The organism is Streptomyces sp. NPDC029292 (assembly GCF_055569295.1).
This window is the reverse complement of the sequence record NZ_JBVHXR010000018.1, coordinates 1-57671: the sequence shown is the minus strand read 5'-3', so window position 1 is coordinate 57671 and position 57671 is coordinate 1. Positions and strand designations below refer to the sequence as shown.

42 protein-coding genes and 5 pseudogenes (1 of these 47 running past the window's edge) are annotated in these 57671 nt (G+C 70.2%); 29 read left to right on the top strand and 18 right to left on the bottom strand.

Translation table 11 applies throughout. The annotated features are described in order from the left end of the window. Together hemA and ACZ4WS_RS33170 are read right to left on the bottom strand one after the other, a co-directional pair. A protein-coding gene (gene hemA / locus ACZ4WS_RS33175; protein WP_467986381.1) for a 5-aminolevulinate synthase crosses the window boundary here: on the bottom strand, nucleotides 1-393 show its beginning. It extends 837 nt beyond the left edge of the window; the window shows 393 of its 1230 coding nt (coding positions 1-393); the start codon lies at nucleotides 391-393; the stop codon falls past the left edge of the window. Between the two features lie 79 nt (nucleotides 394-472). After that, nucleotides 473-2026, bottom strand: a complete 1554-nt coding sequence (locus ACZ4WS_RS33170; protein WP_467986379.1) for a class I adenylate-forming enzyme family protein — start codon at nucleotides 2024-2026, stop codon at nucleotides 473-475. Nucleotides 2027-2631: 605 nt separating this feature from the next. On the opposite strand from ACZ4WS_RS33170, the gene ACZ4WS_RS33165 reads away from it, so the two are divergent. Continuing rightward, the gene (locus ACZ4WS_RS33165; protein ID WP_467986377.1) at nucleotides 2632-3186 is read left to right on the top strand and encodes a glycoside hydrolase family 25 protein; all 555 of its coding nucleotides are present in this window, start codon (nucleotides 2632-2634) and stop codon (nucleotides 3184-3186) included. 10 nt (nucleotides 3187-3196) lie between these two features. Continuing rightward, nucleotides 3197-3739, top strand: a complete 543-nt coding sequence (locus ACZ4WS_RS33160) for an MOSC domain-containing protein (protein WP_467986375.1) — start codon at nucleotides 3197-3199, stop codon at nucleotides 3737-3739. Between the two features lie 33 nt (nucleotides 3740-3772). Here ACZ4WS_RS33160 and ACZ4WS_RS33155 read toward each other — a convergent pair. Both ACZ4WS_RS33155 and ACZ4WS_RS33150 read right to left on the bottom strand, forming a co-directional pair. Continuing rightward, nucleotides 3773-4465: pseudogene (locus ACZ4WS_RS33155) on the bottom strand (NADPH-dependent F420 reductase); the annotation flags it as partial. 76 nt (nucleotides 4466-4541) lie between these two features. After that, complete coding sequence (locus tag ACZ4WS_RS33150; protein ID WP_467986373.1) at nucleotides 4542-5537, bottom strand: zinc-dependent alcohol dehydrogenase family protein; 996 nt, start codon at nucleotides 5535-5537, stop codon at nucleotides 4542-4544. A 101-nt stretch (nucleotides 5538-5638) separates the two neighbouring features. On the opposite strand from ACZ4WS_RS33150, the gene ACZ4WS_RS33145 reads away from it, so the two are divergent. Beyond that, entirely contained in the window at nucleotides 5639-6562 is a 924-nt protein-coding gene (locus tag ACZ4WS_RS33145) for an AraC family transcriptional regulator (RefSeq protein ID WP_467986372.1), read from the top strand. On the opposite strand, the gene ACZ4WS_RS33140 is transcribed toward ACZ4WS_RS33145, so the two are convergent. Then, nucleotides 6559-7269 carry a FadR/GntR family transcriptional regulator gene (locus tag ACZ4WS_RS33140; RefSeq protein WP_467986370.1) on the bottom strand — a complete coding sequence of 237 codons (711 nt, stop codon included), beginning with the start codon at nucleotides 7267-7269 and terminating at the stop codon, nucleotides 6559-6561. The genes ACZ4WS_RS33145 and ACZ4WS_RS33140 overlap by 4 nt on opposite strands. A gap of 182 nt (nucleotides 7270-7451) precedes the next feature. On the opposite strand from ACZ4WS_RS33140, the gene leuA reads away from it, so the two are divergent. From leuA to ACZ4WS_RS33110, 6 genes and pseudogenes are all read left to right on the top strand, one after another. Beyond that, complete coding sequence (leuA, locus tag ACZ4WS_RS33135; RefSeq protein ID WP_467986369.1) at nucleotides 7452-9179, top strand: 2-isopropylmalate synthase; 1728 nt, start codon at nucleotides 7452-7454, stop codon at nucleotides 9177-9179. Next, nucleotides 9176-9529 (top strand): annotated as a pseudogene (locus ACZ4WS_RS33130) (ATP-binding cassette domain-containing protein); the annotation flags it as partial. The gene leuA and the pseudogene ACZ4WS_RS33130, both read left to right, overlap by 4 nt. Before the next feature lie 335 nt (nucleotides 9530-9864). Further along, nucleotides 9865-10368, top strand: coding sequence for an ATP-binding protein (locus ACZ4WS_RS33125; RefSeq protein WP_467986367.1), 504 nt, complete (start codon nucleotides 9865-9867; stop codon nucleotides 10366-10368). 564 nt (nucleotides 10369-10932) lie between these two features. Beyond that, nucleotides 10933-11790 carry a polysaccharide deacetylase family protein gene (locus ACZ4WS_RS33120; RefSeq protein WP_467986366.1) on the top strand — a complete coding sequence of 286 codons (858 nt, stop codon included), beginning with the start codon at nucleotides 10933-10935 and terminating at the stop codon, nucleotides 11788-11790. Then, a complete protein-coding gene (locus tag ACZ4WS_RS33115) occupies nucleotides 11790-12989 on the top strand; it encodes a YVTN family beta-propeller repeat protein (RefSeq protein ID WP_467986364.1) in 1200 nt (399 codons plus the stop codon). Before ACZ4WS_RS33120 ends, ACZ4WS_RS33115 begins: the two co-directional genes overlap by 1 nt. A 79-nt stretch (nucleotides 12990-13068) precedes the next feature. Beyond that, nucleotides 13069-13677 carry an ADP-ribosyltransferase gene (locus tag ACZ4WS_RS33110; protein WP_467986363.1) on the top strand — a complete coding sequence of 203 codons (609 nt, stop codon included), beginning with the start codon at nucleotides 13069-13071 and terminating at the stop codon, nucleotides 13675-13677. A gap of 6 nt (nucleotides 13678-13683) precedes the next feature. Here the strand turns inward: ACZ4WS_RS33110 and ACZ4WS_RS33105 are convergent, their stop codons facing one another. Continuing rightward, nucleotides 13684-14334 (bottom strand): GNAT family N-acetyltransferase, encoded by a 651-nt coding sequence (locus tag ACZ4WS_RS33105; protein ID WP_467986361.1) that lies wholly within the window; start codon nucleotides 14332-14334, stop codon nucleotides 13684-13686. A gap of 56 nt (nucleotides 14335-14390) precedes the next feature. Here ACZ4WS_RS33105 and ACZ4WS_RS33100 point away from each other — a divergent pair. Beyond that, nucleotides 14391-15121: pseudogene (locus ACZ4WS_RS33100) on the top strand (MerR family transcriptional regulator). Between the two features lie 514 nt (nucleotides 15122-15635). On the opposite strand, the gene ACZ4WS_RS33095 reads toward ACZ4WS_RS33100, so the two are convergent. Genes ACZ4WS_RS33095 through ACZ4WS_RS33085 form a run of 3 tightly spaced genes read right to left on the bottom strand, consistent with a single transcriptional unit; the run spans nucleotide 15636 to nucleotide 19005 of the window. Then, nucleotides 15636-16499, bottom strand: coding sequence for a carbohydrate ABC transporter permease (locus ACZ4WS_RS33095; RefSeq protein ID WP_467986360.1), 864 nt, complete (start codon nucleotides 16497-16499; stop codon nucleotides 15636-15638). A gap of 10 nt (nucleotides 16500-16509) precedes the next feature. Then, nucleotides 16510-17508, bottom strand: a complete 999-nt coding sequence (locus tag ACZ4WS_RS33090) for a carbohydrate ABC transporter permease (RefSeq protein ID WP_467986359.1) — start codon at nucleotides 17506-17508, stop codon at nucleotides 16510-16512. 9 nt (nucleotides 17509-17517) lie between these two features. Further along, complete coding sequence (locus ACZ4WS_RS33085) at nucleotides 17518-19005, bottom strand: ABC transporter substrate-binding protein (protein WP_467986357.1); 1488 nt, start codon at nucleotides 19003-19005, stop codon at nucleotides 17518-17520. 306 nt (nucleotides 19006-19311) lie between these two features. Here ACZ4WS_RS33085 and ACZ4WS_RS33080 point away from each other — a divergent pair, with 306 nt between their 5' ends. After that, nucleotides 19312-20346 (top strand): LacI family DNA-binding transcriptional regulator, encoded by a 1035-nt coding sequence (locus ACZ4WS_RS33080; RefSeq protein ID WP_467986356.1) that lies wholly within the window; start codon nucleotides 19312-19314, stop codon nucleotides 20344-20346. After that, nucleotides 20343-22304: a DUF2264 domain-containing protein gene (locus ACZ4WS_RS33075; RefSeq protein WP_467986355.1), complete on the top strand. Its 1962-nt coding sequence runs from the start codon at nucleotides 20343-20345 to the stop codon at nucleotides 22302-22304. The genes ACZ4WS_RS33080 and ACZ4WS_RS33075 overlap by 4 nt, the downstream gene beginning before the upstream one ends. A gap of 55 nt (nucleotides 22305-22359) precedes the next feature. Here the strand turns inward: ACZ4WS_RS33075 and ACZ4WS_RS33070 are convergent, their stop codons facing one another. Both ACZ4WS_RS33070 and ACZ4WS_RS33065 read right to left on the bottom strand, forming a co-directional pair. Next, entirely contained in the window at nucleotides 22360-23319 is a 960-nt protein-coding gene (locus tag ACZ4WS_RS33070) for a glycoside hydrolase family 6 protein (RefSeq protein ID WP_467986353.1), read from the bottom strand. Nucleotides 23320-23413: 94 nt separating this feature from the next. Next, on the bottom strand, nucleotides 23414-25639 hold the full coding sequence (locus ACZ4WS_RS33065; RefSeq protein WP_467986352.1) for a glycoside hydrolase family 9 protein: 2226 nt from the start codon (nucleotides 25637-25639) through the stop codon (nucleotides 23414-23416). A 304-nt stretch (nucleotides 25640-25943) separates the two neighbouring features. Between ACZ4WS_RS33065 and ACZ4WS_RS33060 the strand changes: the two genes are divergently transcribed. From ACZ4WS_RS33060 to ACZ4WS_RS33045, 4 genes are all read left to right on the top strand, one after another. Continuing rightward, a complete protein-coding gene (locus tag ACZ4WS_RS33060; RefSeq protein WP_467986350.1) occupies nucleotides 25944-27287 on the top strand; it encodes a GH1 family beta-glucosidase in 1344 nt (447 codons plus the stop codon). 93 nt (nucleotides 27288-27380) lie between these two features. Beyond that, on the top strand, nucleotides 27381-28382 hold the full coding sequence (locus ACZ4WS_RS33055) for a LacI family DNA-binding transcriptional regulator (RefSeq protein WP_467986349.1): 1002 nt from the start codon (nucleotides 27381-27383) through the stop codon (nucleotides 28380-28382). Between the two features lie 72 nt (nucleotides 28383-28454). Continuing rightward, nucleotides 28455-29503, top strand: a protein-coding gene (locus ACZ4WS_RS33050) for an IS630 family transposase (RefSeq protein ID WP_467986347.1) whose coding sequence is annotated in 2 segments (ribosomal slippage) — nucleotides 28455-28917 and nucleotides 28917-29503 — 1050 coding nt in all. Because the reading frame shifts where the segments join, the coding sequence is not laid out codon by codon here. A gap of 111 nt (nucleotides 29504-29614) precedes the next feature. Beyond that, on the top strand, nucleotides 29615-29827 hold the full coding sequence (locus tag ACZ4WS_RS33045) for an EF-hand domain-containing protein (RefSeq protein WP_467986346.1): 213 nt from the start codon (nucleotides 29615-29617) through the stop codon (nucleotides 29825-29827). Nucleotides 29828-29957: 130 nt separating this feature from the next. On the opposite strand, the gene ACZ4WS_RS33040 is transcribed toward ACZ4WS_RS33045, so the two are convergent. The 3 genes from ACZ4WS_RS33040 to ACZ4WS_RS33030 form a co-directional block, all read right to left on the bottom strand. Further along, nucleotides 29958-30725: an enoyl-CoA hydratase/isomerase family protein gene (locus ACZ4WS_RS33040; protein WP_467986344.1), complete on the bottom strand. Its 768-nt coding sequence runs from the start codon at nucleotides 30723-30725 to the stop codon at nucleotides 29958-29960. A gap of 81 nt (nucleotides 30726-30806) precedes the next feature. Then, entirely contained in the window at nucleotides 30807-32057 is a 1251-nt protein-coding gene (locus ACZ4WS_RS33035) for a L,D-transpeptidase (protein WP_467986342.1), read from the bottom strand. 190 nt (nucleotides 32058-32247) lie between these two features. Beyond that, complete coding sequence (locus tag ACZ4WS_RS33030; protein WP_467986341.1) at nucleotides 32248-33465, bottom strand: L,D-transpeptidase; 1218 nt, start codon at nucleotides 33463-33465, stop codon at nucleotides 32248-32250. 152 nt (nucleotides 33466-33617) lie between these two features. Here ACZ4WS_RS33030 and glgX point away from each other — a divergent pair, with 152 nt between their 5' ends. The 3 genes from glgX (at nucleotide 33618) to ACZ4WS_RS33015 (ending at nucleotide 37562) form a co-directional block, all read left to right on the top strand. Beyond that, nucleotides 33618-35879 carry a glycogen debranching protein GlgX gene (glgX, locus tag ACZ4WS_RS33025; protein WP_467986339.1) on the top strand — a complete coding sequence of 754 codons (2262 nt, stop codon included), beginning with the start codon at nucleotides 33618-33620 and terminating at the stop codon, nucleotides 35877-35879. Nucleotides 35880-35946: 67 nt separating this feature from the next. Continuing rightward, nucleotides 35947-36042, top strand: a complete 96-nt coding sequence (locus ACZ4WS_RS33020; RefSeq protein ID WP_467986338.1) for a putative leader peptide — start codon at nucleotides 35947-35949, stop codon at nucleotides 36040-36042. Between the two features lie 101 nt (nucleotides 36043-36143). Further along, nucleotides 36144-37562 (top strand): sulfatase family protein, encoded by a 1419-nt coding sequence (locus tag ACZ4WS_RS33015; RefSeq protein WP_467986336.1) that lies wholly within the window; start codon nucleotides 36144-36146, stop codon nucleotides 37560-37562. 52 nt (nucleotides 37563-37614) lie between these two features. Here the strand turns inward: ACZ4WS_RS33015 and ACZ4WS_RS33010 are convergent. Both ACZ4WS_RS33010 and ACZ4WS_RS33005 read right to left on the bottom strand, forming a co-directional pair. Further along, nucleotides 37615-37842 (bottom strand): annotated as a pseudogene (locus ACZ4WS_RS33010) (response regulator); the annotation flags it as partial. Continuing rightward, nucleotides 37842-37973, bottom strand: a pseudogene (locus ACZ4WS_RS33005) (ATP-binding cassette domain-containing protein); the annotation flags it as partial. The pseudogenes ACZ4WS_RS33005 and ACZ4WS_RS33010, both read right to left, overlap by 1 nt. A gap of 170 nt (nucleotides 37974-38143) precedes the next feature. On the opposite strand from ACZ4WS_RS33005, the gene ACZ4WS_RS33000 reads away from it, so the two are divergent. Genes ACZ4WS_RS33000 through ACZ4WS_RS32985 form a run of 4 tightly spaced genes read left to right on the top strand, consistent with a single transcriptional unit; the run spans nucleotide 38144 to nucleotide 45374 of the window. Then, complete coding sequence (locus tag ACZ4WS_RS33000) at nucleotides 38144-39946, top strand: ABC transporter ATP-binding protein (protein ID WP_467986335.1); 1803 nt, start codon at nucleotides 38144-38146, stop codon at nucleotides 39944-39946. Then, nucleotides 39943-41814, top strand: coding sequence for an ABC transporter ATP-binding protein (locus ACZ4WS_RS32995; protein WP_467986333.1), 1872 nt, complete (start codon nucleotides 39943-39945; stop codon nucleotides 41812-41814). Before ACZ4WS_RS33000 ends, ACZ4WS_RS32995 begins: the two co-directional genes overlap by 4 nt. Nucleotides 41815-41856: 42 nt before the next feature. Beyond that, on the top strand, nucleotides 41857-43575 hold the full coding sequence (locus ACZ4WS_RS32990; RefSeq protein WP_467986331.1) for an ABC transporter ATP-binding protein: 1719 nt from the start codon (nucleotides 41857-41859) through the stop codon (nucleotides 43573-43575). After that, nucleotides 43572-45374, top strand: coding sequence for an ABC transporter ATP-binding protein (locus ACZ4WS_RS32985; RefSeq protein ID WP_467986330.1), 1803 nt, complete (start codon nucleotides 43572-43574; stop codon nucleotides 45372-45374). The genes ACZ4WS_RS32990 and ACZ4WS_RS32985 overlap by 4 nt, the downstream gene beginning before the upstream one ends. A 110-nt stretch (nucleotides 45375-45484) precedes the next feature. On the opposite strand, the gene ACZ4WS_RS32980 is transcribed toward ACZ4WS_RS32985, so the two are convergent. Further along, nucleotides 45485-45742 (bottom strand): hypothetical protein, encoded by a 258-nt coding sequence (locus ACZ4WS_RS32980; protein WP_467986328.1) that lies wholly within the window; start codon nucleotides 45740-45742, stop codon nucleotides 45485-45487. Nucleotides 45743-46169: 427 nt separating this feature from the next. Here ACZ4WS_RS32980 and ACZ4WS_RS32975 point away from each other — a divergent pair, with 427 nt between their 5' ends. The 3 genes from ACZ4WS_RS32975 (at nucleotide 46170) to ACZ4WS_RS32965 (ending at nucleotide 50755) form a co-directional block, all read left to right on the top strand. Then, nucleotides 46170-48215, top strand: coding sequence for a M4 family metallopeptidase (locus ACZ4WS_RS32975; RefSeq protein ID WP_467986326.1), 2046 nt, complete (start codon nucleotides 46170-46172; stop codon nucleotides 48213-48215). 299 nt (nucleotides 48216-48514) lie between these two features. Then, entirely contained in the window at nucleotides 48515-50179 is a 1665-nt protein-coding gene (locus ACZ4WS_RS32970) for a M4 family metallopeptidase (RefSeq protein WP_467986324.1), read from the top strand. 72 nt (nucleotides 50180-50251) lie between these two features. Further along, nucleotides 50252-50755, top strand: a complete 504-nt coding sequence (locus ACZ4WS_RS32965) for a DUF1990 family protein (protein ID WP_467986322.1) — start codon at nucleotides 50252-50254, stop codon at nucleotides 50753-50755. Nucleotides 50756-50834: 79 nt separating this feature from the next. Here the strand turns inward: ACZ4WS_RS32965 and ACZ4WS_RS32960 are convergent, their stop codons facing one another. After that, nucleotides 50835-53453 (bottom strand): glycosyltransferase family 1 protein, encoded by a 2619-nt coding sequence (locus tag ACZ4WS_RS32960; protein ID WP_467986320.1) that lies wholly within the window; start codon nucleotides 53451-53453, stop codon nucleotides 50835-50837. Nucleotides 53454-53856: 403 nt separating this feature from the next. Between ACZ4WS_RS32960 and ACZ4WS_RS32955 the strand changes: the two genes are divergently transcribed. The 3 genes from ACZ4WS_RS32955 to ACZ4WS_RS32945 all read left to right on the top strand — a co-directional run. Then, nucleotides 53857-55059 carry a S8 family peptidase gene (locus ACZ4WS_RS32955; RefSeq protein WP_467986318.1) on the top strand — a complete coding sequence of 401 codons (1203 nt, stop codon included), beginning with the start codon at nucleotides 53857-53859 and terminating at the stop codon, nucleotides 55057-55059. A 196-nt stretch (nucleotides 55060-55255) separates the two neighbouring features. Continuing rightward, nucleotides 55256-57415 (top strand): alpha-1,4-glucan--maltose-1-phosphate maltosyltransferase, encoded by a 2160-nt coding sequence (locus ACZ4WS_RS32950; RefSeq protein WP_467986316.1) that lies wholly within the window; start codon nucleotides 55256-55258, stop codon nucleotides 57413-57415. After that, nucleotides 57412-57671: alpha-amylase family glycosyl hydrolase (locus tag ACZ4WS_RS32945; RefSeq protein ID WP_467986314.1), on the top strand; the 260-nt coding region annotated here is incomplete at its 3' end. The genes ACZ4WS_RS32950 and ACZ4WS_RS32945, both read left to right, overlap by 4 nt.

Genomic DNA, 57671 nt, shown 5'->3' with positions numbered 1-57671 from the left:
GGGCATCCGGCCGGCCAGGACGGACAGGGCGCCGTCGTTCGCGGTGTATCCGGAGCTGAACAGCAGCGCGGCTTCCTTGCCGTGGAATGCCGCGAGTTCCTTCTCCAGCAGTACGTGATAGTGGTTGGTCCCGCCGATGTTGCGAGAACCGCCGGAGCCCGCGCCGAACGCGTCGATGGCTTCCTTCATGGCCTGGATCACGAAGGGGTTCTGCCCCATGCCGAGGTAGTCGTTACTGCACCAGACGCTGATCTCCACGTCGGTACCGTCGTGCCCTTGCCGCGCGACGGCGCTGGGGAACCGTCCAGCGTTCCGTCCGATCTCCAGAAACTGCCGCTTGTGGTGGGCGAATTCCTTCATCTCTTGCGAGAAGAGGTCCACGTGCTGAGTCATTGCGTCAACTCGCTCTCTGGTGACTGTCGTTCGGGATTGCCAGGTATTCGGCGGACCGAGGCCGGGCTCGTAAGTCCATTCACACGGCGGCGGAGCCGAGGGAACGCAGCCGACGCTTGTCCGGCTTGCCGGAATCGTTCAGGGGAAGCTCGTCGAGCAGCAGGACCACTTCGGGTGCGTGCTGGGCGGACAGCGCCGCGGCGACCCGTGAGCGGACGTCGTCGGGGCTGATCCGCGCTCCTGGCCGCACCACGATCGCGGCGTTCAGGCGTTCGATGTTGTCGGCGTCGCGGACACCGTAGACAGCGGCCTGGCCGACACCGGGCAGCGCGAGGATCTCCCGCTCCACCACCGCCGGGTAGACCTTGACGCCCTGGGTCTTGACGACATCGGCGATCCGGTCCAGGAGACGCAGATACCCCTTCTCGTCAAGGCAGCCGATGTCGCCCGTGCGGTACCACCCCTCGCGCAGCACCTGCGCCGTCAGCTCGGGGTCCGCCCAGTACCCGTCCATCACATGCGGCGAGCGGAGCCACACCTCGCCGGTCCCGCCGACCGCCAGCTCCCGGCCGGAGTCGGGATCGCACACCTTGAGCTCGACCTCGGGAAACGGCCGGCCCACCGTGGACAGCAGCCGCGCATCCCGATGGTCCCCGGGATCGAGGAGGGTGACCCGGCCGCCTTCGGTGGTCCCGTAGCCCTGCACCAGCGCGAACCCGAAGACGCTGACCGCCTCCGCGATTCTGGCGGGCGCGGCGGCGCAGCCGGTGTAGATCAGCTGCCGCAGCGAGGACAGTCGCGTCGCCGCGATGCTGCCGTGGTCGAGGAGCTGGTACAGGTGCGGAGTCGCCACGAGCGTCCGGGTGATCCGGTGTTCCTCGATGGCTCTCAGCGTCTCGGCCGGGTCGAACTCCTCGTGCAGGAAGACGGTTCCGCCGGAGGCGAGGACCGCGTCGGCCATCGGCCCGACCGTGTGGCTGAGGGGGGTGGTGACGAGCATCCGTGCGCGATCCGGCTCGGTGATCGCGGTCATCGTGGTCCGTACGATGCTGTCCCAGATCCGCCCCGACTGCCGAATCCCTTTGGGCCGCCCGGTGCTGCCGCTCGTGAACGCGATCACGGCGAGGGCCTGCGGATCCCAGACCCCGAACTCTTCGGGCTCCTTGACCTCCTCGGAACCACGGTCGTCGAACCCGGCGAGCTTGAAGCCGCCCGGCGCGAGGGCGGCCAATTCCCTTGCACGCTCGGCATTTTCGTCGTCGGCATACAGAACATCGGCTGACGTGTCGAGCAGGATCCGCAACTGGGCGTCCAGGGGCAGCACTTCCGCCGACGACCCCGGGTTCGTGGTTCGGAGATAGCAGACGGCGCCGCCGAGCCGGTGGGCCGCGTAGCGCACATAGAACATCTCGGGACTGTTGGGCGCCACCAGAATGCCGACCACACTGCCGGCCCCGACCCCGAGACCACGCAGCTTGTGGACCACGCCGTTCACCGAGTCGGTGAACTCCCCTGCCGTCACATCCCGCCCCCGCCAGTGCAGCGCGGCACGTTCCAGGCCGGTTGCCAGCACCGACATCACCTGGGCGACGTAACCGCCCTCTTCTGCCTGCCGGTCGTCCGGATCCGCCATGCTCACCTCGATTCAGTGCGCGACGCTCCCGAACAGGGGCCGCTGTCCTCCACCGACGCACGCCAGCTTCCCCATGGCTGAAGAGACCAACAACCTGCGAACGGCGTACCTGAAGGGACGACTGACTCAGGCACCAATCAGGAGTGACCGATCAAGCACACCGGGGACGCCCCTGACCGGCCAGCCCGAATGGAGCGCAGCAAGGACCGAGGGGTTCGGAACTCGGAGAGAAGGACCGGAGTTTGATGTTCCCCTTGGGGCCACCGTGCGGTCATGCGCGGTCCCTGGGCCTCCGCCGACTCGGCTGCGACAAAGGGGAGTTGACACGTGCCTACGGTGAGACGGCTGTCGGCGTTGTGCGGTGCGGTGCGGTGGCACTTCTCGCCGCGGACCACGCGAGCGTGATCACCTCGGACTGGTCGGCGAAGTCGGCCGCCGTGCTGGGGTCGGTCGCCGACCGGGGCTGACGGTCACGAACAGCCGACCGGGGCTGACGGCCACGAACAGCCGTCCAGCGCCGACCCCGGCGAACAGGGGTGGCGGCCCGCCCACGGGGAACGCTGGAGATCAGCCCCCTCCCGTCCCCCACAGCCCGGAGGCCCCACATGCTGCGAGGCATCGACGTCAGCGCCTATCAGTCCTCGTCCTACGACACCGACGGTCTCTCCTTCGTCTTCATCAAGGCGACGGAGGGCCGTTCGTACGTCAACCCGAAGCTCACCGCCCAGGTGAAGACGGCCCGCGACGCCGACTGCGTCGTCGGCTTCTACCACTTCCTGTGGCCCGGCAATATCACGGCCCAGGCCGAGTACTTCCTCAGCAAGGCCCCTGAAAAGGCGGGCGACTTGCTCGCCGTCGACTGGGAGACAACTGGCGACGGCACTCATGCGAGCAACGCCGAGAAGGACCGTTTCATCCGTAAGGTGAAGGAACTGCGGCCGAACCACCGGGTCGTGCTCTACACGAACCGGAACTACTGGCTCACCGTCGACACCACCTCGTACGCCGGTGACGGCCTCTGGATCGCCGACTACGTGACCGTGGGCAAGCCCCGCATCAAGGCCAAGTGGCGCTTCCACCAGTACACCGACGACCCGCTGGACAAGGACGTGGCAGACTTCACCACCCGCGCCGACCTGCGGGAATGGGCCAACCCGTAGGCTTCGCCACATGGGTGGGACAGTCACTGCGGTCAGCAGCAACGGGACGTATTCGTTCACCAAGCCCAACCGGGAGAGCATCAGGCTGCTCGCCGGGCTCGGGGTGGAGGGTGATGTGCATGCCGGGACGACGGTGAAGCACCGGTTCCGGATGGAGAAGGATCCCTCGCAAGTGAATCTGCGACAGGTGCATCTCATGCACGAGGAGTTGTTCGACGAGCTGCGCGCGGCCGGATTCGAGGTCGCTCCCGGGGAGCTCGGGGAGAACGTCAGCACCCGCGGCATCGACCTGCTGGGGCTGCCGGTCGGGACGCTCCTGCACCTCGGGGACGAGGCCGTGATCGAGGTGACGGGGCTGCGGAATCCGTGTGCGCAGATAGACAACTTCCAGAAGGGGCTGCTCAAGCAGGTCGTCGGGAGGGACGAGGACGGCGCGGTGGCGTTCAAGTCCGGCGTCATGAGTGTCGTACGCGAAGGCGGTGTGGTGCGGCCCGGGGACTCGGTCAAGGTCGAGTTGCCGGACGGGCCGCACCAGCCGCTGCCCGTCGTCTGATCGGTACGGGCGGACGAGCCGTGGCCGGACGCCTTACGGCTGGGCGCGGAAGTCCGGCGTGCGCTCCGGGGATGCCTCCGTGAGGGCCTTCGTGACGGCGTCGAGGCCCTCCTGGAGGCCGTAGACCGGGGTGCCGGGCTGCTGGCGCCAGGAGTCGTCGAGGCCGCCGGCGTCGACGGTGTCGAAGCCGAGGTCGTCGATGAGGGCGCGGACGACGCGCTTGGCGGCCTCGTCGTCGCCGGCGACGGGGAGGGCCATGCGGTCGGGGGCGCCGGCCGGGCGTGGGCGATCGAGGATGTCCTGGGCGTAGGTGCCGTTGAAGGCCTTGATGACGGTGTGCCCGATCTGCTGGGCCGTCCAGCGGCTCTCCGTGAGGCCCTCGTCCTCGATGGCGGCGATCCTGCCGTCGCGCTGCTGGGGGTAGTAGTTGCCGGTGTCGATGACGGTGACGCCCTCCGCCGCCTCGTCGAGCAGCCCGGACGGCAGGTCCGGGACGGCCTTCACGGGGACCGTGATGACCACGAGCTCGGCGCCACGCGCCGCGTCCTCGACCTTGACGGGGGTCGCCCCGGTCTCCGAAGCGAGCTCGGTGAGGGTGTGCGGGCCGCGCGAGTTCGCGAGGGAGACGTCGTGTCCGAGGGCGGTGAGGCGCCGGGTGAGGTTGCCGCCGATGTTGCCCGCGCCGATGATGCCGATCTTCATGAGTGACAGGCCCTTCCGGGGTTGACGCTGCTGATGGCGAGCATCAACCCCCGAGCGGGGTCCGCTATTCCGGCTTGTGCGGCATGTGGGTGACCGCCGATCAGAGCTTCACCACGATCTTGCCGATGTGCGTGTTGCTCTCCATCAGCCGGTGCGCGTCCTGGATGCGGTCGAGGCCCTCGAAGACCTCGGCGACCGGTGGCCGGAAGCCGCCGTCCCGCAGGCCCGCGTTCAGGAAGGCGGTGGAGCGGCGGCGGCCCCCCGGCGTCGCGGTCAGGGAGAAATTGGCGTACGTGTGGATCGAGAGCGGCCAGTTCCAGGGCAGCTCGGCGGGGCGCCGGTCGAGCCAGCCGTAGACGACCATCGCGCCGCCCTCCGCGAGCGCCTCGCCCAGCGGCCGGAACCCGGGTCCGCCGATCGCGTCGAAGATCACCTCGACGCCACGCCCGCCGGTGAGCCGCCGGGTCTCCTTCGGCACGTCCTCCTCGTCGGAGACGATCACCTCGGCCGCACCGAGATCGAGCAGCTGCCGTTTTTTCGCCTCCGTCCGGGTGGTGGCGAGCGGAATCGCGCCGATGCGGCGGGCGACCTGGATCGCGGCGGTGCCGACACCGCTGGACGCGCCGGTGATCAGCACGTGGTCGCCGGGCTTCAGCCCGGCGGACTCCAGCAGCGCGCCGTACGCCGTCGTGTACGTCAGCCACGAGGCCGCGCCGGTGACCGCGTCCACCGACTCCGGGCGCGGCACGATCGCGGTGTCGGGCAGCACGACCCGCTCCGCGTACACGCCCTGCGCGCTCATCTCGATGCCGGGTCCGGTCGTCACGGGGTCGCCCACGGCGAAGTCGGTGACCCCCTCGCCGACCGCCTCGACGGTGCCGGAGGCCTCGTAGCCGAGCCGTGAGCCGGGCAGGGACGGCTGGTAGTAGTAAGTCCCCGCGCGGAACAGTGCCTCGGCGCGGTTGAGGCCCAACGCCTCGACACGGACGAGGACTTGACCGGGTCCGGGCGTGGGCAGTGCGACGTCCTCGATCGCCAGGACCTCGGGGCCGCCGAGTTCGTGAAAGAGCACGGTGCGTGCGGTGGTTGATGACATACCGATGACGCTAGGAGTCGGCTGCGAGACGTTCCATGCCTGTCAGTCTCGCTTTCCTGTCCGTTCGTCTCACCCAGGTGCCCGCGCGCTACCGTATGAGCATGGACGTACTCAGCGACGCCATCGCCGCGATGCGCACCGGGCGACCGCACTCCTCGCGCCGGGACAAGTACGCGCCCTGGGGGATGCGGTTCGAGTCCTCGGAAGGCGCCGGGTTCCATGTGGTGCTCCAGGGTTCGGCGTGGCTGATCCCCTCGGCCGGCGATCCGGTGGCGCTGGGCCCCGGTGACGTGGTGTTCCTCGCCCACGGCCGCGGGCACGCGCTGGCCAGCGGCGTGGACGTACCGCTGGAGGAGGTGCGACTGCGGCCGGACGGCAGCTGGCCCGAAGTACGGCCCGCGCCGGGGCCGTTGACGGGCACACCGACCGTCACACTGTGCGGTGCCTACCAGTTGGACCGGGCCCGCGCGCATCCGCTTCTCACGGAGCTGCCGGAGGTGGTCCACCTGCCCGCCCGGGTCGGCGCCCACCGCTCGCTGCGGGCCGCCGTCGAACTCCTCGGCATGGAGCTGGAGGAGCCGCAGCCGGGCTCCGACACGATCGTCACCTCGCTGCTGGACACTCTGCTCCTGTACATCCTGCGCGCCTGGTGGCAGCGCGAGCGCCCCGGTTCCGGCCACCCCACGGGCTGGTCGGCCGCCCTCGCCGACCCGGCGGTCGCGGCGGCCCTGCGCGCCATCCACGGCGCCCCGGCCCATCCCTGGACGGTCGGGGAACTCGGCGCCCGCGGCGGCCTCTCCTGCGCGGCCTTCGCCCGCCGTTTCGCCACACTGGTGGGCGAGCCCCCGCTCAGCTACCTCACCTGGTGGCGCATGACCACGGCCGGCCGCCTGCTGCGCGCCGACGACATGCCCCTCCGTGTGGTGGCCCAACGCACCGGCTACACCTCGGAGTTCGCGTTCGCCAAGGCCTTCAAGAGGGAGTACGGGGTGGCGCCGGGGCAGTACCGCAGGCGGATCTCCTAGTCTCCTGACTCAGAAGACCAGGACCGCCGCAACAGGGCCAGCGTCTCCTCCAGCTCGCTGCGCAGCACCGCCTCGGCGGCATCCGCGTCGCCGTCCGCGACGGCCCGTACCAGCGCCGCGTGCGAGTCGTCCCCGGTGTTCGGGTCGTCCTCGCGCATTCCGACCAGGTCGAGCATCTCGATCAGCCCCTCCCGCAGCGCGGGCGCGAACTCGCCGAAGAGATCGGCGAGTACGGGGTTGTGCGCGGCGGCGACCACGGCCGCGTGCAGCGCGATGTCGGCGTCGACAAAGACCGCGTCGTCGCCGGCGGACGCGGCCCGGCGCCCGTCGAGGGCCGCGTGCAGCGCGGCCACGTCGTCCGGGGTGCGGCGCCCCGCGGCGAGCCGGGCCGCCTGCACCTCCACCAGGATCCGCACCTCGTAGACATCCTGCACGGCGGCCCGGCGCAGCCGGGTGGGCCAGTCCTCGACGGGTTCGGTCGCGATGACGAAGACGCCCGCGCCCTGCCGGGGCCGCACGAGCCCGGCCCCGGCCAGCGCGCGCAGCGCCTCGCGGACCGTGGAGCGGCCCACGCCGAGGTCGGTGGCGAGCGTGGTCTCGCCCGGCAGCTTCGTGCCCACGGGCCAGTGTCCGCCGGCGATCTGCTCGCGCAGCCGCTGCGCGGCCTGCTCGACCAGCGGGCTGGGACGGACGGATCCGAGCGGCATCGGTGATTCACCAACTTGTCTGAGGAGTACTTGTCTGAGGACCTGAGGTGTGACTACTGTACCGCTCATGATCCGCGGTCTCCTTCTTCTCGGCTGCCGCGGCGGGGCCTGACGCGACCGGCACCCCGCCGCGGGGCGCCGTGCTGCCGGTCCCCCGACCGACCCGAGGACCGAGAACACCCGTGACCACCTCCCCGTACGACTGGAATCCGCAGCGGCCCGGCCCCATGCCGCATCACCGCTACCGCCCCTTTCATGAGCGGGTCGATGTCCCCGCCCAGGACCGGAATTGGCCGGACGCCCGGATCACCCGCGCTCCCCTCTGGGTCCCGGTCGATCTGCGCGACGGCAATCAGGCACTCGCCGAGCCGATGGACACCGGCCGCAAGCGCCGCTTCTTCGACCTGCTGGTCGGCATGGGGTTCAAGGAGATCGAGGTCGGCTATCCGTCCGCGAGCCGGACGGACTTCGACTTCGTACGTCACCTGGTGACGAGCGGAGCGGTTCCCGACGACGTGACGCCGGTCGTCTTCACCCCGGCCCGGCGGGACCTGATCGACCAGACCTTCGACTCGATCGCGGGCCTGCCGCGCGCGGTCGTCCACCTGTACATCCCGACCTCGCCGGTGTGGCGGGAGGTCGTGCTCGGGCGGGACCGGGCCCAGGTGTGGGCGACGGTACGGGACGCGGCCGCACACATGGCCCGGCGTGCCGACGCGGCCGCGTCCTCGTACATCCGCTTCCAGTTCGCCCCCGAGACCTTCAACCTCACCGAACCGGACTACGTCCTCGAACTGTGCGACGGACTCACGGAGCTGTGGGACGCGAGCCCCGACCGTCCGGTCACGCACAACCTCCCGGCGACGGTGGAGATCGCGACCCCGAACGTCTATGCCGACCAAATCGAGTACATGCACCGGAACCTGGCCCGCCGCGACGCGGTGATCCTCTCCGTGCACCCGCACAACGACCGCGGCACAGGAGTGGCCTGTGCCGAACTGGCCGTGCTGGCGGGGGCGCAGCGCGTCGAGGGGTGCCTCTTCGGCAACGGCGAGCGGACCGGCAACGTCGACCTGGTGACCCTCGCCCTCAACCTCTACGCCCAAGGGGTCGATCCCATGGTCGACTTCAGCGACATCGACGCGGTGCGCGAGACGGTCGAGCATTGCAACCGGATGCCGGTGCATCCGCGCCACCCGTACGGCGGCGACCTCGTCCACACCGCGTTCTCGGGCACGCACCAGGACGCGATCAGCAAGGGACTGGCCCACCACGCCCGCAGGGCGGCCGAGTTGGGCATGCCCGAGGGACGGGCGCCGTGGTCGGTGCCGTACCTGCCCATCGACCCGGCCGACATCGGCCGTTCGTACGAGGCCGTCATCCGCGTCAACTCCCAGTCGGGCAAGGGCGGAGTGGCGTACCTCCTGCGCACGCACCACGGCCTGGACCTGCCGCCGCGCATGCGGCCCGACGTCTCGCGAATCGTCCAGGAGACCACGGACAGCAGCGGGCGGGAGGCGACACCGAAGGAGCTGTACGAGCTGTTCCGGACCACCTACCTGGTACCCGAGGGCGAGGTGCTGCTGCACACCTGGTCCACGCACCAGGACGCCCACGGAACCCACCGTTTCGTCTGCACGCTGCAGACCGGCGACCGCACCGGAGACTACGAGGGGACCGGCAACGGCCCGCTCTCCGCGTTCGTCGACGCGCTCGCCGGTGCCGGATTCGCCGTGGACGTCCTCGACTTCGGCGAGCACGCGACGTCGACGGGACACGACAGCGAGGCGGTCGCCTACGCCGAGTGCCGCGTCGACGGCACCGTCCTGTGGGGCGCGGGCCGGGACACCTCGGCCCTCACGGCCTCGGTCCAGGCAGTGCTGTCCGCGGTGAACCGGGCGGCCCGGTGACCGAGGTACTGCGCGCGGAGGACGTCCACGTCGTACGCGACGGCCGCCCGATCCTCCAGGAGGTGTCCCTCACCGTCCGGGCGGGCGAGCACTGGGCACTCCTCGGTGCCAACGGCGCCGGGAAGTCCACCCTGTTGAGCCTGCCCGGCGCCCGCGTCCACCCCACCCGGGGAACCGTGGAGGTCCTCGGCCGCCGCGTGAGCCGCGTCGATCCGCGGGAGCTTCGCTCGTACGTGGGTCACGTCGACCCCCGTCACCCGCTCACCTCACCCCTGCGGGTACGCGATGTCGTCCTGACGGGACTGACCAACTCCGTGGAGCCGCTGCCCCGTTGGCGGCCGACGCCCGAAACAACTGACGACACATGAGGGCACTCCCTCCACTCACAGAAGAGTGCAAACTCACTCCCCAAGTTCCGCTGATCCACTTGCAGTTGACGCGATGTCTTACCTGGCGTCCCCCGAAGGAGCGGTTTATGCAAGCCTTAAGGCAACCTTAAGCACACCTTGTCGGGAGAGGTTGGTGATTGCCCTCGAACGGGGCATCAAGGCAGGTCAGACGGACTCCAAGGCCCCCCGAACTGCCTATGGCATATGCCGATCGGATGTCGCGGAATGGAGGGTTCCGGGGGGCGTATTCCTTCGGAACGGCCCCGAAGGGTGCTGTGGACGGCCATGATGGGGGCATGGCGGGGCTGGAGGGTATCGAACAGCCGCGGCGGCACGGGAGTGCGACCGCGGCACGCTGGACGCCTGCGGTCGAGGACGAACGGGCGCTCAGGGCACTGGAGTTGTTCGGCAATCCCACAGAGGCGGAGGTGCCGTTGCCGTCCCGCCCGGAGTCCGCGGCCACCGCGCGGCGGCTCACCCAGGTCGTGGTCCTGCGCCACTGGGGGCTCTCACCGAAGATGACGGAGGACGCGGTCCTCCTCGTCTCGGAACTCGTCGGCAACGCCGTACGGCACACCGGCGCACGCGTCTTCGGGCTCCGTATGCGCCGCCGCCGGGGCTGGATCCGCATCGAGGTCCGCGACCCCTCCCGCGGCCTTCCCTGTCTGATGCCGGTCCAGGAAATGGACTTGAGCGGCCGCGGCCTCTTCCTCGTCGACAAGCTCTCCGACCGCTGGGGCGTCGACCTCCTGCCCCGCGGCAAAACCACCTGGTTCGAAATGCGCGTCGCCGACCGCTGACCTCGCACACAAAAACCCCGGCCGCTGAGCAGCCGGGGCTCCTGAGGGCGCCGCGGAACGAATTGGGGTGTGAACCACGGCACCGGCGACAACCATGGCCCGGGTCAATGGGTGGAGGTCGCACCGCTGACTATCGCAGACACGCGCGACTGATCCAAAGGCGGCGGGAGCTGGGCCGGATGTCTGTGCCCGCACTCTGCGCACCCTGTGCACCAACGGCACGCGCCCCAGGCCCGCACAGCGAGTTTCGCCCCCTCCGCCCTACCCGTCCCGCACCTGGGGGCTCCGCCCCCCAGACCGCCCCCGTGTCGGCCTGAACGGCCTCGTCCTCAAACGCCGGACGGGCTGGTTGGTGCCCACCGGCGGAAGGGGGTGTGCCGGTACATCAAATGCCCGCAGCCGAACGGATCCAAAGAAGACAGCACCTTTCTCACCCACAGCCGTTCCGTTCGGATGCGGGCGGATGTACCGGCGCGCCCCCGACCCACCCACCCACCGGAAGGCGCGACCCGCACAGCCCCCCAATCGATCCAATCTCTACTTTTAAGGGCAACTCGCCCTTAAATGGTGCGGGTGACCACCTCCGCCCACCCCCCTCAGCCACCCAGTGAAGAACCCGGCGCCGGTCCGGCGCCGGACCGGCGTGCGGCGCTGCGCTCGGGGGTCGCACTAGCCGCCGGGACGCTGACCGCCGGATGTTCCGCGGCAGGCGCCGTCGCGCCGCACCCAGTGGCCCACACCGCACCCCCGGCCACCCGCAACGCACCCCCGGCCACCGCCACCACCACCGCCCCGGCCCCGGCCCCCCGCCGCTTCCCGAACCAGCCCGCGGAGATCGACCACGGCCCCCGCACCCGCCCCCAAGTAGCCCTCACCTTCCACGGACAGGGCGACCCCGCCATCGCCAAGGCGGTCCTCGGCGAAGCCGAGCAGGGCGGCGCCCGCGTCACCGTGCTCGCCGTCGGCACCTGGCTCGACGAACACCCCGACGTGGCCCGCCGCATCCTGGACGGCGGCCACGACCTCGGCAACCACACCCTGCGCCACCTCGACATCAACGCGATGTCCGAGGCGGACGCGGACGCGGAGATCCGGGGCTGCGCGGAGCGCCTGAGGCGGCTCACCGGCTCGATCGGCACCTGGTTCCGACCGTCCCGCACCCCCCGCGCCTCCCCTCTCGTAGCACGCCTCGCCCGCAACGCGGGCTACCCGCACACGCTCTCCTACGACGTCGACTCCCTCGACTACACCTCGCCGGGCGCTCCCGCCATCACCCGCAACATCACCGGCGGGATCCGCAACGGATCCGTGGTGAGCCTGCACTTCGGGTACGCGGACACGGTCGCCGCCCTGCCCGCCGTCCTGGAAGAACTCCACCGCCGCGGCCTGCGCGCGGTCACCACCACGGAGCTGCTGAGCTGATGCACCCCACCACCGTCAAGCGCGTACTGATCGCCGGCGCCGCCCTCGCCGCGCTCGCGGGCTGCGGCAGTCAGGCCACCAAGGACCACGCGAACGAGGCCCTCGCCACCAAGGCCCCCACCACCAAGGCCGTCGTCCAGCCCGCCCCGCCGAAGCGGAAGACCATCCAGGGCCTGCCCGGCATGCCCCCCGTGCTCGACCCGACGGACGTCTACGCCGCCGACCGCCCGAACAGGCTCTCCCCGGTGGTCAAGGACTTCCCCTCCCGCGTCTACGTCCCCAACACCCAATCCAACACGGTCTCGGTGATCGACCCGAAGACGTACGAGGTCATCAAGACGATCCCGGTCGGCGCCCTGCCCCAGCACGTCGTCCCCTCCTGGGACATGAAGACGCTGTGGGTCAACAACGACAAGGGCAACACCCTCACCCCCATCGACCCGAGGACCGGCAAGGCGGGCAAGCCGGTCGAGGTGCACGACCCGTACAACCTCTACTTCACGCCCAACGGCAAGTACGCGATCGTCATGGCCTCCCTCGACCGCGAGCTGGTCTTCCGCGACGCGCACACCATGAAGCGCGTCAAGACCGTGCCGGTCAGCTGCTACGGCGTCAACCACGCGGACTTCTCCCGCGACGGCCGCTACTTCATCGTGTCGTGCGAGTTCAGTGGCGATCTGCTGAAGGTCGACACCGAGAAGATGAAGGTGATCGAGCAGCAGAAGCTCCCGTTCCACGGAGCGATGCCGCAGGACGTCAAGGTGTCCCCGGACGGCAAGAGGTTCTACATCGCCGACATGATGGCCAACGGCGTGTGGGTCCTGGACGGCGACACATTCTCCAGGCCGACCCTCCTGCCCAGCGGCAAGGGCTCCCACGGCCTGTACATCAGCCGCGACTCGCACGAGATGTACATCTCCAACCGCGGCGAGGGCACCATCTCCGTCTTCGACTTCACGCTGAACAAGCTCACCAAGAAGTGGTACCTGCCCGAGGGCGGCAGCCCCGACATGGGCGGCGTCTCGGCCGACGGCAAGGTCCTGTGGCTGTCCGGGCGCTACAACGCCGAGGTGTACGCCATCGACACCCGCACCGGCGTCCAGCTCGCCCGCATCCCGGTCGGCGACGGCCCGCACGGCCTCGCGGTGTACCCGCAGCCGGGCCGCTACTCGCTCGGCCACACCGGCATCTTCCGCTAGAACAACGCCCGTTGACTGACACGCCGCCGTACGGGTGATGATCCACGGCCCGCCGCCGCAGAACCGAGATCGTGCTCCCATGATCACAACTCGCCTGCGGCGGCGGGCCGCTGCCGTCGTCCTGTCCCTCTCGGCCGTCTTCGCGACGTCCGCCGCGACGCTCCCCGCCACCCCCGCCGTCTCCCTCGCCCAGGCCGCCGCCCCCACCTGCCCCCAGTTCGACGACCCGGTCAAGGCCGCCGCCGACCGCCGCGTGGACGTCGGCCGCATCACCCCCGACCCGGTCTGGCGCAAGACCTGCGGCACGCTCTACCGCAGTGACAGCCGCGGCCCCTCCACCGTCTTCGAGCAGGGCTTCTACCCCAAGGACGTCGTCAACGGGCAGTACGACATCGAGCAGTACGTCCTCGTCAACCAGCCCTCGCCGTACGTGTCGACGACGTACGACCACGACCTGTACAAGACCTGGTACAAGTCCGGCTTCAACTACTACATCGACGCGCCCGGCGGAGTGGACGTCAACAAGACCATCGGCGACACCCACAAGTGGGCCGACCAGGTCGAGGTCGCCTTCCCCGGCGGCATCGCGCGCCAGTACGTCATCGGCGTCTGCCCGGTCGACAAGAAGACCAAGACCGAGATCATGAGCGACTGCGAGAGCAACCCGTACTACGAGCCCTGGCACTGACCTCGCTCACGGAGCGGTGAGCAGCGCCTCCGCCCCCACCGGAAGATAACCGGCCGCCTGGAACGCCCGCAGACTGCGGGCGTTCCCCGGGGCCAGCTGCGCCCAGACCGGCTCGGTCGCGAGCCGCCGCGCCGCCGCGGCGAGCGCCCGCCCCAGCCCCCGGTGCCGTACGTCCTCGTCCACCTCCACCGCGGCCTCCAGGCGCCCCGCGACCCCGCGCCCGAGGATGAGCACCCCGCCGTCCGCGGCCCACACCCGCACGTCGTCCCGGTGCATGCGCGCCCGCGCCACCCGGTGATGGTCCGGGTCGTCGATCTCCGTCAGCGCGAGCGGCGGCTCTCCCGGAAGCGGCTCCCCCGGGAGCGGAGTGGCCACGGCGAGCAGGTCGATCGTGTCGTTCGACCGCCCCGTACGGTCCATGAACGCGGCGAGGAAGCGCGGGTTCATCGCCGCGGCGAGCACGTCGCAGTCGGTCCGCGCCAGCGTCTCGCGCACCCACCCCTCGTCCTCGTCCGTGAAGACGACCGAGTGCGCTGTGAAGGCGATGACTCCGGCGTCACGGTGGGAGTGCTGGCGTACGACGGTCGTGGCGCCGTCGGCGGGCGGGAAGCTCCCCCGCGCCACCGCGGCCAGAATGTCCCGCAGAGTGTCCGCCATGCCCGCGCACCTCGCCCCTTGAGTCTCCACCTACTGGAAGGCCCAGAGTCCCAGACATGATCGAAGACGGCACCGGTCTGTTCACCATCGGGCAGCTCTCCCGGAGCACCGGCCTGACGGTGCGCACCATTCGCTCTCCCTGCGAGTGACCCGGGCGGTGCTGTCGACCGCGGCACGACGCGGTTCGACCGCAGAGGAGATGACACTCATGAACAAGTTGGCGCGGCTGTCGGCCGCGGAGCGGAAGCGGATCCTGGAGGAGTTCGTGGAGGAGATTTTCCACGGACTCGACACCGCGGATCCCGTGATCCGCGAGCGGATGCGGAACATCGCCGTGGACCTGCCGGACGAGCCGACACCGGAGCAGGTGGACGCCTGGGTGGAGCTGGCCGAGCTGCTCCAGGACCCGGAGTTCCGGGCGCGGATGCGGAAGGTGGCCGAGTTCAACGCCGCCGACCGCGGTCACGACACCCCGGCCCGCGCCTCGATGTGGTTCCCGCAGCGTCTCGTCCAGCCGGCGGCACAGGCCCGCGAGCAGGGGATCGCGCCTCAGGCGCCGGAGGCCGAGGAGGTCCTGCGGGACCTCCTCGGCGACGCCGAGCCGGCCGACGTACTGGAGCGCTTGGAGTCGGCCTCGAACGACCAGGTCGCCCGCTACCGCGAGTTGATGCTCGCCGTGAAGGGCCAGGGAACCGCGCCCGCGCACCGTGAGGAGTTCGCGTGGGTGGTCGCCGCACTCCGCGCTCGGCTCGCCCGAGCTGCTCGCACTGGGGGCTCCACCCATTAGGCAAACGCCCGCTTCACGTGAGTGGCCACAGCCCACAAACCAGCAATCCACCTCGTAACCCTGCGGACAGTTGGACGGTAGACGCCGATCGGCCCTGGCGGCGAATCGGCTTGGTTGGCCATCCCCCCGGCCATCGTGGCGCAACGGATCCCCGGACGCCGATTGCCTCTCGCGGGGCTCTGGGTGACGACCGCGCTGCTCGTGACGACGCTCACCCGGATCAGCGGCGGGTTCGATCTCGAACTCATCGCACCGCCGACCGCGGCCATCTGGGCGGCCGTGGCCCTGCACCGCACCCAGGAGCGACCGATGCGTGAACTGACAGCCACGAACCTCACGTTGGCAGCACGCCAACGCGACCGCCTCCATACGGACCGCCGGGCAGCCGGCGTCGGGGGCGGTACATCGGGCTGTGCGCGCAGGCCCCGAGCGGGGCCCGCGCGCACGTCACGGAACGTCCCGCGGCAGGCGCAGCGGAGGCAGCGGCCTGGGGCTTTCGATCGTTCACTGCTCGCTACTGCTTGACCGCGCCGGCCAGCCCGTTGATGAAGAACCGCTGCAGCACGATGAAGATCAGGACGATGGGGAGCAGGGTGATGACCGACCCCGCGCACACCAGCGTCCAGGCCGTGGAGTTCTGGCCGATGAAGTTGAACATGCCCACCGACAGCGTGTGCAGCTCGGGGCGGGAGAGGGTGAAGACCAGCGGGATGAAGAAGCTGTTCCAGGCGTTGATGCAGGCGAACAGGCCCACCGTCGCCAGCATCGGCCCGGACAGCGGCAGCATGATCCGCCAGAAGATCTGGTGGAAGCTCGCCCCGTCCACGCGGGCCGCGTCCTCAAGGCCCCGGTCGATCGTCGTGAAGTAGCCCATGAAGAGGAAAGTGCCGAAGACCATCCCGCCCGCCGACTGGACGATGACCACTGACCAGAGGGTGTTGAGGAGATGGAGCCGCTGGATCAGATCGAAGACCGGGATGATCGTGTAGCCGTGCGGCAGGAAGAGCGTCACCCCGACCAGGCCCAGCCAGAGCTTCTTGCCGGGGAAGTCGGTGCGGGCCAGGACGTAGCCCGCCATGGACGTGGCGAGCAGCGTCACGATGACCGTGCCGGTCGCGAACAGGACCGTGTTGACGCAGAACCGGCTGAAGTCCGCCTGCGTCCAGGCCTCGCTGTAGTTGGACCAGTGGAACTCGGACGGGATCGGGTTCAGCCCGCCGGAGAAGAAGCCGTCGGTGCTCTTCAGCGAGCTGCCCAGCGCCCACAGGAACGGGTAGAGCCAGATGACTCCGCCGCCGAGCAACGCGAGATAGAGCAGGCCGCGTCGGCCGTGGCGCAGGCTCAGCCGCGGGCGCGGGCGCGGGGACAGGGTGGTCATCGAAACCCCTTCACTGGTTGGCGGCCGCGCGCCGTCGGCTGAGCCGGCGCAGGGCGAGGACCTGCAGCGCGGAGAAGACGATGAGCAGCAGTCCGTAGAGGAACGAGGCCGCGGAGGCCAGGCCGATGTCGGGCTGGGCGGCGGCGCCGGCGGCGGAGCCGCCGAAGGCCAGGTGGTAGATGTACGTGTTGACGACCTCGGTGGCGAAGTACGGGCCGCCTCCGGTGAGGACCTGCACCAGGTCGAAGACCTGGAAGCTGCCGATGAAGGCCAACACGACGATGACGACGCCGACTTGGCGCAGCATCGGGATGGTGATGCGGAAGAAGGACTGGACCGGGCCGCAGCCGTCGAGCTTCACCGCCTCGTACAGCTCCGCCGGGATGGTCTGCAGTCCGGCGAGGAAGTAGACGAGGTTGTAGCCGAGGGTGTGCCAGATGCCGATCGCGATGATCACGGCCAGGGCGGTGTGCGGGTCGCCGAGCCAGTCGATGTGACCGTTGGTCACCCCTGTCTTGGACAGCAGGCTGCCGGCCGAGTCGCCGAAGTTGGCGAGCATGAGCTGGATGACCACGCCGACGACCGCGGCCGAGGTGACGACGGGGATGAAGTAGACGGTCCGGAAGAACAGCGCGAACTTGAGCTTCGGGTTGTTCAGAACCAGCGCGAGGGCCAGCGCCAGCAACAACTGCACCGGGACGAGAACGAACGCGTAGACGAAGGTGTGCTCGACGGCGCCCCAGAAGATGCTGTCGTGCAGGATCTGCCGGAAGTTGGCGAGGCCCACGTAGTCGCCGGGTGCACCGATGCCGTTCCAGCGGTAGAAGGTGTAGCCGAAGGAAGCGAAGATCGGGTAGATCACAAAAGCCAGCAGCAGCACGGCCATGGGGGCGAGATAGGCGTACGACCACTTGGCGGCGCGGATGCGGTGCCAGAGGCCGGCCCGGTGGACGACGGGTGGTGCGGTCCGGGGCGGCCGTCGGCGCTGACGGGTGGTGAGGAGTGACATGGTGGCTGCTCACGCCTTCTTCGTGGTGTACGGCTTGGTGGGGTCCCAGTCCGCGAAGACGTAGTCGGACGTGCTGACCTTCTTGCCCTTCTTGGCCACCGCGGCGACCGCGTCGGAGAGGAGCTGGAACTTCTTGTCGGCCAGGCTGCTCAACTCCCCCTGTACGTCCTTGATCTGGCCGGTGTAGATGCCGGTCACCACATCGCTGATGTCCGGCTTGGGGGCGGCGGGCGCGACACCGGCCAGTTCCGGGTTGCGTACGAGGGGCACCGGGCCGCGCAGCACCTGCTCGGTCATGCCGACGAAGGTGGCGAAGGGCTTGGAGTCGATGCCGTCCGGGTCGTTGTTGGCGGGGTGGGCGGAGACGCCGTTGAGGTCCTGCACCCAGCGGCGTCCGGCGGCGGGGGACGTCAGCGCGTCCAGCCACTGGAATGCCTCGTGCGCTTTCTTGCTCTTGGCGGAGACCGCGGCGAAGGCGCCGTTGCCGACCGGGTCCGCGTAGTAGTAACCCTGCGGGGTCGCGGTGGGCGAGGGCAGCGTGACCAGGCTGTAGTCGGTGAACTTGTGCTGGGTCCACTCGGGTTGGTTCCACACGCCGCCGACGGTCATGCCGAACTTGCCGCGCTCGAAGAACGCGCGGGCCGCTTCGTCGGAGAGGCTGACGGAGTTGGGGTGGAAGAAGCCGCGCTTCTTCCATTCGACCAACAGCTCCAGGAAGTCGGCGTACGCCCGGTCGGTGCCGAACGTCCACTTGCCGACGCGGTAGTCCATGCCGGTGCCGGGCGCGGTGGGGGCGCCGCCTGGTGCACCGGCGCCGCGGACGAACAGGTCCAGCCACCAGGCGAGGACGCCGATGCCGTCGGCGTTGCCGAAGCCGAAGCCGTACGACTTGCCGCCGCTCTTCTTGGTGATCGTCTGGGCGGCGCTGGTGACTTCGTCCCAGGTCCTGGGGATTTTGACGCTGCCATCAGGGTTCGTCAGCCCGACGGACTTGAAGACGCCGTGGTGGATGTAGAGCTGGAGCTGCGGACCCGAGCCCTTGAGCGGGGCCGAGTAGACCTTGCCGTCGAAGACGTTGGCGCCTTCCAGGAAGGTGCCCTCGGGGAAGCGCGACTGCCACTTGGGCGTCGCCCACTCGTCGAGCGGGTGCAGCCAGCCCTTGGCGACCTGCTCGGCAACGCTGGGGACCTGCGGGATCATGAAGACGTCCGGCGGGTTGCCGCTGCGGTTGGCGAGCGCGACCAAGTCCGGGTACTTGGCGTTCTGTTGGGTGGTCTTCTTGACGCTGACGCCGCTGTGACCCTTCTCGAAGAGTGCTATCTCCTTGTCGACCCAGGGGGCTTGGGTGACGTACCAGTCCCAGTAGGTGAGCGCGTCCGCCGACGAGGAGGGGGAGCCGGAGCCGCATGCGCTCAGACCGCCGCCCAGTGCGATGGTTCCGGCGCCGAGTGCGGCGGTGCGCAGGAGGCCGCGTCTGGAGACGTTCGACGAAGTCATCTGGTGTTCCTCCGAGGCGGAGAAGAGGGATGCTGAACGGCATGTAACGTTCACTGAACCGTTTACAGTAACCGGGACGTTAAGGGGACGTCTCACAGCCGTCAAGAGGTTCGACGAGGCTTCACGGGGCGATTCTCACGACTGCAGTTGGCCCGACCAGCCCAGCCCCTGCCTGGGCATAGAGAAACACCGACAAGTTGTGTAACGTTTTCATCAGCGTTACTCGAAGTAGCTGTTCACCGGGGCGAGGAGAAGCAGAGCATGGCTCAAGGTCGGGGTTCCGCAGGTCGGGCGACGATTCGAGACGTGGCGTCGCGCGCGGGCGTGTCCGTCGCCACCGTCTCGCGGATCCTCAGCGGGTCGTACACCGCGCCCCCGGCCACGCACGAGCGGGTCATGCAGGCCGTGCGCGACCTCGACTACGTGGTCAACGCCAACGCCCGCTCCCTCACCACGGCTTCGGGGATGGTGGCGATGGTGGTCAACGACATCACCTCGCCGTTCTTCATGAACATCGCCTCCGGAGTGGAGGAGCAGGCCGTCGCCGACGGCCGGGTCATGCTCCTCTGTTCCACCCAGGGCGTCCCGGAGCGCGAGCTGTCGATGATCAACCTGATGCGCCAGCGCGGCGCGGAGGCCATCATCCTGGTCGGCGGCATGGCCGAGACCGAGGAACATCTCGCCCAACTCGCCGCCGCCGCCGAGGGAATGGACCGAGCCGGTGCGCGCCTGGTGCTCTGCGCCCGGCCGTGGAAGGGCGCGAAGGCGCCGGTGGACGTGGTGGAGTGCGACATGGAGAACGGCGCCTTCGCCGCCACCAGCCACCTGCTCTCCGCCGGCCACACCCGGGTGGCCCACCTGGCGGGTCCGCACGAGTTCAGCGTGGCGGGCCAGCGCCTCGAAGGGTACGAACGGGCGCTGCGCGCGCACGGCATCAAGCCCGATCCGGCGCTCGTCGCCGAGAGCGACATGACACGCGAGTCCGGATACGAAGCGGCGTGTCGGCTCCTCACCGACACCGACGCCACCGCGATCTTCTGCGCCAGCGACATGAGCGCCGCCGGCGCCATCGCCGCCGCCCGCGACCTGGGCCGCTCGGTCCCCGACGACCTCTCCGTGGTCGGCTTCGACGACATCCCGCTCGCCGAGGACCTCTACCCGCGGCTCACCACGGTGCACGTCCCCCAGCAGGAGCTCGGCCGCTCCGCCACCCGCCTCGCCCTGCACCGCCGCCCCACCGATCCGTCGAGCCGCCGTGTGGTGCTCGGCACGCACGTCGTCGTACGCCGGTCGGTGGCACCCCCGGCCCGCCTCAGCACCGTCGGAAAGGCGGACAGTTGATACCTGAAGACCGGCTCCTCTCCCCGTACACCGGCTGGACGCGTACACACTGGGAGGGGCTGGCCGACGCGCAGTTGGCCGCCGTCCGCCCGTACGCCACCGACCGGCACGCCCTCCTCCACCTGCCCGGCCCCGCCAGCCGCAACGGTCGGCACAGCGACGGCCTCGAAGGCTTCGCCCGCACCTTCCTGCTCGCCGGCTTCCGTCTGGCCCACTCCGGCGACACCGATCCGGGCGGCCACGCCACGTGGTACGCCGAGGGCCTGGCCGCCGGCACCGATCCGAGCTCTCCGGAACGCTGGCCGAGCATGCGTGAGTGCGGGCAGGCCAAGGTGGAGTGCGCATCGGTGGCGATCGCGCTGCACGAGACGCGGCGCTGGATCTGGGACCGGCTCGACGACGGCGTACGGCAGCGGATCGTCGCCTGGATGACGGACCTGCTGGGCAGCGACGTCCCCGACAACAACTGGGTCTGGTTCCGGGCGATCACGTCGGCGTTCCTGCGCTCGGTCGGCGCCCCGTGGAGCGCGCCCGACGTCGAGCACGCGATCGCGCGGACGGAGGCCTGGTACGCGGGCGACGGCTGGTACTCCGACGGGGGCGGCACGGGCGGCCCGTTGCGGCACTTCGACTACTACTCGGGCTGGGCCATGCAGTACTACCCGCTCTGGTACTGCCGCATCTCCGGCGCCGATGCCGACCCCGCCCTACTCCCCCGTTACCGGGCTCGACTGCGCCGCTACCTCGACGACGCCCAGCACCTCGTGGCGGCCGACGGCGCCCCGCTGTACCAGGGCCGCTCCCTCACGTACCGCTACGCGATGCTCTGCCCGCTGTGGACCGGCGCCGTCTTCGACGCCACTCCCCTGCCGGCGGGCCGTACCCGCCGCCTGGCCAGCGGGGTGCTGCAGCACTTCACCGATACCGGCTGCTTCGACGGGCGCGGGCTCCAACCGCTGGGCTGGCACGGGGAGTTCCCGGCCATCCGGCAGCCGTACTCCGGCCCCGGCTCGCCGTACTGGTCGAGCAAGGGCTTCGCCGGACTGGTGCTGCCCGCCGAGCACCCGGTGTGGACGGACAAGGAGGAGGCGCTGCCGATCGAGACCCGGGACGTGCGGCGGACGCTGACCGCCCCGGGGTGGCTCGTCTCCGGCACGGCTGTGGACGGGGTCGTACGCGTCGTCAACCACGGCAGTGACCACGCCTTCGGTGACGGCGTCGACGCCGAGGCGGACGACCCGGCCTACGGCCGCCTCGCCTACGCCTCCCACGCCGCCCCCGACAGCACGGAGGCGAGCCTGAACGACCCGCTCGACTCGCACGTCGCCCTGCTCGACGTCGAAGGGCGCCCTTCCCACCGCCGGCCGCTGACCCGGCTGCACCTCGGTGTGCGCACCGCCGTCTCCCGCCACCGCGCCCACTGGCCGCTCGGCCCCGTACCCGCCCCGTATGCCCACGACCCCGCACCCTCCTTCCGCCCGGGTCCGTGGATCACGACGGCGTCTGTGCTCAACGGCCCGCTGGAGGTCCGGATCGTCCGGGTCGACGGTCCGGTTCAGGAGCCGCTGCGGCTGCGCCTCGGCGGCTACTGCCTTGCCGCCACCGAGCCGCCGCTCGCGCACGAGGCGGCCGGGCCCACCGCCTGGGTGCGCCGCCCGGCGGGCCTGTCCAGCACGGTGGTCGCGCTGCGCGGTTTCGACCAGGCGGGCATCGCCACCGCGCGGGAGGCCAATGCCTTCGGCCCGCACTCGGCGACACCCTGGCTCGCCACCGCGGCGGAGGTCGAACCGGGCACGGTGTACGCCGCGTTGGTGTGCCTCTCCGGAGTGATCGAGGGGCCGGACACGGCCGAAGCCGTACGCCTGGAGGTCCGTTACGACGGCGACGGCACCGCCCTCGCCTCCGTCACCTGGCCCGACGGCACCGAGGACACCGTCCGCCTGGAGCCGCCGCGCTGACGAGCGGGTACGGCGTGGGGCACGGGCTGTCAGGGACCCGCGCCCCACCCCGGGATCAGGTGCCGTCGATGAGCCGGACGGCGAGATCGGGGCTGAACTGCCCGGCGGGGACGGTCGGGGCGATGCCGCACTGCCCGTCGGAGTTGCCCGGCGTCTTGACCCACAGCAGCATGTCCTCGCCCCCGCCCACGCGCGCGGTGACGCCGAGTTTGCGCCCGGCCGGGTTGCACCACTCACCGTTGGAGCCGTTGCCGTTGCGGCTGGTGTCCACGACGAAGTGGGAGCCGCCGCCCAGAGCCGCGTTGATCGAGTTGCCGTAGGTTTCCGAGGACGCGGTGGTGTAGAAATTCGAGACGTTCAGGGAGAAGCCGCGGACGTTGCTCACGCCCGCGGAGTTCAGCCGGCTCGCCATGGTCGCCGCGTCGACCCAGTTGGTGTGTCCGGCGTCCAGATAGGCCCAGGTGTTGGGTGCCTTCTGCTGGAACATCTGAGTGGCGTAGGCGAGCATCGCGAGGCGATCGCTGATCTGCGCGCTGGTCAGGCAGCTGAAGTCCGACAGGGCGTCCGGCTCAATGACGACCACGGCGGGGTGGTCACCCACTGCCGCCGCGAAGGTGGAGATCCAGGTGCGGTACTCGGCCACGCTGCCCGCGCCCCCGGACGACTCGCCGCCGCACGCGTCCCGGCCCGGGATGTTGTACGCGACGAGTACGGGCAGCTTGTCGTGGCTGTCGGCGGCGCCGACGTAGTTGGCCACGGCCGGTCCGATCCCTCCGCTCTCGGCGGCGAACCAGCGGGCGATCGGCTGGGATGCGATGGCCGACTGGATACGCGCGGCTCGCGCGTCGGAGGGGTTGTTCCGGACCCAGACGGCCGGGCCGGAGTCGGGGTTGGAATAGAAGCCGCTCGTCAGGGAGATCGGGCTGGCGGCGGCTGCCGAACCGGCCGCCGCAAGCGGCAACGGTAGGGCGAGCAGACAGATCAGGACAGTTCTGAGCAGGGTGTTCCAGCGCATGGTGAGTCCCTTCGTCTCAGGGCGGGGCTGCCGCGGGCCCCTCGGCTCGGCTCCCGCCTGCGCTCGTCCGGCGCGGGCGGGGCCACGGCGTGGTTCAGCGCGCGGAGGAGGCGGCGAAGGCCGACACCCAGGCGAGTGCGGAGTTCCAGTTGATCGCGACTTCGTTGGTCGAGTACGAGTAGATGTCGTCGATGTAGCAGGTGGCTGGAGCGCAGCCGACCAGGTTCTGCTGCGCGACCGGGTCCTGCAGGGCGGAGTCGGGGCCGCCGGCCAGCGAACCGGGCGGCGGGCTGGGCAGCTTGGGGTCGATCTGGTGGGCCCAGATCCGGTTGTGCTGGTTGTGGCTGGCCTGGGTGCCGTATCCGGTGACGAAGGACTGGTTCAGGGCGTTGCGGCCGAGGAGGTAGTCCAGCGACTCCAGCGTGGCGCTCCGGTACACGTCCCGGTGGGTGATGTCGTAGGCGGTCGCGATGACCATGGCGTTGTTCGCCGTGACGCTGTTGGAGCCCCAGACGTAGGCGCCGTCGGTGGGCAGGTTGGGGTTCGGGTAGCCCTGTGACCGCTCGTCCCGTACGAACCCGTCCGCGACGGCGAGGACCCGTCCCCGCGCGGCGGCGACCATGCGGGCGGGGAAGCGGCTCGGCAGCCGGACGACGGTGAGGTCGGCCAGCGCGCCGGTGTCCCGCCAGGAGAACCCGGCCGAGGTGATCTCCGTGTCGGTCTGGGACAGATAGGCACGGTCGTGCGTGGTGGCGTAGAGCTCGGTGGCGGCCCAGGAGAACTCGTCGGACACGTCCGTGTCGGCGTACGCTCCCCCGCCGACGCTGTCGCTGCTCGGGGCGTACACGTCGGGGTGGGCGAGCGCGGCCTGCCAGGCGGTCTCGGCCGCGGTCAGGCACGTGTGGGCGAAGGCCGCGTCGTAGCGGGCCCAGACCCGGGCGCACTGGGCGCCCGCGGCGGCCAGGTTGAGGGTGGCGGCCGTGGACGGCGGGTGCAGGTAGCGGGGCTGGGAATCCTGGTCGGGCTGGGTGGGCAGGGCGGACCAGGCCAGGTCGTGGACCTTGTGGTGGACCATGCCGGCCAGCGGCTCGCCCGCGGGCACCTGCATGCTCAGCAGGAACGCCATCTCCCAGCGGGACTCGTCCAGTACGTCCGGGACGCCGTTGTGGTTCTCGGGGATGCTCAGCAGACCGTCGCGCAGCCCGGCGGTGTCGCCCTGGGAGCGGGAGCGTTCGTAGGAATCCATCAACTGCCATGCGGCGAGCGCCCCGTTGACGACGTACTTGCCCTGGTCGCCCGCGTCGTACCAACCGCCCTGGACGTCCAGCGAGTAGTCACAAGTGCCGGGCAGGCAAGGCACATTGGTGTCGCCCTTGTTGGGTGCCACGCCGAGGTGTCCGGCGGGCCGGGCGTAGGCGTCGCCGGCGTACTGGGCCTCGATGGGCGTGCCGCTGCGGACGTCGTAGAAGTAGCCGAGGGCGTCCTTGCTCAGGGCGGTGTAGGGGTTGTCCGCGATGGCGAACGGATAGCTGGTCGCCGTGCCGACCGCGAGCGTGTACCCCGTACCGGCCTTGTGCACCGAGCTGAAGTCGGCGATGTGCACATGGTCGCCGGAGGCGGCGTCCGTGCCCTGGACGTGGGTGCGTCCGGTCTTGACGACCGCGCCCGAGGCGTCGAGCAGGCGCCACCGCACGGGCTCTGCCGAGGAGTCGACGATGGACGCCTTCTTGGGGCCGTGGACCGCGTAACCGTACTGGTTCGTCCGCACCGGGGAGCCGAAGTCGCGTCCGCCGCCCGGGGGTATCGCCCCGCCGGTGAGGGAGACGTCGTCGAGGCACAGGGTGAACGACTGGGCGGCGCCGCCCTGTTGGAAGGACAGCTGGGCGTGCAGGCCGGCGGTCGTGGACGTGCCGGTGAACTGGAAGGTCTTGGGCGTGCTGGTGACGGCGGCGGTCTTGTTCAGAGTGGTCGTGAACGGCGCGGCGGGCAACTGCAGTACGGCGTGAAGAGACACGTCCCGGGTGGCGGAGGCGGTGAAGCGCAGCGTGTAGGGCTGGCCGGCCTCCAGTGGGATGTCGTTCTGGCCGATCATGGAGTCCCAGACGTTGGCGGTCCCCGCGGGGACGTCGGCGCACAGCCTGCCGAGGTCGATGGTGGACGGCGTGTTGGCGCTGCTCCACCAGGGAGTCTTCACGCTGTCGAACGTGCCGTTGAGCACCCGTTCGTATGCCCCTTCCGCGGCGTGCGCGGGTGTCGCGGCCAGGGCGATGGTCAGGACGGGCGCGAGGAAGACCGCGCCCCATCTGAACTTGTGGAACATACCGGGCCCTTCTCGGTGACAGGGTTCCCGGCTCGGTGCGGCGTCAGTGCCAGATGGTGGGTGGGGGCGGCGAGGCTGTCAAGACTTGAAACACAGGAGTCTTTTCTGCGTCCGGACACTTCACAGACTGAACGTGCCGCTCCTAGTCTGCGACTGTAAGCGCTTCCAGTTTTTCCTGGAGGCATCGCACAGGCACCGGCCGAGCTGTGGCGTCATCCCAGTTCAGCAGCGATATGTACATCATGGACGAGGGCGTTCCGATTGTTATCGCTCTCGGTTTGGCCACAGGTGGAGGTTCAACTCAGTGAGCACGTTCGATCCCGGCTTCCTGTGGGGCGCCGCCACATCGAGCTACCAGATCGAGGGCGCGGCCGCGGAGGCCGGCCGAGGTCCCTCCATCTGGGACACCTTCGCGGCCACCCCGGGCGCCATCCAGGGCGGTGACACCGGAGCCGTCGCGGCCGACCACTACCACCGCTTCCCCGAGGACGTCGCGCTGATGGCCGAACTCGGCCTGCGCGCCTACCGCTTCTCCCTCGCCTGGCCCCGGATCCAGCCCACCGGCTCCGGCCCGGCCGACCAGCGCGGCCTCGACTTCTACCGCCGTCTCACGGACACCCTCCTCGACCACGGCATCCAGCCCTGGCCCACCCTCTACCACTGGGACCTGCCCCAGCCGCTGGAGGACGGCGGCGGCTGGCCGGTCCGGGACACCGCCGAGCAGTTCGCCGAGTACGCCGCCCTCGCCCACGCGGCACTGGGCGACCGCATCACCCACTGGACCACCCTCAACGAGCCGTGGTGCTCGGCCTTCCTCGGCTACGCCACGGGCCGCCATGCCCCCGGCCGCCGCGAACCCGCCGCCGCCGTACGCGCCGCCCACCACCTGCTGCTCGGCCACGGCCTGGCGGCAGAAGCGGTACGGGACGGCGACTCCCGCGTCGGCATCACCCTCAACCTCACCCACGTCACCCCGCTCAGCACCGCGCCCGCCGACCTGGACGCGGCCCGCCGCGTCGACGGCATGCAGAACCGCCTCTTCCTCGACCCGCTGCTGCGCGCCGCCTATCCCGACGACGTACTCGACGACCTCCACGACGTCACCGCCTTCGGCCACATCCACGACGGCGACCTGAAGCGGATCGGGGCGCCGCTGGACTTCCTCGGCGTCAACTACTACGCACCGATGCTGGTCGCGGGCAGCTCGACGCCGGCCGCATCCGCCTATGTGGGCTCGCCGTTGGTCCGTATCGCCGACGGAGGCCGTCCGAGGACCGCGATGGGCTGGGAGATCGACGAGAGGGGACTCCTGGAGCTCCTCCTGCGTCTCAAGGACGACTACCCGGCCGTACCCCTGTACATCACGGAGAACGGTGCCGCCTTCGACGACGTGGTGCGGCACGGCGAGGTGCATGACGCGGACCGTATCGCCTACCTGGACGGCCATCTCCGCTCCTGCGCACAGGCGATCGGCCGCGGTGTGCCGCTCAATGGCTACTTCGTCTGGTCGCTGCTGGACAACTTCGAGTGGTCCTTCGGTTACACGCCCCGCTTCGGCATCGTGCACGTCGACTACGCGACCCAGCGCCGCACGCTCAAGGACAGCGCCCGCTGGTACGCCGAGGTCATCCGGCGCGGCGGCCTGTGACGCGGTTCGCGCTTACAGTGCTGCTACTCGCCACTCCGTCACTCTCTACGCCGTTGATCCCTACTCCTTCCGTACGAACAGGGGCAGCCCCACATGACCAGACGGCCACCGACGCTCGACGAGGTGGCGCTGCGCGCCGGGGTGTCCGTCGGAACCGTCTCGCGTGTGATCAACAACCGTCAGCACGTCAGCCAGAAGGCGCGGCAGGCAGTGGAGAGTGCCGTGGCGGAGCTGGGCTATGTGCCCAACGTGGCGGCCCGCTCGCTTGCCTCGCAGCGCCGCGGCGCAGTGGTGCTGGCGATCTCCAGCGACGACCCCGCGCTGTTCGCCAACCTCTTCTTCGCAGAGGTGATCACCGGTGTCAATGCGGTCATCGAGGAGACGGACCTCGAACTACTGCTGGTCCTGGCCGCCTCCGAGCGGGGCCGGGCCCGGCTCGCCCGCATCCTCAAGTCCCGGGGTGCGGACGGCGTCATGCTGCTGGCCCTGCGCGAGAACGATCCGCTGGCGAAGGTGGCCGAGGCAGGGGGCGTCCCCGTCGTGCACGGAGGCCGCCCCCTGGACCAGGCCCCGCGCTGGTACGTGGACGCCGACAACCGGGGCGGGGCCCGCCAGGCCGTGGAGTACCTGATCTCGACGGGCCGCCGCGCCATCGCCACCGTCACCGGCCCGCTCGACATGCACGCGGGCGTCTCCCGCTACCTGGGCTTCCGCGAGGCGGTCGCCCTGGCCGGCTTGAAGGACCACCGAGTGGCCCACGCCGACTTCAGCGAGGCGGGCGGCGCCGCGGCGACTGCCCGCCTGCTCGACGAACACCCGGACCTGGACGCGGTGTTCGTCGCCTCGGACGCCATGGCGGCCGGCGCCCTGCGCGTCCTGCGCGAGCGCGGCCGCGCCGTCCCCGAGGACGTCGCGGTCGTCGGGTTCAACGACATCCTCACAGCCCAGCACACCCAGCCGGCCCTGACGACGATCCACCAGCCCATCGTGGCCCTCGGCCGCGAGATGACCCGCATGCTGGTACGCGTGCTGAGCGGCGAGGAGCCGACGCCCCTCATCCTGCCGACGGATCTGGTCATCAGGGGATCCGCGTAGCGCGCTGTCCCGACCTGCAAGGTCCGTCGTGGCTGGTAGCCCGCAGGTACGCGGTATCCAGACGGGGGCGGTTTGACCGCCGAGCAGCGCAAGCGCCGCGAAGAGGTACGGATGCGGGCCGCTGACCTCTTCGAGGAGAGTGTGGAAGTCCCGTGCATCGCCCGGGAGTTACGGGTGAGCGAGAAATCGGTCTACCAGCGGCGCCGTGCCTGGGAGTCCGCCGGGCGGGAAGCGCTGCGTTCCCAGGGGCCCCCGGGCTACGACTGCCGGCTCCGCCCCGACCTGCAAGCCAAGCTCACCACCTGGCTGGAGGAAGGGCCGGCCGCGCACGGCTGGAGGGACGACCAGGTGTGGACCGCCGCGAGGGTACGCACGCTGATTGGACGGAAGTTCCACCTCTCCTACAGCGTCTCCGGAGTCACCCGGCTGCTGCACCGGATCGGCTACAGCGTGCAGATGCCCGCCCGGCCCGCCGCCGAACGCGACGAGGACGCGATCACCGCATGGCGGGAGGCGACCTGGCAGGAGGTAAAACCCTCCGGGCGGCAACCGGCGCGTTCGTCTGCTTCGAGGACGAAGCGGGCGTGACCGGCCGTCCACCCAAGGGCCGCACCTGGGGCCGACGCGGCATCACCTCGAGGGTCAAAGTGCCCGGTCACAGCCGGGGACGGCTCTCGGTGGCCGGGCTGCTGTGCTGTCGGCCCGGCCTGCCCGCCCGCCTGTGCTACCGGCTGCGCCGGCACACCGGCCGCAAGGGCGAGCGCCGCTCGCTCGGCGAGAGCGACTACATCCACCTGCTCGACGGCGCCCACCACCTTCTCAAGGCCCCGCTGATCGTGGTGTGGGACCGGCTGAACACCCACACCTCCAAGACGATGAAGGCGCTCGTGGCCGAGCGGGGATGGCTGACGGTGGTCCTGCTGCCCGGGTATGCGCCCGACCTCAACCCGGTCGAAGGCCTGTGGGCGCATACCAAGCGCAGCCTGGCCAACCTGGCCGCCCGCACCCTCAGCGAACTGGAGACTCTGCTCCGCAGGCGGCTCAAGGCGCTGCAGTACCGGCACAACATCCTCGGCGGGTTCCTCACCGGGACGGGCCTCGCACTCGACAGACCGAACTGACCGTAAAACGCCGAAGTCAGTAACGGCTCCGCCGCGGGCCCCCGGACGCCCGGCCGAAAAAGCAGCCCGTACCCTGACCTCGTCAGTAGTGCAGCAAGAAGGGGCGGACCGGTGGCGGACATCGACGAGGCACGCAAGCAGTTCGAGCGGATCGACACGGACGGTGACGGTTTCATCACCGCAGCCGAGTTCAAGACCGCCCTGGCCCAGGGCGGCGACTGGAACGTCACCGAGTCGGTCGCCGAGGCCATCATCGCCAGCCGCGACCTCAACGGGGACAAGGTCCTCTCGTTCGACGAGTTCTGGACCCACCTGAACAAGTGACGCACGCGAGGGGCGCCCACCGGAGATCCGGTGGGCGCCCCTTTGTCGTCCGGCGTCCGCGAGGACAGTGGTGCGGGGTGAGTTCGATCCGCCCGGCTTGCACAAGCCCGGGACGCCAGTCCCCGGTGGCTTACAGGAACTTCGCCTTCCCCGGCCCCTCCTCCACGAAGCTCCGCATCCCGCGCTCCCGGTCCTCCGTCGCGAACAGCCCCGCGAACCAGTTCCGCTCGATGGCCAGCCCGGTCTCGATGTCCGTCTCCAGGCCCGCGTCGATCGACTCCTTCGCCGCGCGCAGCGCCAGCGCCGGCCCCTGGGCCAGCTTCGCGGCCCACGCGTGCGCCTCGGCGTACACCTCGTCGGCCGGTACGACCCGGTCCACGAGGCCGAGCGACAGCGCCTCGTCGGCCTTCACCATCCGGCCCGTGAAGATGAGGTCCTTGGCCTTGGAGGGGCCGATCAGGCGGGACAGGCGCTGGGTGCCGCCGGCGCCGGGGATCAGGCCGAGCAGGATCTCCGGCTGGCCGAGCTTCGCGTTCTCCCCGGCGATGCGGTAGTCGGCGCACAGCGCCAACTCGCAGCCCCCGCCCAGCGCGTAACCGGTGACGGCGGCGACGACCGGCTTGGGGATGCGGGCGACCGCGGTGAAGGAGTCCTGCAGGGCACGGGAGCGCACGACCATCGCGGCGTGGTCCATGGCCTGCATCTCCTTGATGTCCGCGCCCGCCGCGAACACCTTCTCCCCGCCGTACAGCACCACCGCGCGGACGTCCGTCCGGCGTGTGGCCTCCTCGGCGAGCTCCTTGAGCCGGTCCTGCGTGGCGATGTCCAGCGCGTTCATGGGAGGGCGGTCGAGACGGATGGTGCCCACGCCTTCGGCCACTTCGAGATGCACAGTCATGGGAGCAGGTTAGTGGGCGTTAACGACAACGGGCCCGGTGTGCTCAGTCACAACAGCACACCGGGCCCGCGGGCGAAACGATCAGGCGGTCCAGTCCGACCAGGACATGTTCCAGCCGTTGAGCCCGTTGTCCGGGGCGACCGTCTTGTCGTTGGAGTTCTTCACGATCACCACGTCACCGATGATCGAGTGGTCGAAGAACCAGGCGGCGGGAGCACCGCGGTCGCCGCCGCCGCGGACGTCGCGCAGGCCGACGCAGCCGTGGCTGGCGTTGTAGTTGCCGAAGGCGTCGCCGCCCCAGTAGTTGCCGTGGATGAACGTGCCCGAGTTGGTCAGGCGCTGGGCGTCGGGCACGTCCTTGATGTCGTACTCGCCGCCGTAGCCGACCGTCTCGCCGTTCATGCGGGTCACCCGAAGGCGCTCGCTGATGACCATCTGGCCGTTCCAGGTGTCGTAGCCCGGCTTGCCCGTGGTGATCGGGATGGTCTTGTAGACCTTGCCGTCGCGCTTGACGACCATCGTGTGCTTCTTGGCGTCGACGGTGGAGACCTGGCTGCGGCCGATCGTGAAGCTCACGGTCTTGGCCTGCTTGCCGTAGACGCCGGGCCGTCCCTCGACGCCGTCGAGGTTGAGGTCGACCGTCACCTTCGTACCGGCCTTCCAGTACTGCTCGGGACGGAAGTCGAGGCGGTCGTTGCCGAACCAGTGGCCCTCGACGTCGACGGCGGGCTCGGTCTTGATCTTGATGGCCTTCTCGACGTCGTCGGGGTGCGTGATGCCCCGCGTGAAGTGGACCGAGAAGGGCATCCCGACGCCGACCTTGGAGCCGTCCTCGGGTGTGAAGATGCCGACGAAGGTGTTCTTCGGGGTCAGCGTGGTGAACGCGGACTCCTCGGCCGACTCACGGCCCGCGGAGTCCTTGGCCACCGCGTGGACCTTGTACTTGGTGGCCGAGGCGAGGTGGGTCGAGAGCGTCCAGGTGGCGCCCCCGCCGGTTATCGCGCCGTCGACCGCGTTGCCCTTGGTGTCCTCGACCTTGACCTCGGTCAGCTTGCCCTTGGCCGCGGTCACCTTGAGGGCGCCGCTGGTGGCCACGTCGTCGGCGCCGTCCTTGGGGGCGATGGTCACGACGGCCTGCGAGGCCTTGGTGTCCGCCGATTCGGAACTTCCGGCGCTCGTGCCCTTGCCGTCCCCGGACCCGGAGTTCGAGCCCCCTCCCCCACCGCAGGCGGTCACCGCGAGCAAGAGGACGCCCAGCAACAGCGCCAGAATCCCCTTGCCGCGGTGGGTCCGCGCGCCAACCGACGCCCCCGATATCGGTCGCCCGTTCAAGTCGTTCTCCCCTCGCACGGCCTGATCAGGCCCGCACTCCAGCGCGTCCCACGCGCGTATCGCGCTAATTAATCACACAGCCAGGAGCGATGGCTCCCCGGGAATGTCACTGTTCAGTCCCAACTTCGGCCATGTGGGGGCGAACTGGAGTCCCCCTCTGCGTACCCGTCACGCGTACCCCTATGTCGGGCTACTTCACCGTGCCACCCGCTTTCCACTCCTTCCAGGTCATGTTCCACCCTCCGAGCCCGTTGTCGGGAGAGACCTCTTTGTCATCGCTGTTGACGACCTCGATGACGTCCCCGATGAGGCTGCGGTCGAAGAACCAGCCCGCCGGGGAGTCCGAACTGCCGCCCTTCACGTCCTCCAGGCCCACACAGCCATGGCTGACATTGGCGCTGCCGAAGACGTCCCCCGCCCAGTAGTTGCCGTGCAGGAAGGTTCCGGTGTCGGTGAGGCGGATCGCGTGGGGGACGTCCGGGATGTTGTACTCGCCGCCGAAGCCGACCGTGCGGCTGTTCATCCGGGTCACCTCCAGCATCTCCATGATGACCATTTTCCCGTTGTACGTCGTGTTCTTGGGGGCGCCCGCCGTGATCGGCACCGTGGCGAGAAGGTTGCCGTCGCGGCGTACCTCCATGGTGTGCTCGGCGGCGTCGACGAGCGAGACCTGGCTGCGGCCGACGGTGAAGGAGAAGGTCTTGTCCTGAAGTCCGTACACGCCCGGTGCCGCCTGCACGTCCCGCAGCCGCAGGTCGACCGTGACCTTCGTGCCCGGCTTCCAGTACTTCTGCGGCCGGAAGTCGAGGCGGTCCTTGCCGAACCAGTGCGGGCGGACCTCCACGGCGGGCTTCGCCGTCACGTGGATCGCGCGCGCGACGGCGGCCCGGTTCTGGATCTCCCGGTTGAACGAGAGCGAGACGATCATTCCGGTGCCGACGGTGGAGCGGTTCTCCGGGGTGACGTATCCGATGAACCGCTCGCCGGGGACGGCCGTCGTGAACGTCGTGTGCCGCGCCGAGCGCCGCCCGCGCCCGTCGAGGGCCACCGCGTCGACGGTGTACTTGGCGGCCAGCGCGAGCCGCGGGTGGTCGGGCCGCCATCGCAGTCCGTCGTCGGAGATGTGCCCCGGCACCGGGGACTCCTGCGCGTCCTGGGACTTGACGACCTTCACGGACTCCAGCCGCCCGTCGGGCACCCGTACATCGATCGCCTCCTCCTGACGTACGCCCTTGCTGTTGTCGTCCGGCGAGACGCGGATGACGTCCGTGGGCGACGCCGGTTTGCCCAGTACGTCGTCGATCCCGGCCGAGGTGCAGCCGGAGGCTCCGGCCAACAGGCCGGCCCAGGTCAGTACGGCGGCCAGCGCGGCCCCTGCGCGCCGCGCGCGCATCTGTACGTGGTTCACACGGGGCCCAACGACTGTGTCCCTCTGGGGAAACGTGAGTGCGAGCCACGCTCTGGGCAGAACAGTGGGGAGGACGACGCGACGGGGAGCCGCGGCCGGGACGCCGCACGCTTGTTTTCGGGTACGTCCACCGAGCCGCGGGAGGCTGACAGGTGTCGAGCGCAGCCGAGCAGGAGGCCGTCCAGGAGGGGCGCGCCACGGGCGGCGGGGTGCCCTCGCAGCCCGCACCGGTGATGAACGGTGCCCGGCACCCGGCGCCCGCCGTGACCGCGTGGCCGGGTGCCCCGACCCCGCTGGGGGCGCGCTTCCGTGTCGGCCCCGACGGCGCCGCGGGCACCAACTTCGCCCTGTGGGCGGGCGGTGCGGAGGCCGTGGACCTGTGCCTCTTCGACGAGCGGGACGGCGAGATCCACGAGACCCGCGTCCCGCTCACCGAACTCACCCACGAGATCTGGCACGGCTTCGTCCCCGGCGTCCTGCCGGGCCGCCGCTACGGCTACCGCGTGCACGGCCGCTGGGACCCCTGGACCGGCGCCCGCTGGAACCCGGCGAAGCTCCTGCTCGACCCGTACGCCCGGGCCGTCGACGGCGACTTCAGCCTGCCGCCCGAGGTGTACGGGCACGTCCGCGACTGGCCCCAGCAGCAGGTCGCCGACACCGTGCGCGACGACCGGGACTCGGCGCCGTACGTCCCCAAGGGTGTCGTGGTCCATGACGACGACGACTGGTCGGACGACCACCGCCCGAAGACCCCGTGGGCGGACTCGGTGATCTACGAACTGCACGTGCGCGGATTCACCCGTCTGCACCCCGGGATTCCGGAGGAGCTCCGCGGCACCTACGCGGGGTTGGCGCATCCGGCGGCGATCGAGCATCTCGTGGGTCTCGGGGTGACCGCCGTGGAGCTGCTGCCGGTGCACCAGTTCGCGCACGAGGACCATTTGCTGCGGAAGGGGCTGCGGAATTACTGGGGTTACAACTCGATCGGCTATTTCGCGCCGCACGCGGGTTACGCCGCCTCCGGAACCACCGGCCAGCAGGTGGGGGAATTCAAACGGATGGTGCGGGCGCTGCACTCCGCCGGCATCGAGGTGATCCTCGACGTGGTCTACAACCACACCGCCGAGGCGGGTGAGCTGGGCCCGATGCTGTCGTTGCGCGGCATCGACAACCGGGGCTATTACCGGCTGCAGTCGGATGCCCGCCGGTACGCGGACTACACGGGGTGCGGGAACACGCTGCACGTGGTGCAGCCGCATGTGCTGCGGCTGATCACGGACTCGCTGCGGTACTGGGTGACGGAGATGGGGGTGGACGGCTTCCGGTTCGATCTGGCCGCCGCGCTGGCCCGCTCGATGCACGACGTCGACATGCTGTCGCCGTTTCTCGCCGTCATCGCACAGGATCCGGTGCTGCGCCGGGTGAAGCTCATCGCGGAGCCCTGGGATGTGGGGTCCGGGGGGTATCAGGTGGGGTCCTTCCCGCCCCTGTGGACGGAGTGGAACGACCGCTATCGCAATGCCGTGCGGGACTTCTGGCGGGGGGCGCTGCCGGATGTGCGGGACCTGGGGTACCGGCTGTCGGGGTCGAGCGACCTGTACGCATGGGGTGGGCGTCGCCCTTATGCCTCGGTGAATTTCGTGACCGCGCACGACGGGTTCACACTGCGGGACCTCGTGTCGTACGAGCGCAAGCACAACGAGGCGAACGGGGAGGGAAACCGGGACGGTTCCGACGACAACCGCGCGTGGAACTGCGGGGCGGAGGGGGAGACGGGCGACGAGCGCGTACGGGCCCTGAGGCGGCGGCAGTTGCGGAATCTGCTGACGACGCTGCTGCTGTCCACCGGGGTGCCGATGCTGGTCGCCGGGGACGAGTTCGGGCGGACCCAGCGGGGGAACAACAACGCGTACTGCCAGGACAACGAGATCAGCTGGGTCGACTGGTCGTATCTCGACGATCCCGGATGGCGGGCGCTGTACGAGCTGACGTCCCGGCTGATCGCGCTGCGGCACGAGCATCCCGTACTGCGGCGGCGGGCGTTCTTCTCCGGGCGGGCCCATTCCGTGGACGGGTTGCGGGACTTGGCGTGGTTCACGGCCCGGGGAACGGAGATGACGGAGCGGGACTGGTACGCGCCGGCCGCGACGCTCGGGATGTACTTGTCCGGGCGGGACATTCCCGGGCGGGACTCCCGGGGGGCGCCCGTGGTGGACGACAGCTTCCTCGCCGTGCTGCACGCGGGGGACCGCCCGGCGAGCTTTGTGCTGCCCGGTCCGCCCTGGGCCTCGCGGTACGAGGTCGTGGTCGACACCTCGGCGGAGGAGCAGGGGGAGGCGCCCGGCGTGGTGCACCGGGCCGGGGGGACGGTGACGGTGCCGGCGCGAGCTGTGCTGTTGCTGAGGGTCGGCTGAGCGCCGGTTTCCGCTCCGTGGACACCTCCTTGACGCTCCCACCGCCCCGCTGGCAACGTCCGTGGTCATGAGGCCCTCCGCTGATCACCCGTGCGCGTTCGTCGCGCTCGTGGAGCGGCGCCACGTCGATCTGTGCCGGCAGTCCAGCGCCCTCTGTCGCTGACCCCACAGGCTTCCCTCTCCCCCGCGCTCTCCCCTTCTCCCCCTTCCTTCTTTTTCTTCTTCGTGTCCCGTCGTGGGACACCTCTGCCCCGAGGAACTCGCATGTCCGAAATATCCCGTCGGGTGTTCGGTGGTCTGGTCGGCGGCGGTGCCGTCACCGCGGTCGCCGGTACGGCCACCACCGCCACGGCAGCCCCCGCCGAGCAGCCGTTCCGGGCCCGTACGGCCGCGTCCGGCTCCAGCTCCGGGCGGCGCCCCAACTTCCTCGTCATCCTCGGCGACGACCTCGGCTGGGCCGACCTCTCCTCTTACGGCGCACCGCACATCAAGACCCCGAACCTGGACCGGCTGGCCCGCCAGGGCGTGCGGTTCACCGACGCGTACTCCGGCTCGGCCACCTGCTCGCCGACCCGGTTCAGCCTGTACACCGGGCGCTATCCGGGCCGTACGAAGGGCGGCCTTGCCGAGCCGATCGCCAACAAGACCCAGGGCCTGGACCCGAACCACCCCACGCTCGCCTCCCTCCTGAAGAAGGCGGGCTACTCGACCGCGCTGATCGGCAAGTGGCACTGCGGCTGGCTGCCCGACTACAGCCCCACCAAGTCGGGCTGGGACGAGTTCTTCGGCAACCACGGGGGTGTGCTGGAGTACTTCTCCAAGCTCGGCCAGCTCGGCGACTACGACCTCTACGAGGGCGACGCCACCTACAAGGACCTGCGCTACTACACGGAGGTCCTCACCGAGCGTGCGGTGGAGTACGTCGGCCGGGGGCACGACCAGCCGTGGCTGCTCAACCTCAACTTCACCACCCCGCACTGGCCTTGGCTCAGCGAGGACGACGCCGGGACAGGTGCCGAGATCGCCGCGAAGATCAGGGCCGCCAAGAGCCAGGCCGAGATCACCACCGCGCTCCTTCACTACGACGGCGGCTCGGTCGAGAAGTACACGCAGATGGTGGAGAGCCTGGACGCTGCCGTCGGCGAGGTCTTGACGGCGCTGCGCCGCTCCGGGCAGGAGGAGAACACGCTGGTGCTGTTCGCCAGCGACAACGGCGGTGAGCGCTTCTCGTACCTGTGGCCGCTCAGCGGCGAGAAGGCGGCGCTGCTGGAGGGCGGGATCCGGGTGCCGACCATCGTGCGCTGGCCGGACCGGATCGACGGTCACCAGGTCAGTCACGAGCCCAACTTCTCGCCCGACTGGACCGCGACCCTGCTGGAGCTGGGCGGTGCCCGGCCCGACCCGGCGTATCCGCTGGACGGCACCAGCCTCGCGGGCTATCTGCTGCGGGACGAAGAGCTGCCCGAGCGGGAGCTGTTCTGGCGGGTGCGGGCCAACCGGGCGCTGCGGCGCGGGGACTGGAAGTACTACCAGGACTCCGCGGGCACGGACCACCTCTACAACCTCGCCGAGGACACGCGCGAGCAGGCCGATCTCGCCCCCGACCGGCCGGAGTTGCTCGCCGAGCTGAAGGCGGCGTGGGAGAAGACCGCGGGCGGGCTGCTGCCCTACCCGGCCGCGTAACCGGCCGGTCGCCTGGTCAGCCGAGGATCCCCCGGTCGTACGCCACCGCCACCGCCGCCGCGCGGACCGCCGTGAAGAGTTCGTCGCGCGGCGCGTCCTTGAGGAGGTAGCCGGTCGCGCCCGCCTCGATCGCGGGCAGGCTGTCGGCGTCGGTGTCGTACGTGGTGAGGACGAGGATCTTCGCGCGGGCGCCCCGGCGGGTCGGTTCGGCGATCGCGTCGACTCCGACTCCGCCCGGCATGCGCAGGTCCATCAGGATGACGTCCGGGTCGGCGGTCGCGTGGTCTTGCCGGCGCCGTTCGGGCCGAGGATCCCGAAGATCTCACCCTCCTCGACAGCGAAGGAGACACCGTCGACGACGGCCCGGCCGCCGTAGGACTTGCCCAGTCCGCTGACTTCGATGACTGACATGTGTTGAGCATCCCGGCGGGGCGGGGACGGGCACATCGGCCATCGCGCTCGAAGGGACATCAGCCGATCGGTTGATGCGGCGCTACGACCTGACCCCAGGTCCATGGAACGATTCAGGTCCGGCCAAAACTCGGTGGGCGCTGTCAGTGCCGAACCGTAGGCTCGCCGTGATGCCCACAACAGATGCTGTGACCAAGGATCTTGCCGGGACCAGGGACCGGGCCGACCGTTCGACCGTGCGCAGCCTGCTGCGCCTGTGGCCGTATGTACGGCCGGTGCGGGTGCGGCTGTTCAGCGCGGCCTTCATCGCGGTGCTCGCCTCCTGTACGGGGCTGGTGATCCCGCTCGTCCTGAAGTGGATGGTGGACGGTCCGGTGGCCGGCCACGATCCGCGGGGGGTCTGGCTCGGGGCGCTGTATCTGCTGCTGCTCGGGCTCGCCGAGGCCGTCCTGTTCGGGCTGCGGCGGTGGCTGGTGGCGCGGCCGCTGGCGGGGGTCGAGGCGGCGATGCGGGCGGATCTGTACCGCCATCTCCAGCGCCTGCCGGTCACCTTCCACGACCGCTGGGCCTCCGGTCAGCTGCTGTCCCGGGGCACCACGGACCTGATGCTGCTGCGCATGTTCCTGGCGTTCCCGCTGACGTTCCTGCTGGTCAACGCCGTGACGATCCTGGTGGGCGTCATCATCATGCTGGTCCAGGAATGGACGCTCGGCCTGGTGCTGCTGGCTCCCGCCATCCCGGTGATGATCGTCTGCTGGCTCTTCGAGCGGCGGTACTCGGAGGTGGCCCGGCGGTCTCAGGACCAGGTGGGCGACCTGACGACGGTCGTCGAGGAGAGCGTGCTCGGCATCCGCATCATCAAGGGTTTCGGGCGCCATCGCAGCCAGGCCCACGCCTTCCGCGAGCTGTCCCGCAGCCTGCGCGGCACCGAACTCGTCAAGGCCCGCCTCCTCGCCTCCATCTGGGCCGTCATCGTCACCCTCCCCGAACTCGCCATCGGTGCCGCCCTCGTCCTCGGCACCATCCAGGTCTCCGACGGCCACCTCTCCGCGGGCACGCTGGTGGCCTTCCTTTCGACGGCCCTCGCGCTGCGCTGGCCCGTCGACTCCATCGGCTTCCTCCTCGCGATGAGCCAGGAGGCGGCGACGGCGACGGAGCGGTACTTCGAGGTCATGGACGAGCGGCCGGAGTCCTCGGACACCTCCACGGTCCCCGCGGGTGCGGCCGAGGGCGGCCTCCAGTTCCACGCCGTCGAGTTCCGCTATCCCGACGCCCCCGCGGAGGCGGCCCCCGTACTCGAACGCGTCGACCTGCACATCCGCCCCGGTGAGTCCATGGCCCTGGTCGGCGCGACCGGTACCGGAAAGACCACGCTCACCGCGCTGGTTCCCCGCCTCCACGAGGTGACGTCCGGCCGCATCACGCTGGACGGCGAGGACATCACGGCGATGCCGCGCGCGCAGCTCCGCGCCCGCGTCGCCGTCGCCTTCGAAGAACCCACTCTGTTCTCGGCGAGCGTCGGCGAGAACGTGCTCATGGGCGCGGACGACACGGCGGGCGAGCCGGAGCTGGACCGCGCGCTCGCCGTCGCGCAGGCCGACTTCGCGCACGCGCTGCCCCAGGGCACGGCGACACAGGTCGGCGAGCAGGGCCTGAGCCTGTCGGGCGGGCAGCGCCAACGCCTCGCCCTGGCACGGGCGGTGGTCGGCCGCCCCCGCTTCCTCGTGCTCGACGACCCCCTGTCCGCTCTGGACGTGCACACGGAGGCCGCGGTCGAGGCCGCCCTGCGCCGCGTCCTGGCGCAGACCACCGCCCTGATCGTGGCGCACCGCCCGTCCACGGTCCTGCTCGCCGACCGTGTGGCCCTGCTCTCCGGCGGCCGCATCGCCGCGGTCGGCACCCACCACGAACTGCTGCGCACGAACGCCGAGTACGCGCATCTGATGTCAGGCGACGAGGAGGCCCACCGATGACGGCGCCCACCACCACCGCGCCTAACGAGGACAAGGACGGAGACAAGGGCCAGTCGGCGCGGGAACCCCAGCGGCACAAGGACCCCTTCGACCGCGACACCCTGCCCACTCCCCCGGGCGCGACGGCCGCGCTCCTGCGCTCCCTGCTCACGCCGCTGAAGGCCCGCGTGGTGGTGACCACCGTCCTGCTGCTGCTCCAGCAGGCCGCGGTGCAGGCGAGCCCACTGTTGGTCGCATACGCCATCGACCGCGCCGTACCGGCGTTCCGGCACGACGACCACGGCCCGCTGATCGCGGTGGCGGTCGCGTACCTGCTGTGCTCGGTGGTCGGCGGCGGACTCCAGTACGCGTTCATCCTCGCCTCGGCCCGCGTCAACCAGGACGTGCTGCTGGACCTGCGCGGCCGGATCTTCCGCCACGCGCAGGCGCTCAGCATCGACTTCCACGAGCGCTACACCTCGGGCCGGCTGATCTCCCGCTCCACGACGGACGTCGAGTCCCTGCGCGAACTGCTCAGCGAGGGCCTGCAGGAGCTCGTCACGGTCATCCTGTCCTTCGTCTACATCTCGGCGCTGCTGCTCTGGCTGGATCTGGGCCTGGGCGCGGTGGCGGTCGTCTCCTTCGTGCCGCTGTATCTGCTCATCCGCCTCTATCAGCACCGCGCGGGCCGTATCTTCGCCCTCCGCTCGACCGCGATCGCCGCCGTGATCGTGAAGTTCGCGGAGACGATGAACGGCATCCGCCCGGTGCGCGCGTTCCGCCGCGAGGCCGCCAACGACGCGGACTTCCAGGTGCTCAACGCACACCACGAGCGCACGAACGGCGATGCGATCCTGGAGATGGCCCGCTATGTCGTGGGCTCCCGCCTCGTCGCCAACACGGCGGTCGCGGGGATCGTGCTGTGGGGCGCGTACCGGGTGGCGTCGGGTTCGCTGGCGCTGGGTGTGCTGGCCGCGGCGGTCCTCTATCTGCGCCGCCTGTACGATCCCATCGACCGCCTGGGCATGTTCCTGAACTCGTACCAGTCCGCGGCGGCTTCACTGGAGAAGATCGCGGGCCTGCTGGCCCAGACCCCGTCCGTGCCGGAGCCGTCCGCGCCGCGGCGGCTGCCCTCCCTCGCCTCCGAACACCCCGGTCGCGAGGTCGTCTTCGACGGCGTGCGCTTCGCCTATCGCACCGGCGGCGAGATCCTGCCCACGTTCTCGCTCACGCTCGCCGCCGGGCAGACGGTCGCCGTCGTCGGCTCCACGGGCGCGGGCAAGTCGACGCTCGCCAAGCTCCTGGCCCGCTTCTACGACCCCTCGGACGGCCGGGTCCTCCTGGACGGCGTGGATCTGCGCGACCTCTCCGTGCCGGAACTGCGGCGCGGTGTGGTGATGGTGACCCAGGAGGCGTTCCTGTTCTCCGGCACGGTCGCCGAGAACATCGCCATCGGCCGCCCCGACGCGAGCCGCGAGGAGATCGAGCGGGCCGCGAAGGCGATCGGCGCCCACGACTTCATCAGCGCCCTACCCGACGGCTACGACACGGACGTACGCAAGAGGGGTGGCCGTATCTCGGCCGGTCAGCGCCAACTCGTCGCCTTCGCACGGGCGTTGCTGGCCGACCCGGCCGTCCTCATCCTCGACGAGGCGACCAGCTCCCTGGACATCCCTGGCGAACGGGCCGTCCAGCGCGCCATGTCAACGGTCCTGCGCGGCCGTACGGCGGTGGTCATCGCGCACCGCCTGTCCACGGTGGAGATCGCCGACCGGGTGCTGGTCATGGAGCACGGACGGGTCGTCGAGGACGGCACGCCCGACGAACTGGTCGCGGGCACGGGCAGATTCGCGGACCTGCACCGGGCGTGGCAGGACAGCCTCGTATAGCGCGTACAGCGGCGGAAAGACTCGGATCAGAGGGTGGGGCGGATGATCGACGCGTACGAGGACCCGGGGACACCCGACTGTCGCAGCGGCGGCCGGTATCTGTGGTGGCTGGTCACCAGACAGCCGGGCCGGTCCGCCGCCGGGGCGGGGCTGGCCAGCATCTGGATGGCGCTGACGGCGGCGACGCCGTACCTGATGTCCCGCGCGATCGACGAGGGGCTGGAGCCGGGCGACTTCGGGGCACTGGCCGGCTGGACCGCCGCCCTGTTCGCGGTCGGGACGTTCAACGCCTGGCTGAGCATCCTGCGGCACCGCACCATGACCAGGGTCCGGATGGACGCCAACTTCCGCACGGTCAAGGTCGTCGTCGGGCAGGCGGTCCGGCTGGGCGCCGCGCTGCCGCGGCAGGTCGGGGCCGGGGAGGTCGTCACCATCGGCGTGGGCGACGTGCAGACGATCAGCACGTCCCTGACCATCGTCGGCCCCGGGGTCGGCGCGATCTTCACCTACTTCGTGGTGGCCGGGCTGCTGCTGTCCGTCTCACCGCTGCTGGCCGCCGTGGTCCTGCTCGGCGTGCCGCTGATCGGCGTGCTGGTCGGTCCGCTGATGGGGCGGCTGCAGGGCGTGGAGACGGAGTACCGCGAGCGGCAGGGCGTGCTGACCGCGCGGATCGGGGACCTCGCGGGCGGGCTGCGCGTCCTCAACGGCCTGGGCGGCAAGGGGCTGTTCGCCGACGCCTTCCGCCAGGACTCGCAGCGGCTGCGGGCGCAGGGGTACCGGGTCGGAGCGGTCACCAGCTGGATGCAGGCGATCGGCGTCGGCATGCCGACCGTGTTCCTCGCCGTCGTGACCTGGCTCGCGGCCCGGCTCGCCGCGCAAGGGGACATCACCGTGGGCGAGCTGGTGTCGGTGTACGGCTATGTCGCGGTCCTGGTGCTGCCGGTGTCGTTCTTCATCGAGACCGGCTATCAGGTCAGCCGCGCTCTGGTGGCGGCACGGCGCGTCGTACGTTTCCTGCGGCTGGAGCCCGCGGCCGACGTCGGCACCGCAGACGCGCCCGCGGAGCCGTCGGCGCTGCACGACCCGGAGTCCGGGGTCAGGGTGGTGCCCGGACGGCTGACCGCGCTGGCCGGCGCCCGCCCCGCCGATGCCACGGCCCTCGTCGACCGCCTCGGCCGATACGCCCCGTCGGCGGCCACCTGGGGCGGGGTGCGCCTCGACGGGATCGCGCTGCCGCAGGTCCGCGCGCGGATCCTGGTCGCCGACCACGAGGCCGACCTGTTCGCGACCACGCTGCGCGAACTGCTCGCCGGGCGGCGGGAGCGCAGTGAGGGGGACATCGCCCGTGCCGTGCACGCGGCCGTCGCGGACGACATCGTGCAGGGTCTGCCGGACGGGCTCGACGCGACGGTCGACGCGCAGGGCCGCAACCTCTCCGGCGGTCAGCGGCAGCGGGTACGTCTCGTCCGGGCGCTCCTCGCCGACCCCGAGGTGCTGCTCGCCCTCGAACCCACCTCGGCGCTCGACGCCCACACCGAGGCCGCGGTCGCGGATCGGCTGCGCGCCGCCCGCAGCGGCCGTACGACCCTCGTCACCACCACCTCTCCGCTCCTGCTCGACCGTGCGGACACCGTGTACTTCCTGGTCGACGGCAAGGTCGCGGCCGTGGGCGGCCATCGCGAACTCCTCGACGAGGAGCCCGGATACCGCGCGCTGGTGGCCCGGGACGCGGACTTGGACACCGAGGAGGCCGTACGGTGACGGTGCAGCCGAAGTCGTCGAGACAGTCGGGACAGCCAGGAAAATCAGGACATCTGCCCGTCGCCGAGCCGGCCGACGTGCGGCGGGCCGCCGTCCGGCTGATCCGGGCCGACGGGCGTGCCTTCGCCGCCGTACTGGGGCTGAACGCGCTGGCCGCCGGTGCCGGGCTGGCGGGTCCGTGGCTGCTGGGGCGGATCATCGACGACGTGCGGGCCGGCGGCGGCGTGCACGTCGTGGACCGGCTGGCCCTCGGCATCCTGCTGTGCGCGCTGGCGCAGCTGCTGCTGGCGCGCTGGGCACGGTATGTGGGACACCGGTTCGGGGAGCGGACACTGGCGCGCGTGCGCGAGGAGTTCGTCGACCGGACGCTGGCGCTGCCCGCGTCGGTGGTGGAGCGGGCCGGTACGGGTGACCTGACGGCGCGCGGCACCGCCGACGTGGCCACCGTCGGCACCACCCTGCGTGACGTCGGCCCCGACCTGCTCATCAACACCGTCCAGGCGCTGTTCCTGATCGGCGCGGTCTTCGCGCTGAGCCCGCTGCTCGGCGCCTGCGGGGTGCTCGGCACGGCCGGTGTCTGGTTCGCGCTGCGCTGGTATCTGCGCCGGGCGCGCGCCGGTTATCTCGCCGAGGGCTCGGCCACCTCGGAGGTCGCCGAGATCCTCGCGTCGACCGCCTCCGGGGCCCGTACGGTCGAGGCGTTCCGGCTGGAGCGGCGGCGGATCGCGGCGAGCCGGGAGGCGCTGGAGACATCCCGCCGCACCCGGCTGTACACGCTGTACCTGCGCACGGTGTTCTTCCCTGCGGTGGAGGTGTCGTACTTCGTCCCCGTCGCGGCGGTGCTGCTGATCGGTGGTGCCCTGCACGAGCGGGGCGCCATGAGCCTGGGCGCGGTGGTGGCGGCGGCCCTGTATCTGCGGCAGTTCAGCGAGCCGCTCGACCAGATCCTGATGCGGGTCGAGCAGCTGCAGAGCAGCGCCGCCTCCTTCGCCCGGGTGGAGGGCCTGGCGCGGGCACCGCAGACCGCCCCGGCCGACTCGCCCGTCCCGGTCGACGACCGCATCGACGTGACCGGCGTGCGCTACTCCTACGACCGCGGGGGCGAAGTGCTGCGCGGGGTCGACCTGACCGTGCGGCCCGGGGAGCGACTGGCCGTCGTGGGCCCCTCCGGCGCCGGGAAGACCACCCTGAGCAGGCTGCTCGCGGGCGTCGACGCACCGCGCTCCGGGTCGGTGACGGTCGGGCAGGTGCCGATCGTCGCCCTGGACCCGGAGCAGCTGCGCCGCCAGGTCGTCCTCGTCACCCAGGAGCACCACGTGTTCCTGGGCACGGTCCGTGACAACCTCCTGATCGCCGAACCGGCCGCCACCGACGCCGAGTTGCGGGCCGCCCTCGCGGCGGTCGGCGCCGACGACTGGGCCGAGGAGCTGCCGGACGGCCTCGACACCGAGCTGGGCCCGCGCGGACACGGGGTGGACGGTTCCCGGGCCCAGCAACTGGCCCTGGCCCGCGTCGTGTTGGCCGACCCGCACACCCTGATCCTCGACGAGGCCACGGCGCTGCTCGATCCGACGACCGCCCGCCACACGGAGCGCGCGCTGGCCGCCGTACTCGAAGGCCGCACCGTCATCGCCATCGCCCACCGTCTGCACACCGCCCATGACGCGGACCGGGTGGCCGTGATGGAGGACGGCCGTCTGAGCGAACTCGGCACGCACGACGACCTGGTGGCGGCCGACGGCGCGTACGCGGCGCTGTGGCACTCGTGGCACGGGGAGCGGCGGGGTGGCGGTGACTGACGGGAGTTCGCCCCCTCTTCCGCTGCCCTTCCGGTACCTGGGGGCTGCGCCCCCAGACCCCCGTGTCGCGCTCCGCGCTCGTCTTCGAACACCGGACGGGCTGGAACTGTTCACACCGCGTCCGGCCCCCGCCAGTCGGAGTTCAGGGGTTCTCCGAACCCCACCTTGAACTCCCACGGCACCCAGCCCACCAGCACCAGCGAGAAGCCGGTGAAGGCCATGAACATGGTGTTCACGACCCACTTGCGCTGGACCAGACCGCCGTAGAGGATCGCGACACCGGGGATGCTCATCATGCCGACCAAGGTCGCGGCGACGAGCTGCCAGGCGTTGTCGCCGGCGTCCAGCCAGTTGGGATACGGGATCACAGCAACCGTCAACTCCCCTCGTGGGAGCGGCGGTCCGGCGGACCGCCGGTTGCACGGCAGGATCCTGCCGGATCTCTTGCCGCTCGGTTCCGGGGGGCATGTCCGCCGGGCAAATTTGTGCTCACGGCCGCCTTCAAGATTGTTCAGCTCTGTGCGAACGGCCGCCAACGAGTCCGTATACCGAACATGATCACCCGGACAACGAACCAATTCCGGCCAAGTTCTTGATGCGCTCCTGACAGAGAGTGCAATCTCCTGCCACTCTTCCCACGGCTACTTCACAGCAACCTCACAGCGCCACGGCTGTGTTGTGCCGTACGACCCCATGCTCCTGGTTCCGCGTTCCGCCCTGTTCTGCCCGGACGGGTCACCCTTCGTCCGGTCTCCCCTGGCCGCGCGACCCGCGGCCACGCAGAAGGAGTCAGTGTTGAGTAGCAGTTCCTCCCACAGACGCACCTCCCACATCACCAAGCGCCGTGTCGCGGGCATCGCCCTCGTCGGCGTCTCCGCCCTGTTGGCCGCGGCCGTCCAGTCGGGCGCCGCGAGCGCCGCCCCGCAGAAGGCACCTCGGGCGGGCAAGGTCAACCCGGGCGCCGTCGCCCTGAAGCTCACCCCCTCGCAGCGCACCGAGCTGATACGCGACGCCAACGCGGCCAAGGCGGACACCGCCAGGGACCTGGGCCTCGGGGCCAAGGAGAGCCTGGTGGCCCGCGATGTCATCAAGGACCACGACGGCACGGTCCACACCCGCTACGAGCGGACGTACGCCGGACTTCCGGTCCTCGGCGGCGACTTGGTGGTCGACACCGCCAAGTCCGGGAAGACCGAGCACGTCTACAAGGCGACGAAGGCCACCCTCAAGGTCGCCTCGGTCAAGCCCGCGATCGCCGCCGCCACGGCGGAGAAGCAGGCCCTGTCCGCGGCCAAGGCCGCCGGTTCGAAGAAGACCGACGCGGACCGCGCGCCCCGCAAGGTGATCTGGGCGGGCAGCGGCACGCCGACCCTCGCCTACGAGACGGTCGTCGGCGGCCTCCAGGACGACGGCACCCCGAACCAGCTGCACGTCATCACGGACGCGGCCACCGGCAAGAAGCTCTTCGAGTGGCAGGGCATCAAGACCGGTATCGGCAACACCCAGTACAGCGGCCAGGTGACCCTGACGACCACCCAGTCGGGCTCCAACTTCACGCTGAACGACAGCGCGCGCGGCGCCCACAAGACGTACAACCTGAACCACGGGACGTCCGGCACCGGCACGCTGTTCTCGCAGACCAACGACACCTGGGGCAACAGCACCACGTCGAACGCCGCGACCGCCGGCGCCGACGCGCACTACGGCGCCGCGGAGACCTGGGACTTCTACAAGAACACCTTCGGCCGCAGCGGCATCAAGAACAACGGCGTGGGAGCGTACTCGCGCGTCCACTACGGCAACGCGTACGTCAACGCGTTCTGGGACGACGGCTGCTTCTGCATGACGTACGGCGACGGGTCGGGCAACGCCGACCCGCTGACCTCGCTGGACGTCGCGGGCCACGAGATGAGCCACGGTGTCACCGCGAACACCGCCGGTCTCAACTACTCGGGCGAGTCCGGCGGTCTGAACGAGGCGACGTCCGACATCTTCGGCACCGGCGTCGAGTTCTACGCCAACAACTCCACCGACGTGGGCGACTACCTCATCGGCGAGAAGATCGACATCAACGGCGACGGCACCCCGCTGCGCTACATGGACAAGCCCAGCAAGGACGGCGGCTCGGCGGACTCCTGGTACTCGGGTGTCGGCAACCTCGACGTGCACTACTCGTCGGGTGTCGCCAACCACTTCTTCTACCTGCTCAGCGAGGGCAGCGGCGCCAAGGTCATCAACGGCGTCAGCTACAACTCGCCGACCTCCGACGGTCTTCCGGTCACCGGCATCGGCCGCGACAAGGCCCTGCAGATCTGGTACCGGGCGCTCACCACGAAGTTCACCTCGACCACCAACTACGCGGCGGCCCGCACCGGCACGCTCGCGGCGGCGGGTGAGCTGTACGGCACCACGAGCACCGAGTACAAGGCGGTGCAGGACGCGTGGGCGGCCGTCGCGGTCGGTGCGCGCTCCGGTGGCGGCACGGGTGGCGGCACGTCGTACGAGTCGACGACCGCGGTATCGATTCCGGACAACGGCGCGGCCGTCACCTCGTCGATCACGGTGAGCGGACGCACCGGCAACGCGCCGACCAACCTTCAGGTCACGCCGAACATCACGCACACCTGGCGCGGCGACCTGGTCATCGATCTGGTGGCCCCGGACGGCTCGACGTACCGCCTGAAGAACTTCAGTTCCTCCGACTCGGCGGACAACGTGACCGACACGTACACGGTCAACGCGTCCTCCGAAACCGCCAATGGGACCTGGAAGTTGAAGGTCCAGGACCAGGCGGCGCAGGACGTCGGCACCATCAACGGTTGGAAGCTGACCTTCCCGTAGACCGTCTGCCGACCGGCACACAGAACAGGGCGCCGTCCCGGAGGTTCAACTCCCCGGGGCGGCGCCTCTTTGCCTGGTCAAGGGTTTGCGTTGACTCTCCCTTGACGAAGATCGACTCCGCGCGCGGACCCCCCACTGTTCACCTGATGGTCGATTTTCAGCCAAGGTCTTTATGGGGTCCTGACATGTACGCGCCCCTGATGGCACTCTTCACACCGCACGGCTCACCCGCACCGCAACTTCACACCTTCCGTTCGGCTACCCCACGCCGTCCGGTCGCCCCCACATAAGGAGTTTGCGTGACCCCCATCTACGCGCGTCACAAGCGCACCACTCTGGCCATCGCCACCGCTGTCGCGGCCGGAGCCCTGCTCGCCACCGGTATGACCACCGGTGCTTCCGCTCAGACCGCGGCGACCCCCGCCTCGGGCAAGGCCCCCCTCGCCGGCGCCCCCGTCCTGCTGTCCGCGTCCGCGCGGACCGCGCTGATCCAGAAGGCCGACGCCGCGAAGGCGGAGACGGCCCAGGAGATAGGCCTCGGCGCCAAGGAGAAGCTGGTCGTCCGTGACGTCGTCAAGGATGCCGACGGCACGGTCCACACGCGCTACGAGCGCACGTACAACGGACTTCCCGTCCTCGGTGGCGACCTCGTCGTCCACGAGTCGAAGGCCGGCAAGACCCAGGGCGTGACCAAGTCGACGAAGGCGGCCATCAAGGTCGCTTCGCTCAAGCCCCTGGTCGCCTCCGCCAAGGCCGAGAAGCAGGCCCTGTCCGCCGCCAAGGCCGCGGGCTCGGACAAGACCACGGCCGACCAGGCGCCCCGCAAGGTGATCTGGGCCGCCGCCGGCAAGCCGACCCTCGCCTACGAGACGGTCGTCGGCGGTCTCCAGGACGACGGCACCCCGAACGAGCTGCACGTCATCACCGACGCCGCCACCGGCAAGAAGCTCTACGAGTACCAGGGCATCGAGACCGGCACGGGCAAGAGTCTCTACTCGGGCACGGTCACGCTCAACACCACCCTGTCGGGGTCGACGTACCAGCTGACCGACGGCACGCGCGGCGGCCACAAGACGTACAACAAGTCGCACACCACCAGCTCCTCCGCGGGCACCCTGTTCACCGACGCGGACGACACGTGGGGCACCGGCGCGGCCTCCAGCTCCACCACCGACCAGACCGCGGCCGTCGACGCCGCGTACGGCGCTCAGGAGACCTGGGACTTCTACAAGAACACCTTCGGCCGCAGCGGCATCAAGAACAACGGCGTCGCGGCCTACTCCCGCGTCCACTACGGCAACGCGTACGTCAACGCGTTCTGGGACGACAGCTGCTTCTGCATGACCTACGGCGACGGGTCGGGCAACACCCACCCGCTGACGTCCCTGGACGTGGCCGGCCACGAGATGAGCCACGGCGTCACCGCGAACACGGCGGGCCTGAACTACTCGGGCGAGTCCGGCGGTCTGAACGAGGCCACCTCGGACATCTTCGGCACCGGCGTCGAGTTCTACGCGGCGAACGCCTCCGACCCCGGTGACTACCTCATCGGCGAGAAGATCAACATCAACGGCGACGGCACCCCGCTGCGCTACATGGACCAGCCCAGCAAGGACGGCGGCTCCGCCAACTACTGGTCCTCCAGCGTCGGCAACCTCGACGTGCACTACTCGTCGGGCGTCGCCAACCACTTCTTCTACCTGCTGAGCGAGGGCAGCGGCGCGAAGACGATCAACGGCGTCAGCTACAACTCGCCGACGTACAACGGCTCCACGGTCACCGGCATCGGCCGGGACAAGGCCCTGCAGATCTGGTACAAGGCGCTGACGACGTACTTCACGTCCACCACGAACTACAAGTCCGCCCGCACCGGAACGCTCTCCGCGGCGGCGGCCCTGTACGGCTCCAGCAGCACGGAGTACGCGGCGGTCGCCGCGGCCTGGACGGCGGTCAACGTGAGCTAGTCCGCTCCCCCGTTGAGCCAGGGCGGCACCCGGAGAGAAGGCGACTCCGGGTGCCGCCCTACGCTGTCCCCCATGCCCTACACGTACGAGGACGTGGGCGCGACCCGCGAGGACCGCTGCCCGCCGGGCTTCCACCGACTGCACGTCCGCACCCGGATCGGCGAGGGCGAGGCCGTCTTCCGCCGCGCCTCCGACGCCCTCATGACCTGGGAAATGCACCGGGCCATGGGCGTCGGCATCTCCGCGGACGCGGACAAGGCGGCCCCCGGAGTCGACGTCACGGTCGGCCTCGGCCCGATCAAGGCCCCCTGCCGGGTGGTCTGGACGGCCGAGGAACCCCGCCGCACCGCCTGGGCCTACGGCACCCTTTCCGGCCACCCCGAGTGCGGCGAGGAAGCCTTCGAGGTGACCCGCACCGGCGATGGCACCGTCTGGCTCACCATCACCGCCTTCAGCCGCGCGGCCAAGTGGTACGCCCGCGCGGCCGGACCCGCGACGCGGGGGCTCCAGCACGCGTACGCACAGCGGTGCGGGAAGGTACTGCGGCGGTTGTGCGCGGGCTTGGACCCGACGTGACGTCGGCCCCCGCTCACTGCTCCTGCGCATGTCCATCTCCCCGGACAGCATCCGCGGAGATGGACATGCGCAGGCCACCTCACCGCATCAGAACCCCCGCCCCCTCCCCCATCTCCTCCGAAGGCACCGCCACCAGCCCGACCTCCGCGCTCGACGCCAGCAAGCGGTGCGTGGGCAGGATCCGCACCGTGTAGCCGAACGGGCCCGTGCGGTCCAGGGACAGGGGACCCTCGTACAGCCACCGTCCCTCCAGGTCCGGGCCGCCCGCCGGTTTCAGCGGTACGCACACCGCGTCCGCGATGCGGTCGTCGGAGTCGACGCGCCCCGCGACCGCCTGGACCTCGACGTCGTCCGGGGCGAGGTCGCCGAGGCCGACGCGGACGCGCAGCGAGAGGGTGGCGCCGAGTTCGGCGGTCGTCGTGGCGGAGGAGGCCTCGACGTGGTCGACGGTGACCCGGGGCCAGGCCGAGCGGACGCGGGACTTCCAGAAGGCCAGTTCGCGGGCCGTGTCCGGGGTGAGGGAACGGTGGGCGTGGGCCGCGGGGGCGTACAGGCGCTCCACGTACTCGCGGACCATCCGGCCCGCGAGGACCTTCGGGCCGAGGTGGGTCAGCGTCTGGCGGACCATCTCGATCCAGCGGTCGGGCAGGCCGCCCTGGCCGCGCTCGTAGAAGCGGGGGGCGACGCGCTGCTCCAGCAGGTCGTACAGTGCCGCCGCCTCCAGGTCGTCGCGGCGGTCGTCGTCGGTCGCCGTGCCGTCCGCGGTCGGGATCGCCCAGCCGAAGTCCGGCTGGAACCATTCGTCCCACCAGCCGTCCAGGACCGACAGATTCAGGCAGCCGTTCAACGCGGCCTTCATGCCGGAGGTGCCGCACGCCTCCAGCGGGCGCAGCGGGTTGTTGAGCCAGATGTCGCAGCCCGGGTACAGCTTCTGCGCCATCGCCATCCCGTAGTCCGGCAGGAACACGATCCGGTGGCGCACCCGGGGGTCGTCCGCGAACCGGACCAGCTCCTGGACCAGCCGTTTGCCGCCGTCGTCCGCGGGGTGGGCCTTGCCCGCGACCACGATCTGGAGGGGGTGTTCGGGGTGCAGGAGGAGGTCCATCAGGCGGTCGCGGTCCCGCAGCATCAGGGTCAGGCGCTTGTACGAGGGGACGCGGCGCGCGAAGCCGATGGTCAGCACGTCGGGGTCCAGCACACCGTCGATCCAGCCCAGTTCGGCCGTCCCGGCACCACGCTGACGCCAGGACGCGTACAGCCGCTCCCGCACCTCGAGGACCAGCTGCTCACGGAGAATCCTGCGCAGATCCCAGATCTCCTGGTCGGCGATGTCGGCCACCGCGTCCCAGCGGTCCGAGCCGCCGACCGTCAGCGCGTCCTCGGTGCGCTGCGCGCCGATCTGGTGGGCGCCGAGCCGGAAGACCTCCGGCGCGACCCAGGTCGGCGCGTGCACGCCGTTGGTCACCGAGGTGATCGGGACCTCCTCGGGGTCGAAGCCCGGCCACAGCCCCGAGAACATCTCCCGGCTGACCTGGCCGTGGAGCAGCGAGACCCCGTTCGCCCGCTGGCCCAGCCGCAGCCCCATCACCGCCATGTTGAAGAGGTTCGGCTCGCCGCCGGGGTAGGTCTCCATGCCGAGGCCGAGGATCCGTTCCACGTCGATGCGCGGGAGTTCGGCGTCGGGGCCGAAGTGGCGGGCCACCAGCTCCCGGTCGAAGCGGTCGATTCCGGCGGGGACGGGGGTGTGGGTGGTGAAGACCGTGCCCGCCCTGACCGCCTCGAGTGACGCCTCGAAGTCCATGCCCTCGTCGGCGAGTTCGGCGATCCGCTCCAGGCCCAGGAAGCCCGCGTGCCCCTCGTTCGTGTGGAACACCTCGGGCTGCGCGTGGCCGGTGAGACGGCAGTACGTTCGTACCGCGCGCACCCCTCCGATGCCCAGCAGCATCTCCTGCAACAGGCGGTGCTCGCTGCCGCCGCCGTACAGCCGGTCGGTCACCCCGCGTTCGCCGAGGTCGTTCTCCTCGACGTCGGAGTCGAGCATGAGGAGCGGGACGCGGCCGACCTGGGCCAGCCAGATCCGGGCCCGCAGCGCGCGTCCGCCGGGGAGGGCGAGGGAGACCTGGGCGGGCGTGCCGTCGGAGTCACCCAACGGCACCAGAGGAAGCTCGTTCGGGTCCAGGACCGGATAGTGCTCCTGCTGCCACCCGTCCCGCGACAGGGACTGGCGGAAGTAGCCGTGCCGGTAGAGCAGACCCACGCCGATCAGCGGGACGCCCAGGTCACTGGCTGCCTTCAGATGGTCGCCGGCGAGGATGCCGAGGCCTCCGGAGTACTGGGGCAGCGCGGCCGTGATGCCGAACTCGGGCGAGAAGTAGGCGATGGCGGCGGGGAGTTCGGAGGTCTGGGCCTGGTACCAGCGGTCGCCGGTCACGTAGTCGCGCAGGTCGTCGGCGACCGCGGCGAGACGGCGCAGGAAGCCGCGGTCCTCGGTGAGCTCCGCGAGACGGCCGGCCGACACGCTGCCGAGCAGCCGTACGGGGTCGCCGTCCGAGGCGGCCCAGCGCTCCGGGTCGACGGACTGGAAGAGGTCGCGGGTCTCGGCATGCCAGGACCAGCGGAGATTGCGCGCCAGGTCGCTGAGCGGGTGAAGGGCTTCGGGGAGTACGGGGCGCACGGTGAATCTGCGGATTGCCTTCACGAGTTCCACCTTCACGGAGGACGTAACGAAGAACGTAACGGAGGACGTAGGCGGCAGGAGGGCGTACGCGTCGGGACGACGTCGGGGAGGGACACACGTCCTTGTGCGCCCTTCGTCACCCTCGACGGTAGCGGCGAGGGCGCCTTCGCAACTACGGCGCATCGAAGAACTCCGGCGTGCGGCCGCCCGGCCTCGGCTCCCCCGAGACACTCCGTGACGTGGGCGGGAATTCGCCGCAACCTTCACGTGTACCCCACGGCCGATATGGCCGATTCCGCCCTCATAGGCGGCCTTGTGGCGCTTCACACCACACGAGAGGCTGCCAAGTGGCGTACCGCCGGCCCCGGCCCGCACCGGGTCCGTTCCGGCCGGCGTACGCCGAGTTGAGGAGGGGAACTCAGCCATGGCACAGACGAGAGAGAGGCGTCTGCGCTGGGCGGGAGGTCTCACCGCGGTCACGACGGCCGCGGTGCTTTCGGCCATCACCCTGCCCGCGCACGCCGCCCCGGAGGGGCAGATACTCGGCGCCGGTGATCCCGGTTCCGTCAGCGGAAGTTACATCGTGACACTCAAGGGGGGAACCAACGCTCCGTCGTCGGCCGGGAAGAGCATCGCCGAGAAGTACGGGGCGAGAATCAGCCACACCTACGGCACGGCCCTCAACGGCTATGCCGTGAAGGTCAACGAGAAGCAGGCCCGGCGGCTGGCGGCGGACTCCCGCGTGGCCTCGGTCGCGCAGGACACCAAGGTGGTCCTCGACCACTTCCAGAAGAACCCGCCCTCCTGGGGCCTCGACCGGATCGACCAGCCGGACCTGCCGCTCGACAAGGGCTACACCTGGCCGGAATCGGCGGGCGCCGGCGTGACCGCGTACGTCATCGACACCGGCATCCGGATCACGCACAAGGACTTCGGCGGCCGGGCGAGCTACGGCTGGGACTTCGTCGACAACGACAAGACCGCCAAGGACGGCAACGGGCACGGCACGCATGTCGCCGGGACCATCGTGGGCACGCAGTACGGCGTGGCCAAGAAGGCCAAGGTCGTCGCCGTCCGCGTCCTCGACAACGACGGCTCCGGCACCACCGCACAGGTCATCGCGGGCATCGACTGGGTGACCAAGCACGCGAAGAAACCGGCCGTGGCCAATATGAGCCTGGGCGGGTACGCCAACCCACAGCTGGACGCCGCCGTACGCAACTCCATCGCCTCCGGCGTGACCTACGCCGTGGCGGCGGGCAATGACGGACTTCCGGCCAGTCTCTACTCGCCCGCCCGCGTCACGCAGGCCATCACCGTCGGCGCGAGCGACAGGACGGACGCGCGGGCGAGCTTCTCGAACACCGGTTCCGTACTCGACCTGTTCGCACCCGGTGTGGCGATCACCTCGGCGTCGTACGCGAGTGACACGGGGAAGGCGACCTTCTCCGGTACGTCGATGGCGAGTCCGCACGTGGCGGGCGCGGCCGCGCTCTATTTGGCCGACCACACCAAGGCCACACCCGCTCAGGTGTCCAAGGCGCTGGTGAATCGGGCGGTCCCGGGGAAGATTTCGGGCCCAGGCATCGGTTCGCCGAACAAGCTCCTCCAGGTCAACAACCCTTAGCGGGCCCGGGGAACAGGCACCGGCCTCGTCCTCACAGGACGAGGCCGGTCTTGTGTGTAGACATACGCGTGAGTAGTTAACAAAGTGCCGGATTGCCCACCCGAATAGGGTGGGAAGGCTCCTTCGGTACGCCCCCGGGGCCCCACCTCCCCACACCCTCATCCGCCCACCCACGTTGACGCGGACAGGAGCGGTCATGCCCTCAACGCACCAACCGTCGCCACCCCCGACGACCACCCCCGACACACCCGCCATACGCAGGGCCGACGCCGGTCCCCGCACTCGGGAGAAACCCTCCGCCAAGACCGGCACCAGCACCGTCGCGGCCGCCGGAACCAGCGATGCCGCGGAAACCGGCGCGACCATCGGCCGTATCCCCGTCCTCGACGTCCGCCCGATCGTCGATCACGGACGACGGCCCGCGAAGGCGGTGGTGGGCGAATCCTTCGAAGTCTCGGCCACCGTGTTCCGCGAGGGCCATGACGCGGTCGCCGCGAACGTCGTCCTGCGCGATCCGGACGGCCGCACCGGCCCCTGGACCCCGATGCGCGAACTGGCCCCCGGTACCGACCGGTGGGGCGCCACGGTGTCCGCCGGGAAGGAGGGCCGCTGGACGTACACGGTCGAGGCGTGGGGCGATCCGATCGCCACCTGGCGGCACCATGCGGGGATCAAGATCCCGGCCGGTATGGACACGGAGCTGGTCCTGGAGGAGGGCGCGCGGCTGCACGAGCGGGCGGCCACCGCAGTGCCGAAGAGCAAGGGGCGCCGGGACACGATCCTCACGGCCGTCGACGCGCTGCGCGACGAGGAACGCCCCGCCGCGGCCCGTCTCGCCGCCGCCCTCACCCCCGAGGTCGACAAGGTCCTCGCCCGCCATCCGCTGCGCGAACTCATCACGGCCTCCGAGCCGTTGCCCCTGCTGGTGGAGCGCGAGCGGGCGCTGTACGGCGCCTGGTACGAGTTCTTCCCGCGCTCCGAGGGCACGCCCGAGCGGCCGCACGGCACCTTCCGCACGGCTGCCGAACGGCTGCCCGCCATCGCGGAGATGGGCTTCGACGTCGTCTACCTCCCGCCGGTCCACCCCATCGGCACGACGTTCCGCAAAGGCCCCGACAACACGCTCTCCGCGGGCCCGGACGACGTCGGTGTGCCCTGGGCGATCGGCTCCCCGGAGGGCGGGCACGACGCGGTCCATCCGGACCTCGGCACGATCGACGACTTCGACGCGTTCGTACGCCGAGCGGCGAACCTGGGCCTCGAAGTCGCCCTCGACTTCGCGCTCCAGTGCTCTCCGGACCATCCGTGGGTGCAGAAGCACCCGGACTGGTTCCACCACCGCCCGGACGGCACGATCGCGTACGCCGAGAACCCGCCGAAGAAGTACCAGGACATCTACCCGATCGCCTTCGACAAGGACATGCCCGGTCTCATCCAGGAGACCCTGCGCGTGCTGCGGTACTGGATGAGCCACGGCGTACGGATCTTCCGCGTCGACAACCCGCACACCAAGCCGGTGATCTTCTGGGAGCAGGTGATCGCCGACATCAACCACACGGACCCGGACGTGATCTTCCTGACGGAGGCGTTCACCCGCCCGGCGATGATGCACACGCTCGCGAAGATCGGCTTCCAGCAGTCGTACACGTACTTCACCTGGCGCAACACCAAGGAGGAGCTGACCGAGTACCTCACCGAACTCTCGGGCGAGACGGCCGCCTACATGCGGCCCAACTTCTTCGCCAACACCCCTGACATCCTGCATGAGTTCCTCCAGCGGGGCGGGCGCCCGGCCTTCGAGCTGCGGGCGGTGCTCGCCGCCACGCTGTCGCCGACGTGGGGGATCTACAGCGGGTATGAGCTCGGTGAGAACACCCCGCTGCGCGACGGCAGCGAGGAGTATCTGAACTCCGAGAAGTACCAACTGCGCCCGCGCGACTGGGAGTCGGCGGAGCGTGACGGACGTAGCATCGCGCCATTGATAGGGGCGCTCAACGCGATCAGGCGACGCAGTCCCGCGCTCCGGCAGTTGCGCGACCTCCATTTCCATCACACGGACAAGGAGGCGGTGATCGCCTACTCGAAGTCTTATCGGGACGCACGCGGTTCGAACACGGTTGTGGTGGTGGCCAACCTCGACCCCCACCACACCCAGGAGGCCACGGTCTCGTTGGACATGCCGCAACTCGGCCTGGACTGGCACGAGTCCGTGCCGGTGCGCGACGAGCTCACCGGCGAGACCTACTACTGGGGCAGGGCCAACTATGTGCGTCTGGAGCCGGGACATAGGCCCGCGCACATCCTCACCGTCCTGCGACCGTCCTCACCGCAGATCGGAGGGTCACCCACAACATGATCGTCAACGAGCCCGTCCCGGACACTTTCGAGGACACCCCGGCCAAGGACCGCGATCCGGAATGGTTCAAACGCGCCGTCTTCTACGAGGTCCTGGTCCGCTCCTTCCAGGACAGCAACGGCGACGGTGTCGGCGACCTCAAGGGCCTCACCGCCAAACTCGACTACCTGCAATGGCTGGGCGTCGACTGCCTGTGGCTGCCCCCGTTCTTCAAGTCCCCGCTGCGGGACGGCGGGTACGACGTGTCCGACTACAC

Bases quoted from the DNA above. Each gene is read 5' to 3' on its own strand.
- ACZ4WS_RS33065 (WP_467986352.1), bottom strand. From the start codon at position 25,639: ATGTTCCACAAGTTCAGATGGGGCGCGGTCTTCCTCGCGCCCGTCCTG.
- ACZ4WS_RS33055 (WP_467986349.1), top strand. From the start codon at position 27,381: ATGACCAGACGGCCACCGACGCTCGACGAGGTGGCGCTGCGCGCCGGG.
- ACZ4WS_RS33110 (WP_467986363.1), top strand. From the start codon at position 13,069: ATGATCACAACTCGCCTGCGGCGGCGGGCCGCTGCCGTCGTCCTGTCC.
- ACZ4WS_RS33125 (WP_467986367.1), top strand. From the start codon at position 9,865: ATGGCGGGGCTGGAGGGTATCGAACAGCCGCGGCGGCACGGGAGTGCG.
- ACZ4WS_RS33000 (WP_467986335.1), top strand. From the start codon at position 38,144: ATGCCCACAACAGATGCTGTGACCAAGGATCTTGCCGGGACCAGGGAC.
- ACZ4WS_RS33145 (WP_467986372.1), top strand. From the start codon at position 5,639: ATGGACGTACTCAGCGACGCCATCGCCGCGATGCGCACCGGGCGACCG.
- ACZ4WS_RS33165 (WP_467986377.1), top strand. From the start codon at position 2,632: ATGCTGCGAGGCATCGACGTCAGCGCCTATCAGTCCTCGTCCTACGAC.
- ACZ4WS_RS33090 (WP_467986359.1), bottom strand. From the start codon at position 17,508: ATGTCACTCCTCACCACCCGTCAGCGCCGACGGCCGCCCCGGACCGCA.
- ACZ4WS_RS33150 (WP_467986373.1), bottom strand. From the start codon at position 5,537: ATGTCATCAACCACCGCACGCACCGTGCTCTTTCACGAACTCGGCGGC.
- ACZ4WS_RS32950 (WP_467986316.1), top strand. From the start codon at position 55,256: ATGCCCTCAACGCACCAACCGTCGCCACCCCCGACGACCACCCCCGAC.
- ACZ4WS_RS33120 (WP_467986366.1), top strand. From the start codon at position 10,933: ATGGTGCGGGTGACCACCTCCGCCCACCCCCCTCAGCCACCCAGTGAA.
- ACZ4WS_RS33020 (WP_467986338.1), top strand. From the start codon at position 35,947: ATGAGGCCCTCCGCTGATCACCCGTGCGCGTTCGTCGCGCTCGTGGAG.
- ACZ4WS_RS33140 (WP_467986370.1), bottom strand. From the start codon at position 7,269: ATGCCGCTCGGATCCGTCCGTCCCAGCCCGCTGGTCGAGCAGGCCGCG.
- ACZ4WS_RS33160 (WP_467986375.1), top strand. From the start codon at position 3,197: ATGGGTGGGACAGTCACTGCGGTCAGCAGCAACGGGACGTATTCGTTC.
- ACZ4WS_RS32990 (WP_467986331.1), top strand. From the start codon at position 41,857: ATGATCGACGCGTACGAGGACCCGGGGACACCCGACTGTCGCAGCGGC.
- ACZ4WS_RS32965 (WP_467986322.1), top strand. From the start codon at position 50,252: ATGCCCTACACGTACGAGGACGTGGGCGCGACCCGCGAGGACCGCTGC.
- ACZ4WS_RS32955 (WP_467986318.1), top strand. From the start codon at position 53,857: ATGGCACAGACGAGAGAGAGGCGTCTGCGCTGGGCGGGAGGTCTCACC.
- ACZ4WS_RS33070 (WP_467986353.1), bottom strand. From the start codon at position 23,319: ATGCGCTGGAACACCCTGCTCAGAACTGTCCTGATCTGTCTGCTCGCC.
- ACZ4WS_RS33095 (WP_467986360.1), bottom strand. From the start codon at position 16,499: ATGACCACCCTGTCCCCGCGCCCGCGCCCGCGGCTGAGCCTGCGCCAC.
- ACZ4WS_RS33115 (WP_467986364.1), top strand. From the start codon at position 11,790: ATGCACCCCACCACCGTCAAGCGCGTACTGATCGCCGGCGCCGCCCTC.
- ACZ4WS_RS33040 (WP_467986344.1), bottom strand. From the start codon at position 30,725: ATGACTGTGCATCTCGAAGTGGCCGAAGGCGTGGGCACCATCCGTCTC.
- ACZ4WS_RS32995 (WP_467986333.1), top strand. From the start codon at position 39,943: ATGACGGCGCCCACCACCACCGCGCCTAACGAGGACAAGGACGGAGAC.
- ACZ4WS_RS33170 (WP_467986379.1), bottom strand. From the start codon at position 2,026: ATGGCGGATCCGGACGACCGGCAGGCAGAAGAGGGCGGTTACGTCGCC.
- ACZ4WS_RS33105 (WP_467986361.1), bottom strand. From the start codon at position 14,334: ATGGCGGACACTCTGCGGGACATTCTGGCCGCGGTGGCGCGGGGGAGC.
- ACZ4WS_RS33085 (WP_467986357.1), bottom strand. From the start codon at position 19,005: ATGACTTCGTCGAACGTCTCCAGACGCGGCCTCCTGCGCACCGCCGCA.
- ACZ4WS_RS33015 (WP_467986336.1), top strand. From the start codon at position 36,144: ATGTCCGAAATATCCCGTCGGGTGTTCGGTGGTCTGGTCGGCGGCGGT.